This is a genomic window from Arthrobacter glycogeni (assembly GCF_054510815.1).
In genome coordinates this window covers 114,474-172,144 of record NZ_JBTNDV010000007.1, presented here as the reverse complement: position 1 = coordinate 172,144, position 57,671 = coordinate 114,474, and the positions used below count along the sequence as shown (strand labels likewise).

Here is a 57,671-nt window from a genome sequence, read left to right as displayed (position 1 = left end):
TAAAAGTTCTCCCCTCGTACGGTGGGGACCAAGACCTGCGTAAGCGACCGCACCGCGTCGGGGATGAAGCGAAGCTCTCCCGCCGCACCCGGGAGGTCGATCGGGAGGTCGATCGGGAGGTCACGCGGGAGGTCCATCGTCATCACGTGACGGTCACCGACAACCAGCGTCGCTGAAGGCTTCGGTGAGCCCCGAAACACCACCAACAGCGCTGTCCTGGGCGAAGGAAAACGGGTTGAGGGCGCCAATGCGGGCGGGGCTTTGGTGATGACGACGGACGGGACCAAAGGCACTGTTACTCAACCTGACACCCAACGATGATGGGAGCTGGAGAAGGATCAGATTTCGCTGTGGGATCGATGTCGGAGGGAAATGTCAATGATGTACTGGAACGGGAACATGGGGGAGTGGGGATACGTCCTGATGGGAGTGAGTTTCCTGCTGTTCTGGGGTGCTTTCATTACCGGCCTTATTCTGCTGTGGCGTTCTACTGGCAATCTTGGACCGCGAAGCGGTCAGCCCAGTTCTTTGCGGATGGCAGAAGATCTATTGGCCGAGCGGTTCGCTCGCGGTGAGATCGACGAAACGGAATATCGCAGTCGGGTGGCAGTGCTAGCAAGTCGCGGTGGGTCTAAACCGCCCGCTACTGGCTAAGAGTCGGCCCTCTGGTTTCTCCCGTCCCCACCCGGTGACCACCGAGGATGAAAGCTTCAGCCGCCTCCTCGAAGACGGCTTCCTCCAAGACGGCCTCCTTGACATATACCCCTAGGGGGTATACCTTATGAGTACCGGAGCGGGAAGTCCGAGCCCATGAATGGGCCGCTTACTCCTTGAAGGTCCCTTGATGCGGCTGCAGGCAACGTGAGTGACACGCGGATGGCTGCACCCGCTGATTTTCGAATGACCATCCCTCTCGTTTTGGAGACCATCATGTGCGGCACTATTTCCGATCTGACCTTGACTGATACATCATCCGGGTGCGCCTGCTGCGCCCCGCAGGACAGCGAACCCACATCGGTTCCCGCAGCGCACAGCATCAGCGCTAGCTACGACGTCGCTGGCTTGACCTGCGGTTCGTGCGCGTCCCGGGTTACCTCCGCTGTCGAGGTAATTGAAGGGGTCACCGACGTCGAGATCGACCTCGTTTCAGGCGGAACCTCCACGGTCACCGTCCTCAGTAATGAGCCGGTTCCCGCCGCATTCGTACGCGCCGCGGTCGAACAGGCCGGGTATCGCCTCTCTAACGCCTGATTTTTTCTCAGGCCCGGGACTCGATCCCGTTTGACTGAAGGAGAAAACACCATGAAAGACCAGACCCACACAAATGACGGTGCGCACGGCCACGAGACGCCGACGCGAAAGCCCGCCCCTGTGCTGGATGCCGATCGCCGCGAAGACCATGGTCACCAAACCCAACCGGGGGATGCGGACCACGAGGTGCACTCTCACGGCGAGCATGCGGGGCACTCCACCGCAATGTTCAAGAATAGATTTTGGTTGAGCCTGCTCCTGGCCGCCCCAGTGGTGCTGTTCAGTCACATGTTCGCCATGATCGTCGGCTACACGCCACCGGATTTCCCTGGTGCGATGTGGATTCCACCGATCCTGGGCACCATTATCTTCGTTTATGGGGGTGCACCATTCCTCAAAGGTGGGGTGGCTGAACTGAAGTCCCGGCAACCCGGGATGATGTTGCTGATCGCGATGGCCATTAGCGTCGCGTTTATCGCGTCCTGGGTGACCACCCTGGGGATCGGGAATTTCAACCTGGACTTCTGGTGGGAACTGGCGCTGCTGGTTGTCATCATGCTGCTGGGGCATTGGATGGAAATGCGCGCCCTCGGCTCCGCAGCCGGTGCGCTCGACGCGTTGGCCGCGCTCCTGCCGGATGAGGCAGACAAAGTCACCGATGCGGGAACCGAAACCGTCGCCGTGAGCTCCCTGGCCATTGACGACGTCGTCCTGGTCCGGTCGGGCGCCCGGGTGCCAGCAGATGGAGAGATCGTCGACGGGGTAGCAGAGTTCGATGAGGCGATGATCACCGGCGAATCCCGCACCGTCCAACGCACCGTCGGAGACGCCGTGGTAGCGGGAACGGTAGCAACCGATAACGCGGTGCGGGTGCGGGTGACCGCCGTCGGGGCCGACACCACTCTTGCCGGAATTCAGCGCCTGGTCGCCGAGGCGCAGGCCTCGTCGTCGAAAGCCCAGGCCCTCGCCGACCGGGCGGCAGCACTGCTATTTTACTTCGCCCTCATCTCCGGCATCATCACCTTCATCGCATGGATCCTGCTGGGCAGCCCCGATGATGCGGTCATTCGCACCGTCACCGTCCTTGTCATCGCCTGCCCGCACGCCCTTGGGCTCGCCATCCCACTCGTGATCGCCATTTCGACGGAGCGCGCGGCAAAGGCTGGTGTGCTGATCAAAGACAGGATGGCGCTCGAGCGCATGCGTACCATCGACATGGTGTTGTTCGACAAGACCGGAACTCTCACCGAAGGTCGACACGCCGTCACCGCCACCGTCACCTCTGGAGGAATGACTGACGGTGAAATGTTGGCTTTGGCCGCTGCGGCCGAGTCCGACAGCGAGCATCCGGTGGCACGGGCGATCGTCCAGGCGGCCGAACACAACCACAAATCGACGGCGTTCGGTTATCGTGGCAGCGGCTTTTCCTCGATGACAGGGCGCGGTGTCCGGGCGTCGGTCAACGGGTCCGAGATCACCGTTGGTGGGCCGAATATGCTCAAGGAACTGCAGCTGGAAACGCCTTCAGACATGATTGCTGCCGTCCAGGAATGGGTCGGCCGCGGCGCATCTGTGCTGCATGTGGTCCGCGACGACGCCGTCATCGGTGCCGTTCGGCTTGAGGACAGAGTGAGGGATGAGTCCCGTGCCGCTGTCAAAGCGCTGCAGGCCCGGGGTGTCAAGGTCGCCATGATCACCGGTGACGCACGCCAGGTCGCGGACGCCGTCGGGATGGAACTCGGCATTGACGAAGTCTTCGCCGATGTACTGCCCCAGGACAAGGATTCCAAGGTCGCCGAACTACAGTCCCGTGGCTTGAAGGTAGCGATGGTCGGCGACGGCGTGAATGACGCCCCCGCGTTGGCGCGAGCCGAAGTGGGGATCGCGATTGGGGCCGGTACCGACGTCGCAATGGAATCGGCCGGCGTCGTTCTGGCGGGCAATGATCCACGATCGGTGTTGGCAATGATCGACTTGTCCAGGGCCAGTTACCGCAAGATGATCCAGAACCTGGTGTGGGCCACGGGATACAACCTGCTTGCCGTCCCGTTGGCCGCCGGCGTGTTGGCCTTCGCCGGTTTCGTGCTCTCGCCCGCGGCGGGAGCAGTATTGATGAGTGTCTCGACCATCGTCGTCGCCTTGAACGCGCAACTGCTGCGCAGGATCGACCTGAGCCCCGAACGCTTCACCACCGACCCGGCTGTGTGAATGACTTGCCTCTTCGTCCTGATTGGAGGAAGAGGCAAGTCATTCACTAGGCTGGAAACAATCAACGGAATTGGAAGGAAACGGCGGTGACAGGCACATTTGGGCTGAGGACAGTGTTCGCACTGTCGAGAACAGCCGTGACCTTTCTGGGTTTTGTCGCCATCATCGTCGGAATCCTCGCAATGCACGTGTGGATGGGCGGTCACGGCGCGTCAACGCACGGCGCTCCAACCCTTGGTGCTTCAGCGCAGGGCGCCTCAGCACATGGTGCTGCGCTCCCGGCCAGTTCCACGACATCGAATGCCGGATTCCCGACGTCGGTCAGCGGTGAGAACCGGGTCCCGGCGAACAACGCTCACGCCGCTTACCCGGATGGACCTGCTGGCACCGGCGAAATGGGCGAGGGCTGCGGAGGGTCGTGCGGGAACGACGGCGGTGTGCTGGGGATGTGCCTCCTGGCGGTCATCGTCGTCGCAGTGCTGGCGTTCCTGTTACGTTCCGGCCGGCTCGTGCCCGGGTCGGTGCTGCTCCGTGGGCCGCCGCTCATCCGGTTGCGGACCCTATCAATCCCTGCTCCTTCACTGATTCAACTCTGTATCAGCCGGACGTAAGACACCGGCGCCTGCCTTTTGGGTATGCCTAGCGCAATGGCTCTCTCACCAAGGCAGCATCCTGCCCACCAAGGGTACTACTACAGACTATTCATCAGATGAATTCAGAAGGATCAGATCACCATGAAGCGTTACCTCTCCCTCTCAGCATTGAGCGTCGCGGCCGTCATCACCCTGGCGGGCTGCGGAAGCAACAACGACCCGGCCAGCCCGGCGGCCGAGCCAACGACCTCCACTGAGCAATCAGCACCCTCAACCGAATCAGGCGCTGAGGTATCGGCCGAGCACAACGACGCGGATGCGATGTTCGCCCAGCTGATGATTCCCCACCACCAGCAGGCGGTGGAAATGAGCGACATGATGCTGACCAAGGACAACATCAGCCCCAGTGTCATCGACCTCGCCACCAGGATCAAGGCTGCGCAAGACCCCGAGATCGAAACCATGACGAGCTGGCTCGAAGCCTGGGATCGCCCCTCCATGCCCGAAGGAGGCATGGAGGGCCACGACATGGGGTCTACGGGTGGCATGGACGGAATGATGGACGAGGATCAGATGGCTGACCTTGAAGCGGCCGAAGGCGGCGAAGCGGCCCAGATGTTCCTGGAATCCATGACCGCACACCACAACGGGGCGGTGGACATGGCGCAGGAAGAAATCGACAACGGCGAGAACCCTGAAGCGATCGCCCTCGCTGAGATGATCGTGGAAACCCAGCAAGCCGAAATTCAGGAAATGGAAGAACTGCTCGCGGAACTCTAACCGAAGATTAGTTCGCGAAGGGAAGGGCCAGGCATCTGGCCCTTCCCACCCTCTCCCCACTTTTTCTGTCACAACAAAGGATTGCCACTGTGCCTCGCCCCCAACCCCCCGTCCCACGCCTGCAACGAGGTGCCAAAATGGCCGTTCTCACCGTTGGCCTTTTGGTGCTCACTGCTTGCTCTACGTAAGTCTCACCGAGCTCGAACAGTAGTGATTCCTCTGAGTCCGTCGACGTTGACTCCGCCGACGCCGACGCGCAGGGTTATCCCGCCGGTCACATCCATGGGATGAGCGTGGACCCGGACACGAACCGGGTTCTGTTGGCCACCCACGACGGACTGTTTGACGTCTCAGAGTCGCCAGCAATCCAGATCGGGCCGACCATCGACCTGATGGGTTTCACCCCAGCAGGGAACGGCGAGTTGTACGCATCGGGTCATCCCGGCCCGGGAACCGACCTACCGAACCCGGTGGGCCTGATCCGATCGACAGACCAGGGCCAGACCTGGCAGCCGCTATCCAGGCAGGGCGAGTCTGACTTCCACGCCCTTGCCGCCACCGACGGTGGAATAGTCGGATTCGATGGGCAGCTCCGGATCAGCGCCGACGGTACCTCCTGGGAAGCCGCGGATGAACAGATACCCGCCTTCAACCTCGCCGCGACGTCCCGGGACAGCGTTGTGTTGGCAACCACCGAGGAAGGCCTGCAACGCTCGACCGACGACGGCGAAACCTGGGCCGCCGTTCCGAGCGCACCCTTGCTGATGCTCACCGCACTCTCCGGAGGAGAGGCTGCCGGAGTCACAGTCGAAGGCCAGATCCACACCAGTAGTGACGCTGGTCTGACCTGGGTCCCACAGGGGGCAGTTCGCGGCGAGGCGTCCGCGATCGCAACCCACGTACTTGACGACTCCACGTTGCGAATCTGGGTCGCGACCGAAGACGGTGTCCAGGTCTCCAATGACAACGGTCAGACCTTCGGGGACATCAGATCAAACCACCAGCAATAATCTGGTCTAGGGTTCGCCAATGCCCACAGGCCGTTACCCTAATGTGACTTAAATACTAGCGTGGGGTATTCTCTTACGAGTGATCCCGGCACCCCGCCGAGATCACATTCCCGCGCAGAATGCCGAGCCCTGCCGCTGCTCCGGGAGCCGTTCGCACAATCCAGATGGCAGGGACGGGGGAACCACGTTTCCACCGGGCCACCGCACGCGGTGACCCTCGGGGTTAAGTCGATCCGACTGTCCAGTGCAGAACCTGCATCGTACGCGAATGCGGGACAGCACACGGGTGGCGGACGGCCGGGTGACTCCCATCCGAACCCGACAGCTCACCCCGCAGGCATGGGAGAGGCAAAACACCATGTCACGTACATCCATTCCGGCACGCCACCGCGCCATCACCACCCACTCCATCGCCCTCGAGGGCCTGACTCAGGCCGCGAAGACCAACGCCGTCGCACTGGGCAAGCCAGCCATCATCGCAGCCGCGACCGGCAGCCTCGTCTTCTCCGTCGGAGCCACCGCCCACGCCGGAACCTATACTCAGGACGCCGCAACTACCGCGCAGGCAGCAACCGTTTCGGCACCAGCAGCTGGCGCGGATGCTTATACGGTCGTCGCCGGCGACACACTAGGGGCGATCGCAGCACGGCACGGGATCAACCTTGAGAATCTCCTGGCGCAGAACGGGCTGTCGTACGCCTCGGTCATCTTCCCAGGGCAGCAGATCCAGCTCACTGGCGGCGGAAGCGCTGCCGCCGTCGTTCCAGACGCCGTTCCTGCTGCGGCCGCCGCCCAGGCATTCACGCCAGCACCGGTTGCTCCAGCGCCATTGGCTCCGGCACCGGCCGCACCAGCAATGATGAGCCTGGCTTCCGGTTCCATTACCCCAATCGCACCTGAAAGCTCTTCGGTTTCCGCCAGCGGCGTCGGCGGAGCGCTGGTCGCTTCGGCTTACGGGCAGCTCGGTTCCATCCAGGACTGCACGATTCTCGTCGAGCGTGCACTGCGCTCCATCGGCTTGAACGTCGGCGACCTCGGACCCCTGCAGTTCGATCAGTACGGAACCCGGGTCTCAACTCCAGCGCCCGGTGACCTCGTTGTCCGTCCCGGTCACATCGGTATCTACGTCGGGAACGGCAACGTCATCAGCAGCGGCATGAACGGCTCGAACCTCACCATCGAGCACCCGCTGTCCGACCTCGCCGGCTCATACTTCGTGCGAGTCAACGGCTAGCTCCGAAGCCTCTACGGAACATTGCCGTAAAACTTGATGGGAAGTGGCGGGTGTCCTGAACGGAGGACGCCTGCCACTTTTGCGTTCCTCCAGCAACCAGGAGCCCGCATGCAGGACCGTGCTTGCCCAGAACCGGGACCGGGTCGTCCTCGCTTGCCCATGGCTGGCTGATAGTTACCGGTGAGTCGGACAGGACAGTCACGTTCCAAGCCTCATCATCGCCTATTGCTCTGGGCTGGCACGAATAGCGGTCTAGCTGCCACACCAACATCTCGGCTGTGCATGGCTTTTTCTCACCTAAGTCAAACTCGGATCATTCCGGTCTGCGTCGCCAGGCCCGAGTTGTCACGACATTTTTCGATCGAAGGCTCCGTAGATATGCGAGAGTGAACCGGTGGAAGGAATGCGACAGGAAGACGACCGCCAGTGCAGTTTCCGGGCGTCGATTAAACATGCCCGGTTCACTGACCCTGATGGGCTATTCAACGCAGCAAACGACCTGCAAAAGATCTCGAAGGCAGAAGCGGTCGAGGTGCTGTACCTGCTCGCCATCGACGCCGGCGTGACTGACGCCCTGCTAAATTACGGCACGTTCCTTTGGGACGAAGGCAAACTCGGGCCGGCCATCGCGCCGCTCAAAAAAGCCTACGAAGCAAACGATCCCCACGCTGCGCCGACGCTGGGCCAGATCTACCTGGAACTAGACGACGCCGAGAATGCAATTCTTTGGTTCCAGCGAGCCGGCGACCATCCGACGGTTCCGGTACGCCTGGCCCGCGCCTATCGGGCCCAAGGGAACCAGCGAAGTGCCCTGAAGGTTCTAATCGAAGCCAAAGACAACAATGCCGAAGCCGCGGTTGAACTAGTGCTCGACGGCGAACTCAGCGGGCACGCAGCAGTCGCCCTCCTGCAACACCATGCAGCTAGGGGCAGCGTCGACGTCCTCATTCCCCTGGCGAATCTATACGGTGAGATGGGCCGCACCTCCGAGGAAATTGCGGTGCTCCGCCAGGCCGTCGGTGCAGGGGAACCGAATGCAGCCCACAACCTCGGACTGGCGCTATGGCACTCCGGATACCGGCAGGAAGGGAGAGCGCTCCTGAAGACCGCTGCGCACAACGGTGACCGACTGGCCCGTCGAGCGCTGGAACGATTACGACGAAAGCACCCCAGAAAGTAGGCTCCGCCCATGTAGGGGGTTCATGGGTACAAGCTTTGGCCTGACCCTCAAGCTGGGGAGATCGGCGGACGGATACCCAACGGGTGGAACCTGTCAGCGACATTGCTCGAGGCCGACTATGAACCCGAATCAGACCGCCGCGATCCGCAGTGACCCCACCAGCAATGACATATTTCGCAACGCGAACGTTCGGCCCATCGGTTCGCGGCGTAACGTTGGAGCGGATACGGACTTCGGTTTCCAAAATTCGCACCAAAGGACTATAAGAACTTGTCACTCGAATCATTGCCCGTCCTGGACTACTCGCGGCTGAGCGCAGGCCAGGAGGACGCGTCGCAATTCCGGGACGACCTGCGCAACGCAATGCATGACGTCGGATTCCTCTACTTGGCTGGCCACGGAATCCCGCAGGACCTGGTTGACGCCATGCTTACCACTTCCCGCCGCTTCTTCGAACTCCCGGAGGAAGAAAAACTGCAGCTCGAAAACGTCCACAGTCCCCAGTTCCGGGGCTACACCCGAATGGGCGGTGAACTGACCGATCGGGCGGTCGACTGGCGTGAGCAAATCGATATCGGCGTCGAGCGCGATGCCGTGAAGCCGGGTGCAGGTGTTGCTGACTACTGGCGGTTGGAAGGGCCCAATTTGTGGCCTGCGGAACTGCCCGGGATGCGAGAGGTTGTCGCTGAATGGACACAGCACCTGAGTACCATCTCTCTCGACCTTTTGCGGGCCCTTGCCGTGTCCCTTGGCGCCCCCGAGGATAGCTTCGATGAAGCCTTTGGTTCCAGGGCGTTCCCGATGCTCAAAATTGTGCGCTACCCGGGGGAATCCGGCAGCGAGCCCAAACAAGGCGTGGGGTCCCATCGCGACGGCGGCGTGCTGACGCTGCTGCTGGTGGAACCGGGGAAGGGTGGCCTTCAGGTGGACTACCAGGGGAAGTGGATCGACGTCCCTGACGTTCCGGGAACATTCGTTGTGAACATCGGGGAGATGCTCGAGCTGGCCACCAACGGCTACCTCAAGGCAACACTGCACCGTGTTATTTCACCGGGCACCCGCACCGACAGGATCTCTCTGCCCTTCTTCTATAATCCAGCGCTTGACGCCACCATGCCCGCGCTGCAAATGAGCGCGGAGTTTCACGCTGAAGCCCAGGGACTATCGGTCGACCCGACCAATAACCCAATCCTTGAGACCTACGGGGACAACGCCCTCCGCTACCGGTTGCGGGCCCACCCCAACGTTGCCGCACTTCACCATGCAGACCTCATTTCGCGCAACGAGCAGCAGTAGGCCTGTCCGTTCGCGTTCCCCAGTGCAACGGTCCGGAGCGAGCGACGGCGTTCAACGGATGAGTGCCTCTTCCTCGGTTAGCTGATCGTCTTCCACGTTGGCGTCTCTGAACCTTGAGAAGAGCAGCACAAGGGCCGAAAGCACCATGATTCCGGCGGCGACCCAAAGGGCGCTGGAGGCGTTTGTGTAAGTGGCAATTGCACCACCGAGGGGAGCACCAAGGACGATCATCCCTCGGTTGATCGAGCGTCGGGTAGCGCTCATTCGTGCCATGAGCCCGTCCGGCGTCACTGCCTGCCAGTACCCCATTTCCAAAGGGCCCTCGATGCCCATGGACAGCCAGAAAAGGAATTGTCCTCCAGCGGCGATGGCAAATGCCGCCCAGAGGGCCGCAGGCCACTCGGTAGGCGAGCCGTACACTCGATCATCCAACGCGCCGTTAGCCATCACGGCAGCGACCACGGGGGCAAGGGCAATCAAAGCGAGCGCTACCGGCTGAACCAGCCGCGCGGCAATTATCGTTTTGCCGGTACCCCACCGCTCTCCGGTGCGGATCGAGATAAGAGTCCCCACCACGGAGCCGATTCCGGCGCCGCTAAGCACCAGACCTAGTCCAAGCGCACCGAGCCTCAGATCGTTCAGGACCAGTGCCGGAAGAACCGCGCCCATCATGGCGGAACCGATAAACCAGGCGTGGCTGGACCACGCCAACGGTCTCAGTCGTGGGTGGCGGTAGATCCACCGCAAACCCTCGCCCATCTTGCGCCGCAGGGAACCGTCCGTGCGCACGGGTGGCATGGTGGTAGCCGCATGTTTGAGGGAAAGCAGGACGACGCCGGAAAGAAAGTGGGTTACCGCGCCCACCAGCAAAGCGAGGGGTGCCGTCATCACGGCGACGAGACCACCGGCTACCGCACTACCCATGGTCTGAGCTACGGTGTCGCTTTGCTGGAGACGGGCATTGGCCCGTGTGAGCTGCGGTCGCGGAACGAGTTGTGGCAGGAAGGATTGATGGGCGGCGTCGCTCATTAGCGCCAATGTTCCAAAAGCGAACATCAGGATCATCACCACGGGGACATTCAGGAAACCCAGGACTCCGAGGACACACAAGGTTGCCAGGACCAGGCCGCGCCCGAAGTCACCGGTGATGAGGACTGCGCGACGCCGGAACCGATCCACCCAGATTCCGGCGAGCAATCCAAAGAGGAGGTAGGGTGCCCAGCGGGCAGCATTGACCAATCCTAGGTCGAAGGCTGAGCCATTCAGGGACACGAGGACGAGGACGGAGAGAGCCACCGTGGTGATGTACGCCCCGAAATCTGACACCGTCGATGCGGCCCAGAATCGGACAAAAGCTGGGTTGTGGCGGAGTTTCATGGATCAGGACAGGGGAGCGGGCGGAATCAGCACGAAGTTGCCCACGTGCGCCTTTTCGAGGAACTCCCGTTGGGCGTCCGCGAGCTGGTCGAGCGGGAAGACCTTCGCGAGAAGAGGCCGAATCTCGCCGCGCTCAATGTAGGAGATCACATCAGGGAACACCGCGTCGTCCCAGGCCGTGCACCCGATGAGGGTGAGGTCCTTAAGATAGAAGGTGCGCATATCCAGCTCGACGACGGGCCCGCCGATGGCGCCCGACGACACGTACGTCCCTCCCCTCCGAAGGAGGCTGAGCATCGCTGGAAAGCCGGGGCCCGCAACGTTGTCGATCACGACGTCGACACTTTCCGCGCCCAACACGCCGAGCGGATGGTCCCGCCCGACGACTTGGTCGGCGCCAAGGACCCGGACCCGGGCCTGTTTCGCGTCGCTCGCGATGCCGATCACGTAGGCTCCGCGTCTCTTGGCAAGTTGCACCACGGCCGATCCGACACCGCCCGAGGCGCCCTCGTGCGCCGGGACAGTGACGAATTGTGCGAACGCTCCGTCTCGGTCAGATCCCAACCAGATTGTCTCCTTCGAGGAGCGACCCTGCGTGCGCATGCAGGCGCGAACCAGGACCCGAGCCCCGAGCCCCGAGGACAGACTCGTCGCCCCCTCGGCCGACCGCTACGATTCGGCCGCAGCAGTCGGCGCCCTGGATCAGGGGGAACGGGGTGACGGCATTCCAGCCCCCGTCCGGCCGCGTCGATGTCTGCCCCGACACGTTTTCGGCCGCGTCGTTGGTACCTGTCACGATTGAGGACGAGTACCAGCCGAGCCGGGTATTGATTTCGGTGTTGTTCATGCCAGCCGCCAAGACCTGAACCAGGACTTCACCTTCGCCTGGCACAGGAACTGGAACCTGCGCGACGACCAGCCGATCGTAGCCACCAACACCGGTAGTGACAACCGCCATCATGGCACGGCGCGGCACGACACGGCGCGGTGGGGAGGGGGAAGAGGACATCACTATGCACCCATCTTGCGTCACATAGAGCGCAGTCGCCAACGAGTCACCTAGGTAGCCCTACCCGGGTGTCTCTGGATGATGTTCAGGTTGAATTCGCCAATTGATCGAATAGTCGCAGGTTGATCACGGCTCAGGTTCGTAGCCGATGAGCCAGTGGAGGCCATACCGGTCGATGACCTGACCATCGGAGGCGCCCCACGGTTTCGGGGTCAGCGGATCAATCACCCGGCCGCCGTCGGCGAGTTTGTCGAACCACTCGTGCAGAGCTGCCGGCTGAGCCGTACCCAGCAAGGAGAGCATGAGCCCTTCGAACCGGACACTCTTTTCGCCCTTTCCCGCGTCTGATCCAGCGAGGACGACGCCACCGTTCAGTATTCCATGAGCTATCGCACCGGGCGGGCCGTCGTGCCGACCGAAATCCTCAAGGGTATGCAAGGACAGCTCGCCTCCGAAAACACCCGCGTAAAAGGTAAGGGCCTCACGGGCGGTACCGGGGAAACTGAGGTAGATCTGGGGGCCGGCCATGAAGACATCCTAGGACACCAATGGTGGAGAGGGGCAGCCGCGCCGTGCCGCCCGATCTGAGGTCTAGCTGTTCAGGGTAGCGAGCAGTGGACCCATCCGGTAGGGGATGGGCTGACGAAGGAACATGCTGGTTCTGGTTCGCAGGATGCCCGGGCAGAGGCGGATCTCCTCCGATACCCGGTACAGGTCGTCTGGATCCCGAGCGACGACGCGACAAAGGAGGTCCGTCTCTCCTGCGGGGGCGAGACACTCGACAATTTCCGGGATAGCACGGAGGCCCTCCACGGCTATATCGATCCTGTGCTGGTCGAGTTCCGCTGCCACATGTGCCGAGATAAACAGACCAAGGGCCTCGGGGGCGATACGGACGCTGTGATTTCTCAAGGCACCCTCACGCTCGTACCGCTCCAGGCGCGCCTGGACTGTGCCGCGAGCCAGCCCTGTGCGGTGCGCGATAGCAAGCACGGTCATTCTGGAATCAATGTCGAGCGCCTCCAAAACAGCTCGATCGATCGCGTCCCGGATGGGGCGCGGGTCTTTGTTGCTGACCATGGGTTCTCCTCCTTGAGTGCGGTCAGGATGACCACGGTTGTGGGCCTCGGGGATCCTAGCCTAGTCAGATTGACTACCTAACGCATTGGGCATTGCACAAAGGGGTGGCCATGTTGCTCAATAGAACACAGAACAGTCGGGAAGATATCACCTTCCCAGGCTTCGGGAGCAACCGGCGAGTACACCCCTCAAGGTTGCAGGAAACGCCCTCTCACAAAGAGCGCATCCAGTCCGCCGCGCCACCCCTGCTGCGGACTCCATCGATTCAACCCCATGGTGTAGCGCCTCATCCCCCGGATCCGCGCCCGGCTGCAGACTTTTCGACGCGGTCCTCCTCGTCCACTAGGCTGAGGAAAACTTTCGTCAGCCCGACAGGAGCCCTTCGAAATGCCAAACAGCGTGGAGTCCATCAGCGGTGACGATAAGTTCGCCGGACTGAGGGCAATATTTCTCAATTGCACCTTGAAACGCAGCCCCGAGCTGAGCCACACTTCTGGCCTGATCCGCGTCAGCGCGGATCTGATGCGAAAGAACGGCGTCCACGTCGACATTGTGCGACCGGTTGATCACCCTGTAGCGACGGGTGTGTACCCAGACATGCGGGAGCACGGCTGGGAGGAGGACGCGTGGCCCACCATTTTCGATCAAATTATGCAGGCCGACATCCTGGTCCTCGCGGGACCCATCTGGCTCGGAGACAACAGTTCAGTGATGAAACAAATCATTGAACGCCTCTACGCGATGTCGGGCGTGACCAACTCGCGCGGTCAGTACGTCTACTACGGAAAGGTCGGGGGCGCCCTGGTGACTGGAAATGAGGACGGAGTCAAGCACTGTGCAATGAACATTCTCTACAGTCTTCAGCACATTGGTGTGACCATTCCACCGGCCGCAGACGCCGGCTGGATCGGAGAAGTTGGGCCGGGTCCAAGCTATCTCGACGACGGATCGGGTGGCCCCGAAAATGACTTCACCAACCGCAACACCGCTTTCATGACCTGGAATCTGCTTCATATGGCGCGCATGTTGAAGGCAGCAGGAGGTATTCCGGCGCAGGGTAACCTTCCCGACGCGTGGAAGAAGGGTGACAGGTTTGGATTGGAAGTCAATCCGGAATATCGGTAGGGCCCGGGATGCGCCCAGGATTCGTCATTGGCGGGCATCACATAGACTTCGGCTACTGTCCGTCCAGATTGAAGGAGCCGTGTGCTTGTCACCGTCACTTCGACCGCTCCCAGCGCAATCAATCTGAGCCACCTGCTTCACAAGCACCCTGACCGCGCGCAGGAGTTTGCGCTCAGCGTTGGCAGGGCGCACGTGTTCTACCCGGAGGCGTCTGACGAGCGTCGCACAGTAGCGATGCTCCTCGAGGTCGATCCAATCGGACTGGTTCGCAACAAGCGTTTCCGCGGACGCGACTCTGCCACGCCCGAGCGGTACGTGAACGATCGACCCTACGCTTCGTCGTCGATGGTTGCCGTCGCCCTCGGACAGGTGTTCCGCACCGCGATGAACGGCATGAGCGAGTCGTTCCCGGAGCTTGCCCTATCGAGAATGCCCTTGGAAATTACGGTCGCCGCGCTGCCCGCGCGTGGTCGCGACACTGAAGGCCTCGTCGCGCAGCTGTTCGGGCCCCTCGGCTGGCAGGTGGAGGAAACGGTGGTACCGCTCGATCCCGCGTTCCCCCAGTGGGGTGCCTCACCCTACGTCGACCTCGTCCTGCGCGGCGATGTTCGACTGAGCGAAGCTCTCCGCCATCTTTATGTGCTACTCCCCGTTCTCGATGATGCCAAGCACTATTGGGTGTCTGAGGACGAGATAGGGAAGCTGCTCCGGGCCGGCGACGGATGGCTGCCCAACCACCCGCTACGGGAGCTCATCACGAACCGTTATCTGGCGCATCAACGCTCGATGGTTGACGAGGCGGGGGGGTGCCTCTATGGTTTTCGTCAAGCGGCTGTGGCCGGTCGGGGTTCGTAGGGGGTTCCGTCTCTGAGCATGGCGTAGAGGGTGTCGCAGCGGCGGCGGGCGAGTGCGATGAGGGCTTGGTTATGGCGTTTCCCCTCGGCCCGTTTCCGGTCGTAGTAGGCCCTGGATGGTGGGTCTTTGAGTGCCGCGAACGCGGAGAGAAACAGGGCTCTTTTGAGGATCTTGTTTCCTTTCCGCGAGGGGTGGTCTCCGCGGATGGATGTTCCCGACCGCCAGGTCACGGGGGCCAGTCCGGCGTAGGAAGCCAGATGTCCGGCGGTGGCGAAGTCTTTCCCGACGATTTCGGTGAGGATTCGTGCTGCGGTCCTGACGCCGACGGCCGGGAGCGATGTCAGGACTGGGTGAAGAGGGTGGGCCTCCACGAGGGTTTCGACCTGGGTGAAGACCGTGTCCCGGGATTCTCTGATGTCGGCGAGCATCCTGGCCAGCTGGGGTAACACGATGGTTGCTGCGTTCGTTCCCACGACGGTGACTGTTTGCTGATCCAGGGCGGCGATGATGTCCGTGGCGAGGCGTTCACCCATGCGGGGTGCCTGCTTCGTCAGCCGGTTTCCGATCCGGCGTCGACCGGCGTGGCGTAACGCTTCGGGGGTGGGCCAGATGCGAAGCAGGTCCAGCACGGCGGGGTGGTCTAGGCGTGGGCCGAGGACTCGTTCCAGGGCCGGATGGATCTGGGTCAGCAAGCCTCGGATCCGGTTTGACGTGGCGGTGGCTTGTTTGGCGAGGTCGTCGTCGAAGCCGCAAAGCATCGTCAGTTCGGCGAGCTGTTCGTCGGCGACCTGGATTGATCGCAGCGTGTGGGGCATGGTCCGGGCCGCTTCGGCGATGATGAACGCGTCGCGGGCATCGGTTTTCGCTTCGCCCGGGTGCAGGTCAGCGATCCGGCGCATCGCCAACCCGGGTAGGTAGCCGACAGTGACGTCAGCGGCTTGGGCCACCGCGACGGGGAGTGCCCCGATCGTGGCCGGCTGATCAACCACTAACAGGAGCCTGCCGTGTCGTTTCAGCGTGTGGAGGATTTCGCGCAGCCGGACCTCGTCATTGGGTAAGGCCTTATCGAAGAGCTTCTTCCCTGACCGGTCTAGAGCGACAGCGTGATGTTCTCCTTTGCCGACGTCCAGCCCGATGAAAACATCAATGCTTTCGTGGTTTCCAATCACCTTTTCCTCCTAGTCCAGCACCTAATATTCCAGTGCTGGACTGCCCCATGGTGTCAGAGCCCGGCATCCACGTTACGCACGACCTTGAATCTGTCCTGCCTCTATCAGCGGTCTCTCCGGCACCTACCAACCCCGGTGACAACACCCCCCGGATCATGGATGACTGGGGGCGGCAATCATGCCGGGGCCAGCAGGCCAGCACACCCATATCCTGCAACAGGAACAGGCTACGAAAAAGGTAACGGGGGCGGCAATCATGCCGGGGCCAGCAGGCCAGCACACCCATATCCTGCAACAGGAACAGGCTACGAAAAAGGTAACGGGGGGGGGGGGGGTTGCTGACCGCGCAGTCCAGGCTCAGCGCTCTCGATGACATCCCGGTCACTGATGTGACGGCTGCTACACACCAGGCGCGTTCGGCTCCGCTGTCGTTCAGACGTGCTGACGCAGTGATTGATGCGCTTCACGACGTCGGCGCCCGGCTGGTGGGGGACGTCGGGTGCGGGGAGGGAGCACTGCTCAAACGGTTGGTTGCGGACCCCGGTTTTACGGCGCTCGTTGGCGCTGATGTTTCTGTGACCGCACTCGCCCGGGCCAAACGGACACTCAACCTCCGGGAGGCGAGCGATCGCCAACGAGCCAGGGTGCGCTTGATCCAGTCCTCGGTGACCTACCAAGATGATCGCATCGCTGGCCTGGACGCACTGGTCCTGATGGAGGTCATCGAGCACCTCGACCCAGAACGCCTGCCCGCGCTGGAGTCCTCAGTGTTCGGCGCGGCCGCCCCCACTCAGTGATTGTGACTACGCCGAACAGCGAGTACAATATGCTGTTCGATGAACTCCCCGCTGGCATGTTCCGGCACGCCGACCACCGATTCGAGTGGACGCGGGCTGAGCTCACAACGTGGGCTGAGGGGGTTGCAGCCAGGAATAGTTACACGGTCGAGTACCGCACAGTTGGCGATGTCCACCCCACTCTTGGCTCGGCCACCCAGCTCGCGCTCTTTCGAAAGGCGACAGACCGATGACAGACCTCCCCATTCCATCGATGTCGCTCATCGCCGAGTAGGTTCGGCTGACGTATCAGCTGCCTCTGTCACCACCCGCCGCGCGTCGGCGTATGTCCCTGTCGGGCGTCGTCGGGCATTGCCATGTCGGCTCGCAGGCCGAGGAGCCGGATGGGACGGCCTGCCTCGATCGCGCCCGCGAGGTCCAGGGCACGGGCAAGAATTGCAGTGCGGTCGGATGTTTTGGGAATCTTCTTCGCGTGGGTTTTCGTGAAAAAGGGCGCGTACCGGACCTTGAGGGTCAGTCCGACGACCGGCCGTCCCTCGGATTCGACATCCGTAAGGACACGCGCTGTCAGCTCCCTGATGGCGTCGTCCACCTGGGTCTGTTGTGTCAGGTCCTGCTGGAAAGTTGTCTCCCGGCTATGACCCCGGGCGACCCAGGGGGTGTCGTCAACGACGTCGTCCCCGTCGCCGCGTCCGAGCTCCGCGTACCAGGGACCCATCTTGGGGCCGAACTCCGGGACCAGGGTTGTCGGGTCACATACGGCGAGCTCGGCGACGGTGGTGATGCCGAGCTTGGCCAGCCGGCCCGCTACTTTGGATCCCACGCCCCATAAGTCTTTGGTGGGCCGCCCGCCCATGACATCGAGCCAGTTCCCGGCCGTGAGACGGAAGACACCGGCCGGCTTTCCGAAACCGGTGGCAACCTTGGCTCGGACGAGTGTGTCACCGATACCGACGCTGCAATGCAGCAGTGTTTGCTCGAGAACCGCGGATTGGATCTGTCGGGCGTAGGTCTCAGGGTTATCGATCTTGACGCCGACAAAGGCTTCATCCCACCCGAGCACCTGCACGGTGGCGCCGGGCTGGGCGCGCAGGGTTGCCATCACGGTTCCAGACGCCACAAGATATGCTTCATGATCAACGGGCAGGATCACCGCATCAGGTACTTTCCGGGCCGCAACGCGCAACGGCATTCCGGATCCGACGCCGAAAGCCCGGGCTTCGTAGGAAGCGGTCGACACCACAGCTCGTTCCGTGGGGTCGCCACGCCCGCCCACGATGATTGGCTTGCCTGCCAGCTCTGGCCGACGGAGCACTTCGACCGCCGCGATGAACTGGTCGAGATCGACGTGCAGGACCCAGGGGATTCGGCTCATCTCACCAGTGTGTCCTGAACCTCGCTCGAAAGCATCAGTTTCCCGGCTGGGCCTACCCTCCGAGGTTGCTGATCGTGAATGCCGTGAGAAACCCGACGGCGGTGATGAGGCCAGTAAGGATGTGATGTTCCTCGAAGGCTTCGGGAATCATGGTGTCCGCGATCATCGCAATAATGGCTCCGGCGGCTACGGCGGTGATTCCCGCCACCAGTTCATCTGGAGCATTCTGCAGTGCTGCAAAGCCAACCAGGGCCGAGATACCGGAAAGTGCTGCAATCCCTCCCCAGACACCGAAGACGTATGTTGCGCTCCGGCCAGCCTTTTTCATGCCGGCAGCGCTGGAAAGCCCTTCGGGGAAGTTTGAAATGAACACTGCGGCGAGCATGGCGGGATTGACGGCGCCCAGGGTGGCAACTCCAACCCCGAGGACCACCGATTCGGGAACCCCATCGAGGAGCGCTCCGATGGCGATGGCAGTCCCGCTCCCGGTCTGGTCACTCTCGGAAGGCTGGTGACCGCCAGAGCGTTTGCGATGTTTGGCGCCCGCCCGCGCGAGGAGGGCGTTCGCCCCCACATATGCCAGGGCGCCAGCCAGGAATCCCGTGAGGGTGGGAAGCAACCCGCCGAGCCTGACGGCTTCGTCCATGAGGTCAAACGCCAGGGCCGAGATCAGCACCCCGGCACCGAAGGCCATGATCGACGAGGTGACTTTCGCCGGGATGGTCCATTTCCAGGCAACGGCGCAACCCAACACCAAGGCCGCGCCTGCCGCGGTGCCCCAGATCAGGGCCATGAACCACAGTGGCATTATTTTTTCCTTCTCCAGACGACAGCGACGAGCATAGCGTCCACATTATGCGCATTGGCTACCGGCGTAGGCAGCGGGACGCGTCATCCGTGACGGGGGGGAATGTGCCGGGGGAGAATTTTTCTTAGGCGGTGGTGGGTCCGAGCGGATCCGCAGACCGCTAGGCGGCGCAGGCTCTTTCAACTCGACAAAAATGAATGGGTGTCGGTGTGTGCCCAATATTCGATCCGGTATGGTCTTGTGCAGGCAACCAACGGACGGCTCCGGCGGGAGGTCAATGTCGATTGACCTCCCTCTGGCGGAGATACGGCGCCGGAAGTCACTCGCCGTGATCATCACACTATCGGGGTGCCTGTGCTCGGTGGTAGTGCTCCCGGGAGAGTCCGTGTATTCAAGGACACGGACCCGCTCATTCTCGAATGCAACGCGGTAATTCTCTGGATTTGTCTCGACGGAATCCTTGGCCATGGACGGCAACATACGCTCGTCAGAGATTAGTGCCAAGACGGTTGAGCGACAAGTTGGCAGTGCCATAGCCGGAAATAGGACGCTGCTCAGAAATAGGATGGCCGAATGCCCGATGCGATCTTTTCCAGCGCCCGACTCGCCCGCGCCAATGATCCACTGGATCTGGTGTGGAGTGACCTCGATACCGACACCGATCCTGCTGACGAGGACGGTGCGAGGAGCAGCGAGGAGCAGGTTCCGTTAACTGTTTGGAGCCCGAGGAGAGAATTCTGCTCTAGCGTGGAGGCGTGAGTCTACTTGGGGGAGAAGGAGTTCTACTTCGGCCATGGCGGGCGCAGGATGTGGACTTCGCATATGACTTGTACTCGAACGAGGACGTGCAGCGGTTCCTTGGTCGGATTCCGAAGGTGGTGCGGAGCCGCGCCAGCGCTGAGACGTTGATTCACCGGCTCAGTGCCGTCAAGGACCCGGTGACGGGCTATTGGGTAGTCGGAGATGCTTCCTCGGCTGAGCTTCCCGGGACTGTGATGTTGCAGAGCATTCGGCTGTCAGGTACGGACGGCCCATCAGATGAGGTAGAGATTGGCTGGCATTTCATCCACGGTCGTGGGCCCGCGGCTACGCGACCAGAGCGGCGAAGACGCTTTGCAACCCTGGGGACCCGACCGACCCGGCGATGTGACGGTATGTTGGGGGCCAGGAACTCTACTTGGCGGCGTGTAGCCCTGCGGTCCGTGCCACTCTGATTGTCGACATCACACGGCCTGAAGCGCCCGCCGTCGTGGCGCCGGAGGCGGCTTCCTGCGCTCACCGGACCAAGCCTGCGGGATAAGAGATGCGATTGACCGTCCACCGTTAGCTGTTCGTTATAGGAAGAACCTTTGCTGCGTTGGCGGATCCCGCCCGACGCTGACTTTTCGAGGTTCTTGCCCACGGCGAACGCCCCGCTGGCGCTCTCGTTTCGGTCGCCGCAGCGCGGGCTAACCGAAAATGTCGGAGGGGAATGGCATGATTTCTGTACTGCGGCGGTACCCTCCGCCGAGTCTAGCCATGGGGGAAACATGGACAACAGTCTCGCTTCAGCTACGCCCGGGGACGCCAACGAGCGGGCGTCGCCCCAGGATGAACCGCCAACTGCCTCGGAAGATCAACATGACCGAGCTCCAGACATGCCGCCGTATGCTCTGGACTTCCATCCCGTTCACTGGCCGTGAGTCGGTCGGCCGGCGAGTGGACGCTGTCCCAGTCGGCGCAATGTGAAAACGTTCGACCAACGATCCAGACCTGGGGCGATGGTCGAGAAGGAATAGGGTTTGAAAAGCAGCAACCGCCGCTTTTTGTAGCTCGATAGGGCTGACGGGGTGCGCCCAGCCCGTCTCAGTCTGCGACCGCCAGCCTGCTTTCACTACCGGCCAGGCTATGGACTGGACGGGGGCTCACGGCGATCGACGCCCCTCCGGGAGTCGTCAAGTCCCGGCGCCGTAGCTGACCCGGCCGCCGGGTTGCTCGGTTTTTGGTAGACATCGGGAATCCCGTCGCCGTCGTCGTCGACCCTCTCCGCCGCCTCGATGGTGCGGTAGTGCTTGTTGCGGGCCCGCAGGATTACGGACGCGATCAGGGCGGCCAGGATGGAAGCCGACAGGATTCCGACCTTGGCGTGATCATTGGTGGGGCTGTCGGGGGTGAAACTTAGATCGGCGATCAGCAGCGAGACGGTGAAACCGATACCGGCCAGCAACGCCATGCCCAGCAGGTCCACCCAGCGCAGGGCCGGGTCAAGGTTCACCTTCGTGAGTTTGGTGAGGAGCCAGGTGGTCCCCACAATGCCGATCGGCTTGCCCAGGACCAGGCCCACCATGACGCCGAGCGCGACCGGATCGGTCACCGCCGAGATGAACCCGCTCCAGCCGCCCACAGTGACGCCGGCGGAGAAGAAAGCGAACACGGGTACCGCGAATCCTGCCGACAGAGGACGGATCCGGTGTTCGAAGAGCTCGGCCAGACCGGGCCCGGCATCTGGCCCAGCGCTGGACTTCCGGTGCAGGACGGGCACTGCGAATCCGAGCAGAACTCCTGCGACTGTGGCGTGAATACCGCCTGCATGCACAAGGGCCCACACGACAAAGCCGATGGGCAGCAGGATGAGCCAGGCGGCAGCTGGCTTCAAGTGAAAAAATTCGCGATACTTCTGTGCCAGCACCGTATACAGTGCGAGCGGGATGAGGGCCAGGAGTAGGGGCGCGGCCTGGATGTCATCGGAGTAGAAGAGGGCGATGATGGAGATGGCAATCAGGTCATCGACGACGGCGAGCGTTAATAAAAATATCCGGAGTGCGCTGGGCAGGTGTGAGCCGACGATCGCGAGGACGGCGACGGCGAAAGCGATATCGGTGGCAGTGGGAATTGCCCAGCCACGCAGCGTCTCAGGGCTGAATATGTTGATGCCCACGTAGACCAGGGCGGGAACGGCTACGCCGCCGACCGCGGCGGCAACCGGAACTATCGCTTTGGCGGGACTGCGCAGATCACCGGCAACGAATTCACGTTTGAGTTCGAGTCCGACGAGGAAGAAAAACACGGCCAGCAGGCCGTCAGCAGCCCAGGCTCCTAGGCTCAGCTCAAGATGCCAAGGTTCGTACCCGAACGTGAAGTCTCGAAATGCGAAGTAGCTATCGGAAGCTGGGGAGTTGGCCCAGATGATCGCGGCGGTGGCGGTGATAACCAACAAGATGCCGCCGACGGTTTCCTTCCGGAGGATTTCGCCAATTCTCAGCGACTCGGAGTAGGTACCGCGGCCGATCAGCCCTGAGACGGGTTTGGGCTTGGAGGTTGGGTCTGCCATGAGTGAGGCTCCTGAATTGGGTTCGACAATAGAAACTGCCGACCAGACTTCCCGGCTCACCTTCAGTCCAGTTTACCAGTCAGACCGGGAAACCGCTCTCCGGCGGTTCACGCGGATCACCGTGCCCGCCGGTTAGCGTCGCTGGTTGTTCCTACGGACGGCAATCCGGCGGGTCAGATCCGAGGCCGCAAGGACGGCGACGGCGATGGAGATGGCGACGAACGCGAGCATGAAGTACAGACCAATGAGGGTGGCCATCGGCGATCGGGCTTCGCGCAGCATCGCCAATCCACCTACCAGACCAACCGACCAGAACGCCGCAACAGCGGCCAGAACCAGGACGGCCGGCAGCCAGTCCCGATTGGCTCGCAGCCACTGCAGCGTGCGCCTGACGATCCGGGTGATTTTGTCCATGCCCCATAGTGCGCTCTGGGCTGGCGGGAGCACGGGCGGGACACGTGTCGACTCGGTCACGTTTCGGTGTCCTGGTCGAGACAGAACACTGGGTACTCGTCGCGCAGGAGCGCGCCGTGGGCACGGACCGCAGGGGTCATTGGCCGAGCTGACCAGGGCAGACGGTGGGGCGGGAGTCCTCATCCAGGCCAGCCACCGAGTCGACGGCGAGCGCACGGCCCAGATTCCAGCCCAGCCAATCGTCGGTGGTCGCGGGGGCTGGCTGCAAGGCGATCACGCACGGGGTCACCTCGACGGGCAGGCCCGCCACGATCGCGGGTGCGGCGTCGGCTTCGAGACTGGCCAGGTAGGCAACGTCCAGTTTGCCGCTCGTCTCGAAGCGGTTGATGTTCTGCTGGGCCACCCAGGCCTCAGGGTTCGCCACGCCAATGACCAGCAGGAGGACTGCACCGGACATCAGCGCAGCCCTGGGCAGCCACCACCCGGACATCCGCACCCCGGCCCCCATCACGAAGACCACCAACAGGCCGAGCCACACTTCGAACGCGTCCACCAGGACACGCAGCACAGTGAAACCGTAGGCCTGCTGGTAGATGGACATCCTGAAGAGCGCCGAGACCCCGACCACCAGGGTAAGTACCGCCAGGGCGCCGAGCGCGATGCGCAGCAGCAGACGGTCCTGGGCGGTGGCTCGAGGCGCTTTGCGAACAGCCAGCGCGATGGTGGCGAGGGTCAGCGCCGTCGCAACGGTCAGCTGGGCGAATTCCTGATGGACGTAGTCCGCGTAGCTGAGCCCGGTGGTGTCCCGCACAAACTCGTGTCCGCCCCACATCGCCGACGCCTGCGCGGTCACGAAGACCGCAAACACTGCGACCACAACGCCCGCCGGGAACAGCCATTCCCACGCCCGGCTGACCGGGCGGCCCGCCCCGACGGCGGCCTTCTCAACCAGGGGTGGATTGATGGCCAGATAACAGCCCGCAAGTACTACGCCGCCGACGACGAACCAGACGAAGGCGCGCAGCACCAGACTATCGGCCAGCTCAACGTCGGGAAGGACAGTGGACACCCAGGAACCGAACACCGCGTCTCCGGAAGCGAACAGCCCGCCGAAGACAACGAGCGCCACGAGTGAGATGGCGGTGGTCCGCAGCACCGGCCACAGCGACCGGTGATTTGGTGGCAGCCGACATCGTGCGACCCAGCAAGGGGAGGCCGTGGATGCCGCTAAGCACCCACGCGAGTCCACCGGCACAGATGGGCAGGACGCGTTTAGCGTCGGTGAGGGAGGTGGTGACGAGTACCCCCGCGGCGAGGACCGCCAGTCTGGCCAGCCATTCGGCGTCGCGCAGGACTACCAGTGAACCCAGTCCCAGGCACAGCACCGTGGCGGCGACGGTCCACGGGCGACGATGACGCACCGACAGGGTTAGCATCAGGGCGCCGGAGACCAGCAGGATCAGCAGGGTGCCCAGCCCGAGGTTGCGGTCCGGCAGGACGACAGCAGCCAGTGCGCCGACCGCGAGCGCCAGGAACACGGGCCGGGGACCCGTCCGCAGTCCGCGCTCGGGCCAAAATCGTTCGGTGCCGGACATCACCGAGGGATGGTCCGGCACATCAACTGGTGAAGATCCTTGGGCAGGGTAGGGGTAGCCAGCGGCGGTCACGGCGGTCTCCTCGGGGTGGGTGGGGTGGCGGCGGGCGCCGGCGCGGGGGGAGCCGTCGCGGAGACGGGTGGTGGGGTTGCTGCCCGGGATGCCCGGGGGAGCACTACGAGGATCCGAGCGCCAGCGGACCCCGGAGCGGGTGGCAGCGCGGTGATAGACCCGCCATGCAATTGGGCAATCCAGCTGGCGATGGCCAGGCCCAGGTGACCGCAGTCGCCATGGGGTTCATGGTCTTGCTGGCGGCGATCAATCTTCGCGGCGTGGGCGAAAGCGTGAAGTTCAACGTGGTGCTCACACTGGTGGAAATGATCGCCCTCTGCATGGTGATCGGCGTCGGCTTCTACGTCATGACGCAGGGCACCGGGAACTTCGAGCAGGTGGTGGTCTTCACCGACTTCCAGGACAAGGACCTGTTCCTCGCCGTCACCTCGATAGCCTTCTTCGCGATGGTCGGATTCGAGGACTCCGTCAACATGGTCGAAGAGACCAGGAACCCTGAACGAATCTTTCCCCGCGCGATGCTCACCGGTCTGGGAATCGCGGTGATCCTTTACATGTTGGTGGCCATCACCGTGGTGAGCGTGCTTTCCCCCACTGAAATCGAAGGAATCCGGGAGGCCGAGGGCGCTGCTCTTCTTGAGGTGGTGCAGAAGGGGTCCCCGGACTTCCCGATCGACCGGATCTTCCCATTCCTCGCGGTCTTCGCCGTGGCCAACACCGCGCTGATTAACATGCTGATGGCGAGCCGACTGATCTATGGTCTGGCCCGGCAGCCGGTCCTCCCACGGCCGCTGGGTGCAGTGCTCCCCGGGCAGCGGACCCCCTGGGCTGGCATTGCCTTCTCGACCGTCCTCGCCCTGGGGCTGATCTGGTACGTCACCAGCGATCCGGAGAGCAACATTGTTGCCAACCTTTCGGGGACGACAGCGTTCCTGCTGCTCTGCGTTTTCACCGTCGTGAATGTGGCCTGCGTGGTGCTTCGCGGCAAACGGGACCGGTCGCGGAAGGTGTTTTTCACCTCCCCGGGTCCGTTGCCTCTTGTTGCGGCGGTCCTGTGTGCCTTCCTCGCTGCCCCTGGGTGGACCGGGATCCGGTGCAGTACCAGATCGCTGCCGGACTGATGCTGATCGGCGTCGTGCTGTGGTTCATCACCTGGCTCATCAACCGCATGACCAACGTCAACGAGCCCTGACCAGGCCGGCTTTCAGCAGGGCGGGCACATCCACTGGACTACACGGCGGTTTTTGGACAACGAATGCACGGCACCCGGAGGGCCTTTTCAGGAACTAGCCTCCTGGCGTGGGCAAAGAGGCGATGACGATTCGCGAAGCAACCGGGGAAGGACAACATCTGGGTGCTGACCAACACCGGATCCGCCAAAGCGACAGCAGTTGACGTTCAGTTTGAGCAGTTCGCCGTGGAGTCGTCGAACCTGCGGAGCACCATGGCGACGTCGGGCGAGGCCTCCTTCAGCGGCTACCCAGGGGCCAAAAACCAGCAATGCTCATCACCTGGACCACGGAAGACAACGAACAGCGCGGCCCGGCCCGGCGCGCGGTCCCGCTGCAGGGCAACCGCCGCTGGCAAGACTGGTGAGCCGACCCGGCACCCAGGTGCCGGCCGACTCATAGTTTGGCAAGCGTCTTCCGGAAATCCGCTTCAGCCGTGCGTTGAATTGATTGTTCGGCTTCATGAAGTACCCCGTAGGCGAAGGTGTTGTCACCGGCGCGGCGGGCGGCCCGGGATGCTTTGAGAAGGTACCGCTGGAACAGTACGCTATCGCGATGCGTCCCCAGGATGTCCTGGATCTTTTCGGAAGCCTTCCCCGACTTACCCATCTGTGCGCTGAAGCTGAACCCTGAGGTTCCATCGACGGACCTGATGGCGTAGCGCAGCCGCTTGGATCTCTTCCGCACCTCATGCAGCAGCTCAAGCTGTGTGTCGAGATCGGTTTCCCGATTCGCTCGATGAGCTGTCTTCAGCACCGCGGTCTGTTGCCGTTTGACGGCCTGGGGAAGCTCCGACGCGGCTTTGCCGCCCTTCTTCTTGCCGCCCCTCAGCGGGAGACTCGAGGTGAAGTCGTCAAGCGCATCGAGGGTGGCGAAGTAGCCGGTGGAGTTTAGCTCTCGCAGGACGTGGGACCGTGCTTTCAGGCGCTGTGCGGCCGACATTTTCTCCAGCCGTCTCATGACATGCCGGGGAATTGATCCCTGAGGCTGGCGTGCGATGCCCTTCCCGATCAGATCCTGCATCACCTCCGCGTCCCGGGCCGCACTCAGGGTTCCGCCCATCAGTTTGAGCCGTTCCTCAAGGTGATCGGCCTGCTCCGCGTCCAGGAGCGGACGGTAGGTCTTGAGCATGCTGCGCAGGGTGCGGGACCTGACGCGCAGTTGGTGCAGGGACCCCTCCTCGTTGCGGCGGACCCGCGGGTCCCAGGCCATCAGATCCTCAGCCGCCCGGCGGAACGAGGCGGTGAGGACATTCCTGACCGTGCCCGGTTTTCCCTCGGTGAGCGGATCCTCGGGTTTGCCGCCCAGGGCTAAGGCGAGTTTCGGCCCGCCGAGACCCGGCGATGCCCCGGCATTCAGCAGGCAATATTCGACGGCGTCCACCACCCGGGCCTGCTCGTCGACGGGGTAATCACCGGCGCCGACTACCTCGGCCTCCCACTCCCGCCAGGACCGTTCAACGCCGGTGGTCAGATCCTCAGAGTCAACCAGGTCATCACAGATCTCGATCAGCGGGCTACCGACAGTCCCGACCAGGGTGGTGATGGTCCGGGTGGTGGTGAGGCGCGCCACCGGGATCAGGGACTGGCCCCGGACATGGACCCGCACCAGGTCAAGCACCTCAACTGGCACGGCGTCTGGCACGGCGTCTTCGGCGGCCGACAGCGGAACGTGGACCTCGAGACGGTGCGGGGCAGCAGGGAACTTGATGTGCCACCCCTCGTCCTTGCCGCCGCGACGGCGCCGCAGGGTGATGCCGTGGCGCAACAGTGCGCGGGTCGCCAGGTCGTAGTAGACCGCCCCAAGCACCACGGTCCCGCCGTCATCCACCCGGTCCACGCCGGCGATGCCGGTAAAGTCGGGGATCGACTCTACCGGCCCAACGTCGTACTTGCGTTCAATCTCCAACGCTTCGGTGCGTGTCATCCCCCTATTATTGCGCCTGGCCTGCTGCGCGTCACGAGCTCGTGGCATGGGTGCTGCCGGAGCGGTGGTGGGACGTGGACAGCAGGCCGTTGAAGCGGCGCTGCGTTTCCCTGACATCCTGCGATGTTCCGCCAGACCGAAGGATCCTGTCGATTTCCGCGTCGGCTTCCCGGAGTTGTCTGAGGAGGCTCTCGTCTGCCCCGTCCTCACTCATCTGGGAGATCGTTAGTTCGTTTGAAAAGCTCATGCTGGTCTCCTGCCGGTCACGAAGGTTCATCCCGCGCAATTTAGCTGCGGGGCGACGGATGCTGTGCCCGGAAGGGGATCCCCTGATGATGCGGCGCGACAGAATGGCGCGGAGTTCGTAGCGGGTGGCCGATTCATCGGGGGCAGACTGGGGCGGCGCCGGGAGGAGTGAGGGTGTCTGTTGCCGATCGGATCTGACCACGGAATACCTTAGCGTGCGGGCTCGCCGTGCGGTCAGACGGTGACGAATATGCCCACAGCAGACGGTAACCGAGGCCGTCTAGGGCTGAGGATACCCCACGAAGCTGGCTGCGCGGCTCATTCGAACCTGGAAGGATCGCCCATGCCGTACCGCACCACCTCGGCGGAGCCGCTGGAAAAGTCGATGACGGTGGTGGGTTCGGCCCCGCACTCCCCGGATTCGATGACCGCGTCCACCTGATGATCGAGCTCTTCCTTGATTTCCCAGCCCTGGGTCAGGGGTGCCTCCTGGTCGGGGAGCAGAAGGGTGCTGGACAGCAACGGTTCGTCGAGCTCCTCGAGCAGGGCCTGGACCATCCGGTGGTCCGGGATGCGGACGCCGACGGTCTTCTTCTTCGGGTGGAGGAGCCGGCGGGGGACCTCCTTGGTGGCGGGCAGGATGAACGTGTAGCTGCCCGGCGTCACCGCCTTGATGCTGCGGAACACGTCGTTGTCGATGTGCACGAACTGTCCCAGCTGCGAAAAATCCTTGCAGACCAGGGTGAAGTGATGCTTGCTGTCCAGCTTCCTGATCGACCGGATCCGGTCCAGCGCGTCCTTGTTGCCCAGCTGTGCGCCCAGGGCGTAGCAGGAGTCGGTGGGGTAGGCGATCAGCCCGCCGGACCTGACGACGTCGACAATCTGCCCTATTGCGCGCGGCTGCGGATCTTCGGGATGTACATCGAAAAATTTGGCCATGCGAAGAGCATACGTCGGCGCGGCCCGGTCAGGTGATCCCCAACTGGAACCAGCCGGCCCAGCCCGTTGATGCGTTCCACCAGGTGCTGTAGACAACGCTGTCCGATCCGACGACGAACACGTCCAGGTGCTCGCTCACCCGGGACACGGCTGCCACCTGGCTGCCGGGCTTGGCGACGCCGCCCGAAATGTTGAACCAACCGGCCCACCCCGATGTGTCATGCCACCAGGTGCTGTAGATCCTGTTGTCGGTGCCGACGGTGAAGAGGTCGAGGTGGTTGGAATACCGGGCTACCGCGGTGACCGGTGACCCAGCCGACGCGACACCACCTGACACCTGGAACCAGGAGCCCCAGCCGGTCCTGGCGCTCCACCAGGTGGACATGATCTTCCCGTCCGGGGCGGTGGTGAACAGGTCCAGATGATCGGGGTGCCGTGCCACGACGTTGACCGTGGCGTCGGGCCGGGCCAGCTGCCCGCCGACCTGGAACCAGCGGGACCAGCCGCTGCGTTCGTCCCACCAGCAGCTCCAGACCCGGTTGTCGGTGCCGACGGTGAACAGGTCGATGTGGAAGGGGTACCGGGCGATGGCTGTGACGGTTGCCCCGTTGGCCGCGACCCCACCGGAGATCTGGAACCAGGTGGACCAGCCGGTCCGCACATCCCACCAGGTGGACATGATTCTGCCGTCCGCGGCGGTGGTGAACACGTCCAGGTGATCGGCGTACCGGGCCAGGACATTCACCGTCGACCCGGCGCGGGCCACCAGTGTGCCCAGCTGGAACCAGTTGGACCAGCCGCCGGAGGAACTCCACCACGCGCTGTATACCCGGTTGTCGGTGCCCACGGTAAACAGGTCAAGATGGCCTGCGTAGCGGGCGACTGCGGTTACCGGCGACCCTGCGCCGCCTGGTGACGCGAACCCGCCCATCAGGTGGAACCAGCCAGCCCACCCGCTGCTCTGATCCCACCAGTTGGACATGGTGCGCCCATCGGACCCCACGGCGAAGACATCAAGGTGCTCCGGGTACCTGTCGATCACGGTGATCGGGGTTTTCGCCCGGGCCGTCAACGCTCCCAGCGGCCCGATCCGGTTCCAGATCACCTGCCGGCAGATGCGGCAGAACGGCACCCCGAGGTCCCGCATCTTGCACGCAAATTCCGGCCGAAACGCGCCGCAGTGATAGTAATGTGCGCCTTCGAACGTTCCGACAGTCCCGGCGGACACCGGGCTGGGCCGTGAATCCACTGTGCTGCAGTCGGGGTTGGTCATGGTGGGGATCGCGGTGGCCTCGTTGACCGCCCAACGCCACTTGAGGGTTACCCGGTTCCGGTTGATCGTGACGTTGGGTTCCCCGGGCTCCGGGCCGGGATGATGGTCACGGCCGGTCTCTTCGCCGCCGGCGTAATACGGATACTCGTCTGCCAGACCGAACGCTGTGTGGCCCATCTCGTGGATACCGATCTCGGTGGCGCTGCTGGCGAGGGAGTAGGTGCCGATGGAACCGCCGCTTCCCCCGTAGACGGTCGAATTGACGATCACCAGCACCGTGGTGAACTCCGGAATCTGTGCCGCCGCGACGCTGAGCGCCGTTCCGGCGTTGCAGAGCAGCAGCCGCCTGATGCCGTTGCCGCCGAAGGTCGCGTCAAAGTAGGTCCGCGCGGTGGCGCCGGTGCCACCCGGTCCCACCGGATCATCGGCTCCGGAGTCGGTGGAGGACACGTTGACCCGGAAGATGTTGATGGCCGGCGCCAGTTCGTTGAACGGTGGAGTGCCCAGGAACGCGTTGGCGAGTGCGGTGCAGGCGGCATCGAAGGCGGCCTGTTCTGCGGCCCGGAACCCGTCGCCCAGGAGCACCACGTTGAACGCGCGGTTGCGGGGTGCTGAGCCCCGGATCTGGGTGGTCCCAATGATTGCTCCGTCGGCGGTAGTCATTCCGTTTCCCCCCGTCCCTCAATGGCGAAGCTGGTGATTTCCGTGACGCGGGAGGCTCCGAGCCGTCGCCCGTCGCCGCCGTCGCCCGGCGGTTCAGCCCCCCGGCCGCCGGTGTCCTCCGGGTCCGGCTCGGCGATGTCGATCAGCGCGATGCTGCGTGCAGCCTCCGGCGCCGGGACGACGACGGTAAACGCGCCGCTCGGCCGCTCCACCTGCACCCGGGTGATCGGTTCACCGGGAGTCTCAGGGAACACCTCGGCGCTCTGAAGGTCGCCGGTCCGCACGGGGACACGGGTTAGTGGCGCGTCCTGGGCGTCGCGTACCTCGGCGTACCGTCCGGCACGAAGGTCGGGGTGCGCATCGAAACCGGTGACCGCCACGTTAACCGGCTGCTGGAGGATCAGGCGGACGTCGTCGCCGTCGTACTCGAAGATCAAGCGGATGGCTCCGGGGGCGGATTCTGGGATGTCAGTCATGAGGGATCTTCTTTCGCAGGAGGTCTTCTCCCTATCGTCCCGCCCGCGACGTTATTGGGCTGTTACCGCAGCCGGGGTGCGGACGGCCCGTCGACCGGTAACACAGCAGTAACGCGAGCGGCGGTACGTTGGGCCTTTATCCCCGAGAGCCCCAGAGGTAGAGTGCCACCATGATTGAATCTGAATCCTCAGGCAGCCGGACCCGCGGGCAGGAAGCGGAGACCACAGGCCGTTTCATCGTCGTTTTCGCCGACGCAGAGCAAGACGCGCCGGGTCTGCTGCGGGCGGCCGGCGGCATGTCCAATGTTGCCGATTCCCGCGATTTCGGTACCCGGGCTGCCACGCCCGCTGAGACGGAGGGCACCGACGCCACAGTCTATTCCCGACTGGGGATTGCGGTGGTGTCCGCTGATCCGCAGCAGGCCAGATCGTTGCGTACCTCCTCGGACGAGGGCGCCATCATCTCAGTGTCACCCGAATTGATTCACCACGTCCTCAGCGAGGAGCCGGGGGGAGCCTCGGCGTCGTTTCAGGACACCCCGCAGCTCACCTGGGGCTTGCAGGCGGTGGGTGCTGACACGTCCCCCTACAGCGGTGAGGGCATCCGCGTCGCGGTCCTGGACACCGGATTTGAATCCAGTCACCCCGACTTTTCCGGGCGGCAGATCACGGTCGAGTCGTTCATTCCGGGCGAAACCGCCCAGGACGGCCACGGTCACGGGACCCACTGCATCGGTACCTCGTGCGGGCCGCGGGCCCCGTCCGACGGCCCGGCGTATGGCGTCGCCTACGAGGCGGAGATCTATGCCGGGAAGGTTCTGAGCGACTCCGGGTCGGGCAGCGATGGCGGCATCATTGCCGGAATCGACTGGGCGATGGCCAACGGCTGCGCGGTAATTTCGATGTCGCTCGGCGCCGATATTGCGCAGGTGCATCCGCCCTACACGGCTGTGGGACGCCGGGCGCTCGACCAGGGTCACCTGATTGTCGCAGCTGCGGGGAACAACGCTGACCGACGGCAAGGCGACTTCGGTTTCGTGGGTGCGCCCGCCAATAGCCCGTTCATCATGGCAGTCGGCGCACTGGATCAGCAGCTGGAGATGGCGTTCTTCTCCGCCCGGACCCTTCCGCTCCGCGGCGGGCAGGTTGACGTGGCCGGTCCGGGGTTCCAGGTGTACTCCTCCTGGCTGATGCCCGACCGCTACAACACCATCAGTGGAACGTCGATGGCCACTCCGCACGCTGCAGGAATCGCGGCGCTATGGGCGCAGGCCTCAGGGTTCCGGGGCCGGGAGCTGTGGTCGCTGATGGTTCAGGAGAGTCAGCGCCTGCTGGAGGCGTCGGTCGATGTCGGCTCCGGCCTGGTGCTGGCGCCGCAGGAATAGGGTCAGATGAACTTCACTGTCACCGTCGATGACGTGCACCGTCCCGCGATTCAGGAGGTCGCGGAACGGTTGCGGTCCTGCGGTCTGGAGGTCGACCGGGTGCTCGGCAATGTCGGCATGATTACCGGGTCAGCGCCCGAGGACTGCCGGCCGGATCTGGAGGCCGTGGAGGGAGTGTCCTCGGTCGACGGCGAAGCCCGCTACCTGCTGCCGCCGCCCGACAGCGATATCCAGTAGCCTGGCCGACTGCTGGCCGCCGGACACTACTGACCGCCCGGGTCGGGGGTGCCGCGGGTCTTGCCGCCGACGTCGTCGAGCACGTCCTGCGCCTGCCGGTCCACTAGCCCGGTGAAGAGTTGCTGCGCGGCGCCGAAGGTGATCGCCCAGGCCACGATCTGGGCCGGGTTGTCGAGGTCGCTCAATCCGGGGACGAAGCCTCCCCGCATCAGCTGGAGCCCGAGCACGGCGGTCAGGGCACCGGCAGGTAGCTTGAGAATGGCCAGGGCAAGCGGGAGTCCGTACGGGGTCGAGGTGCCGCGGACGTGTCGGAGGGACGCGGCGCCGGACACCGCCGCGGCGATCAGCCCGAAGGATTCGATGAAGAAGACGTCCCAGGGTCGGGGGCGGTCGCCGGTGGGGCAGGCGGTGCCCTCCGACGGTTCGAAGCACAGGCGCAACTCGTCCGGCCGAATCCACCCGGCGATTGCAAGCCCCGTCGCCAGCACGGTCAGCACCAATGCGCCCATGATCAGCACGTTGCGGAAGCTTCGCACCCGGGAGAACTCATCCCTGGACTCAAGGCAGGAGGCCCTGAACGCCGCCACCAGCGTCATCCGACCCGATTCCTCCAGCGGCGCTGCGGCCGCGGCGGCGATCACTTGCTCCACCGCGGTCCGATGTGGGTCATCCCGTGACAGGTGGTGCCGGGCATGCGCCTGGATGCCCGGCAGTTGTGACTCGACGTAGCCCAGGGGAGCCCTCAGCAGGAGTGCCACCTGCGCTGCATCCAGCTGACTGAGAACCCGTTCCACCACGGCGCCATTGAACGACGTCTGGATGGCCGGTGACTTCTCTTCCGCCACAATGATGGCTTCGTTGAGGTGTCGGATGATCGCGTGATCCAGCGCTGCCATGGCGCTGCCCTGCCCTGTCGGGGCGTTTGCCGGGGGATCGGAGAGGCTGATCCATTCGGCGAGGGTCCGCAACTGGGCGGCGAGGGTGATGGCCTGTTCGCGCCAAGCGCGGTTGGTGGGCGGCGGGAGCGTCGGCGGTAGCGGTGGTGGAGGCGGCTGAGGTGAAGCGGAGGGTACTGACATGGCTCAACTTACTCGAACGACGGGTGCAGGCTAACGCCAAAACCGACAGTAGGCTCCGGCAGGAGGGGAGGCTCCTGGGTCTGCAGGAGGGGGCGGATCAGCTCGGTGATCCGTGCGGATGGCCTCACGCCGCAATCGCGCTTGAGAGTGGACAGATAGGCGCGATAACTCCTGACGGCCAGTCCGTGGTTGCCCGCCGCCAAATGGATGCGCAGCAGTGTCCGCTGCACGCTCTCGAGCAGAGGATCAAGTGCGACGGCGGCGGTCGCGGCATCGAGGGCGGCGGGCAGTTGGCCGTGGGCGAGATACCTATCGGCGAGGGTTTCCAGAGTGACGAGCCGCTGCCGGAAGAGCCGGTCCTGGTCAGCGCGCAGCCAATCTTCGTCCCAGCCGGGCAGCAGCTCAGCGGACCGCAGTTCGGCTGCCAGCCCTGGCGGGACCGCGGCCCCGCTGTCGGCAAGATTGACGCGGCCGAACAGTTGGTTGACGTCGATGGCGATCCCCGGGCCAAGCGCCAACGGATCGCTGACCGGGTGGAGCAGCCCGGGCAGTTGGTGCGCGATGTTCCACAGGCACGCCCGCAGGCTGCCCGAAGCCTGCACGTCGGTGCGATCCGGCCAGAGCAGCCCGGCGATATAGCACCGTCGTCGTCCGCCGCGTAGCGCAAGCGCGGCGATCAGGCGTTGCTGACGGAACGCAACGGTGACTGGCTGGTGATCCCGTTCAAGACACCAGCACCCCAACAACTTCAAATTCCATTGGACCGGAATGCTCGACGACATGCCCCGTCCCCACTTCCTGCTTGAAAGGGGAGAGGCGCCCCCTATCCGCTGAAACGGTTGACCGCTGTCAAGTGCTAGCATCCTCAGACTTCAGCGGGTTGTCAATGCTCCTGGCCACAGCTCGCCCCGAGACGATCGCCTCTCCGATCGGGTGCCGCGCCCGGCGCGCCGGCGGGGCGGGGCGGGCGCGGGCGGGTCCTAGCGGACGTCGCGGATGATGTTGGTGATCCGGGCGGTGGAGAGGCGGCGGCCGACGTCGTCGGTCATCACCACTTCGTGGGTGGCCAGGGTACGCCCCAGGTGGACGGCCGTGGCAGTTCCGGTGACCAGGCCCGACGACGCCGACCGGTGGTGGGTGGCGCTGATCTCGATGCCCAGGGCCTGCCGGTCCCGGCCCGCGTGCAGGCCAGCAGCGAAGGATCCCAGCGTCTCGGCGAGGACGAGGTGCGCGCCACCGTGCAGTATCCCCGCAACCTGCTCGTTTCCCTCGACCGGCATGGTAGCCACGAGGCGGTCGGGGGTCATCTCGGTGAAGACGATGCCCATCTTCGCTGCGAGGCGCCCGATGCCGTGGCCGCTGAGCCAGTCGTGCATCTTTTCGGGCACGCCGGCTGCTGTCAGCTCGGCGGCGAACGGGTTGGCGGTCGGTTCGGGTCCGGACGGCTCCGGAGTGTAATTGTGGGTCATGGGAACTAGGCTGGCACCTGTGAGTCAAACAACCAAACCTGACGTTCCCGCAGCCGCCGCGACTCTGACGGACGCCCCGCCGACGGCCCAGGCCCCGGCCGACGGTTCCCGTCAACGCCTCCTCGTGATCGACGGCCACTCGATGGCCTACCGCGCGTTCTATGCCCTGCCCGCCGAGAATTTTTCCACCGACACGGGCCAGCACACCAACGCCGTCTACGGGTTCACCGCGATGCTGATCAACCTGATCCGGGACCAGAAGCCCACCCATGTGGCGGTGGCACTGGATCTGAACACACCGACGTTCAGGACCGAGGAATACACCGAGTACAAGGCCGGGCGCGCAAAGACTCCCACGGAATTCCACGGCCAAGTGGACCTGATCATCAAGGTGATGCAGGCCATGCACATTCCCACCCTCTCCATGGAGGGGTACGAGGCGGACGACATTATCGCCACTCTGTCGGTCCGCGCCGCCGCCGCGGGCTGGGATGTCCAGGTGGTCAGTGGCGACCGCGACGCGTTCCAGCTGGTCAATGACCGGGTGACGGTGCTGTACCCCAAGCAGGGTGTCACCAACATTCCGCAGCTGGATGCGCAGGCTGTGGAGGAGAAGTACCTCGTACCGCCGGACCAGTACTCCGATCTGGCCGCGCTGGTCGGGGAGACCGCCGACAACCTGCCGGGCGTACCCGGAGTCGGCCCGAAAACGGCCGCCAAATGGATCAAGCTCTACGGCGGGCTGGACGGCATCCTCGAGAACCTCGACGCCATCAAGGGGAAGGTGGGCGACTCGCTCCGGGAGAACATCGAGTTGGTCAAACGGAACCGGCGGCTGAACCATCTGCTCCGTGACCTTGACCTGCCGGTCGAACTGGACACGATGGTGTCCAGGACCCCCGACCGCCCGGCCGTCGAGGAGCTGTTCGACTCCCTCCAGTTCAACGTCCTCCGGAAGCGCCTTTTCGACCTGTTCGGTGAGGAAGACGCCGCCGAGGCCCACGATGAGATGACCCCGCCGGAGCACGTGGTGCTCGGCGACGCCGCGGCCCTCACCGGGTGGTTCAACGCCACCAATCAAGCCATCGCTGCCGTCCAACTGGTGACCCGGGGAACCACCGGGAACGACGACGTCGCCGGGCTGGCAATCGTGACCTCGACCGGCGCCGCCTACCTGGAGCTGGAGACACTGGATGCTGAGGGTGAGCAGGTGCTCGCTGGCTGGCTGGCCGATCTCAGTGCGCCCAAGGTGGTCCACGACTTCAAGGCCGCCTACAAGCTGCTGGCCGCCCGCGGGCTGAAACTCGCAGGAGTGGTGGACGATACGGCCATCTCCGGTTACCTGATCCAGCCCGACCGCCGGGCCTACGACCTCGGCGATCTTAGCCAGTCGCACCTGAGGATGTCCATCGCGCCCCCCGCGGAGTCCACCGGGGGACAGCTCGCGCTGCAGCTGGAGGAAGAGGACATGGCGTCACCCGCCGTCGCCCGCGCCTTCGCCGCCCTGCAGCTGAGCGAATACTTCGCCGGCCAGCTGGTGGAGCGCGGAGCGAACCAGCTGCTCGGTGGTCTTGAACTGCCCCTGGCAGAGGTGCTCGCCGAGATGGAGCTGACCGGCGTGGCGGTGGCGATGGACCGCCTCGACCGGCTGTTCGACGACTTCTCGGCGACCATGAGCACCACCAGCGCCGAGGCGTTCAGGATTATCGGCAAGGAGATCAATCTGGGCTCGCCCAAGCAGCTCCAGGCGGTCCTGTTCGACGAACTGGAACTACCGAAGACCAAGAAGATCAAGACCGGCTATTCCACCGACGCCGATGCGCTGACCGACTTGATCGTGAAGACCGGCCACCCGTTCCTGGAGCAGCTCCTGGCGCACCGCGACGCGTCCAAGCTCCGACAGACGGTCGAGGGGTTGCGCAAGTCGGTGGCCGACGACGGCAGAATCCACACCACCTATGTGCAGACCATCGCCGCCACGGGACGGTTGTCCTCGACGAACCCGAATCTGCAGAACATCCCGGTGCGCTCTGACGAGGGGCGGCGGATCCGCGAGGTCTTCGTCGTCGGCGATGGGTTCGACTGCCTGATGACCGCCGACTACTCCCAGATCGAGATGCGCATCATGGCGCACCTGTCCGGCGATGAGGGTCTGATCCAGGCGTTCCGCGACGGCGAGGACCTGCACCGGTTCGTCGGCGCGCACATCTTCAACGTTGAACCCGCCGACGTCACCAGCGCGATGCGGTCCAAGGTCAAGGCCATGTCCTACGGCCTGGTCTACGGTCTGAGCTCGTTCGGGCTGTCCAAGCAGCTGGCCATCTCGGTCGATGAGGCCCGCACGCTGATGGGCGACTATTTCGACCGGTTCGGTGCCGTCCGCGACTACCTGCGCGGCGTGGTGGAACAGGCCCGGATCGACGGCTTCACGTCGACCATCGAAGGACGCCGCCGGTACCTGCCCGATCTCTCCAGCGACAACCGGCAGCTCCGGGAAATGGCTGAACGGGCCGCGTTGAACGCACCCATCCAGGGGTCAGCCGCTGACATCATCAAGAAGGCGATGCTCGGCGTCGACGCTGAACTGCATCGGCAGAGCCTCTCATCGCGGATGCTGCTCCAGGTGCACGATGAGCTGGTTCTGGAAATCGCGCCCGGTGAGCGGGACACGGTGGAACTGCTGGTGCGCGAAAAGATGGGATCCGCTGCGGACCTGACGGTGCCGCTGGACGTGTCGGTCGGCGTCGGGGCCAGCTGGCACGAGGCAGCCCATTAGCCCGTGCTGGTGCCTGGCTCCCTGCCGCACTAGGCTGGTGGATCGTGACCGAAACCCAGGACTCCGCCGCCCCGTCCCCACTGCGCATCGACACGTTCACGGTGACCGCCGACACTGATTCCTCCTCCGACGGTGCGCTGGCCCATTGGTTCGAGGCAGTCCGCTTTGGGTTCCACGAAGCGCGGACCGAGCCGGAGGATCTGGCCACCTACGCCGAGGCGTTTACATCCGACAGCCGCACCCTCTGGGGCGCCTACGACGACGCAGCCAGCGCACACGCCTGGGACGCCAGCATTCCGGTAGCCACCTACGCCACCATGGTCAACTCCCTCAACGTCGGCAACGGCCAGCTGATTGACGTGCACCAGATCACCGCCGTCACCGTGCGTCCGACCCACCGCCGTCGTGGTCTGCTGCGCACCATGATGACCACCGACCTGCAGGCCGCCGCATCCAAGGGCCTCGCCATCGCGGCGCTGACCGCTTCGGAGGCGACCATCTATGGCAGGTTCGGGTTCGGCGCAGCGACGTTCACCCGCAATGTCGAGGTGGATGTCAAGGAACGGTTTGCCCTGCGCACCCCTGCCTATGGCGTGACCGAGATGGTGGCGCCAGCCTCTGCGGCAGCCCTGTCAGAACAGATTTTCGCCCGATTCCACCATGTGACCACCGGGTCGGTGGGCCGCCAGTTCGCCTATCCGCAGCGCGCATCCGGGCGGTGGGGCGAGGAACGGCCCACCGAAGACAAGGGCGTCCGCGCCGCCGTCCATTACGACGACGACGGCCGACCCGACGGGTTCGTCTCCTACAAGTTCGCTGGCTGGGGGACCACCCCGTACACGATGAAGATTATCGACCTGGTTGCCGCCTCCGACGCCGCCTACCTTGAGCTGTGGCGCTACCTCGGCTCGATTGACCTGGTGCAGCGGATCACCTTCGACCATGCGCCGGTTAACGACCCCCTGCCCTGGGCCCTGCAGGATCGCCGGTGCTACAGGCTCATCGGCGACGAGGACGTCCTCTGGCTGCGCATCCTCGACCCGGTAGCCGCACTCGAGGCACGCGGCTACGAGGGTGCAGGGACTGTCACCCTGGAAATCGTTGACCCGCTGGGGCACGCAGCGGGCCGTTTCAGGCTGACGGCCGAAAACGGTGTGGGGACGGTCGCACGCCTCGACGACGACGCCGACACCCAGTTGCGCATGGACGTCGCGGCGCTCGGCTCGCTCTTATTGGGGGGCGTACCGGCGGTCACGCTGGCCGCCGCCGGGCAGATCGCGGAACTGGGGGCCGGCGGCCAGAGCGGGCTCGCCGTCGTCGACCGGATGTTTCAGACCCCGACGAGCCCGTACTGCATCACCCACTTCTGAGTTTCCCCACCAAACCCCACATTTGCGTTCCTGTACCCCGGCAACCCGCGCCCCTCGCCGAAGTGTGAGATCTGGCGGGCCGAAGGACCGATGAGGGCGAGCCTCACCTCACGGCTCGGTGGGACGGGGAGTGCCGCTTTGACCTGTGTTGGCGCAGACGGCTAGACTGGACGGGCGTGTAATGCGCACTGTGAAACGGGTTATTCAGCAGCATTAGGTAACGCGTTCTCTCTCCAAAAGCCCACTCCCGGGCGGGTACCACGTGGGCCAGCAGAGTTTCCTGTTGTCTTCGCGTCGCCTCCCGGATCAACTAATCATCCACAACGGAGTCCCAACTACATGACCATCACCACCACCGAGAAGCCAGGTGCACCGCAGGTCGCGATCAACGACATCGGCACCGCTGAGGACTTCCTCGCAGCGATTGACGCCACCATCAAGTACTTCAACGACGGAGACCTCGTTGAAGGAACGGTAGTCAAGGTTGACCGCGACGAAGTTCTGCTCGACATCGGTTACAAGACCGAGGGTGTTATCCCTTCCCGTGAGCTGTCCATCAAGCATGACGTTGATCCCGGAGACGTTGTCTCCGTCGGCGATCTTGTCGAAGCCTTGGTGCTCACCAAAGAGGACAAAGAAGGCCGACTGATTCTGTCCAAGAAGCGCGCTCAGTACGAGCGTGCCTGGGGCGATATCGAGAAGGTCAAGGAAGAAGACGGCGTCGTCACCGGTACGGTCATCGAAGTTGTCAAGGGTGGACTCATCCTGGACATCGGCCTCCGCGGCTTCCTGCCTGCGTCCCTGGTTGAGATGCGTCGTGTACGCGATCTTGCTCCATACATCGGTCAGAAGATCGAAGCGAAAATCATCGAGCTGGACAAGAACCGCAACAACGTGGTGCTGTCCCGCCGTGCATGGCTTGAGCAGACCCAGTCCGAGGTGCGTTCCACGTTCCTGAACAAGCTGGAAAAGGGCCAGGTTCGTCCCGGCGTCGTCTCCTCGATCGTCAACTTCGGTGCCTTCGTGGACCTGGGCGGCGTCGATGGACTCGTTCACGTCTCCGAGCTGTCCTGGAAGCACATCGACCACCCATCCGAGGTTGTCGAAGTTGGTCAGGAAGTCACCGTTGAGGTTCTTGAGGTTGACCTGGACCGCGAGCGGGTTTCACTGTCACTGAAGGCCACCCAGGAAGATCCATGGCAGACCTTCGCCCGCACCCACGCCCTCGGGCAGGTTGTTCCGGGTAAGGTTACCAAGCTGGTTCCGTTCGGCGCGTTCGTTCGCGTCGAAGACGGCATCGAAGGCCTGGTTCACATCTCCGAGCTGGCAGTCCGTCACGTTGAGCTTGCAGAGCAAGTTGTCTCGGTTGGAGACGAGCTGTTCGTCAAGGTCATCGACATCGACCTCGAGCGTCGCCGGATCTCACTCTCCCTCAAGCAGGCTAACGAGGGCGTCGATGCCGACAGCACCGAATTCGACCCAGCCCTGTACGGGATGGCTGCCGAGTACGATGAGGAAGGCAACTACAAGTACCCTGAGGGCTTCGATCCTGAGTCGAACGAATGGCTTGAGGGTTACGACTCGCAGCGCGCCACCTGGGAAGCTCAGTACGCTGAGGCCCAGTCACGTTGGGAAGCTCACAAGAAGCAGGTTGTGCAGCACGCATCTGACGATGCAGCCGCAGCCAACGAGCCGGTCGAGTCCAGCTCCACCAGCTACTCCTCGGAGCCAGCAGCTAGCGAAAGCAGCAACGGCGGCAGCAGCAGCAGTAGCAGCAACGTCGGCACGGGTACTCTCGCGTCGGACGAGGCTCTTGCCGCGCTGCGCGAAAAGCTGACCGGCAACTAGGTCACGTACTAGCCAGCCAAAAAGGCCCCCACCACGTTGGTGGGGGCCTTTTCTGTGCCCTGACGTGGTGTGGGGCACCCGGCGTGGCCTTCTTTCCCACCGATCGCGGGCCACGGCTGGGAATGTCTAGACCATCCCAGCGATCGGCCGTACCCAGCGGGATGGCGTACGTCAGACGGGGATGCGCTCAGCGACAGCGGCGCTCAGGGTGAGGGCAGCCCGGGGACGGCTTTACCCGGGGTGAGCCTGGCCTCGAGGTAGGACGGTTCCCGGAGAGCGCGGGTCCAGGCATAGGTTTCGGAACCCGGGAGCGGGCGGCGGACCGGGTCGAAGCGCAGACCCGGCGGGTCGTCGGTCTGGGCCGCTTCGGCCGGGTCACGCTGTTCCAGCTCCACGAATCTCAACACCAGCGTGCCAAACCGGGTCCACTCGCCTAGTGGACGGCTGAAGCACAGGGCCAGCTCTAGTGGCCGCTTCGCCAGGCCCACCCTGAGCCGGGCAGGTGCCGCTGGTAGCTGACCGCTCGGGTCAAGAGGGAAAGCCGCCAGGAGGACGGCTGACTTTACTCCCTTGTACGGCATCATGGACGTGAATTTTGCTGCCATCACATTCCGTTGGGGGAGCAGCACGAATCGGCCGGGCACCGACGTACCGGTTGAGGCCAGCAACACATCAAAGTGGTCAGCACCGTCAGGAACACGAACGGCCAGCCCCAGGATGTCTGGACTCCACCGCGGGAGGCCGACCGAGCGGGAGAGTCGCGCGCGGACACCGACCTGGCCTGTGCCGTCGATCCAGGAGATGCCGCTCGGCACAGGCGGCCCGGTTCGGGTCAGAGTCCCGGTGAGCCAGATCCCGTCAGGATGGATGGGGCGTCGCGGTCTGACGGTTTTGACTGCAGCGAACAGGCCGGCGAATCCTTTACCGAGTGCAGTGGTGGCGCGCATGGGTTAGCTCTTTACTGTGCGGGGTGAGGTGGAGGTGCGGTGGGAGGTGGAGTGCTGGATCGCGTAGAGCGCCAGACCGATGACGACCAGGACTCCCGCCCGCAGCCAGATGTCAGCGCTCTGTTGCGTCATGAGGAGGATGGAGGAAGCGATGGCTAGATAAGGGAACATCGCCGGGATCCTAAAGTGCTGGTGCTTAACGCGGTCCTTGCGGAGCACCAGGACGGCGATATTGGTGCTGAGGAAGACGAACAGCAGGAGCACAACGACGGTTTCGGCCAGCGCAGCTAAATCTCCGGTGCTGCTGAGGATCATTGCGGCGGCGGTAGTGGCGACAATTGCGACCCACGGCGTCCGCCGGTTGGGTAGCACCCGTCCCAGAGCCGACGGCAGCAGGCCCTGTTGAGCCATCCCATAGGTCAGGCGGCTGGCCATGATCATGGTGAGCAGCGAGCCGTTGGCGACGGCGATGAGTGCCACGAAGCCGAAAATCCACTCGGGAATGCCGAAGCCGGTGGCATTCACGACGTCGAGCAGGGGCGACGTGGAGCCTGCCAGGTCAGTTGCCGGTACAGCCGCCGACGCCGCGAGCCCTATCAGGACGTACACCACCCCCGCTGTGAGCAGCGCGCCGAAGAGTGCGCGGGGGAACACGCGGCTGACATCCTTGACCTCTTCGGCGACATTCGCTGACACCTCGAACCCGACGAATGAGTAGTAGGCGATCAGCGTCGCGGCGAGTACCGCCGAGGCAGGACCAACGCCGTCGGGAAATTGGGTGACCCTGCTGAGGTCTCCGTTGCCCTGCGCAAGAAACAGTCCGACGACGACAATCACGAGCACCAGGCCTGAGACTTCGACAATCGTCATGACCACGTTCGTGCGCACTGACTCGCGGATGCCGCGGGCGTTCAGGGCGGCGACCACCAGGAGGAAGACGAGCGACGCCGGGACGTCAATGAAGGCGGACAGGTAGGCCCCGGAGAAGGCCTGGGCCAGACCGGCTGCGCTGGTGACGCCGGCCGCGAGCATGCAGAAGCCCACCAGGAACGAGATCAGTGGCTTGTTGTAGGCGCGTTCGGCGAAGACCGCAGCGCCGCCTGCCTTCGGATACTTGGTGACCAGCTCTGCGTAGGATCCTGCCGTCAGTAGCGCCAGTCCCAGGGCGACGAGCAACGGTACCCAGATGGCGCCGCCCGCTGCACCGGCCACCACTCCAACCAGCACGTAGATGCCGGCGCCCAACACATCACCAAGGATGAACAGGAAAAGTAACGGGCCGGTAATGCCCTGTTTTAGCCGGGGCGGTGCTGACTGCAGTTCGGTGGACATTCCCGCAGTATATTCCAGAAAGTAAGGTGACTGATCATCGGTGACCGTGATGTGAATCTTTAGTTACGCGGCTCAACGTCCGGTCGACACCGTGACAGTGAATTTCGGGTTCCGGGCGGTTTGCCGGGTGGGCCCAACCAGGGTGGTCAGCGGTGTCCTGTACTGCAGGTGGCTGTTCCAGACGGTCCAGAGCTCACCGCCGGACCTGAGGACCCGCCCGGCGTCGGCGAACAGTTTCAGGGCGATGCCCGAGTGGACAGTGCCCTCCAGGTGGAAGGGCGGGTTGAGGATGATCAGCTCGGCCGACGAGTCAGGCATCGACGACAGGGCGTCGTCGCGCATCACCGAGATGCGGTCGCCGACGCCATTGGCATCTGCTGTGGCCCGCGAGGATGCCACAGCTGATGCCGACTGGTCGGTCGCGAGTACCTCCAATGCGGGACGGGAAAGCGCGAGGAAGGCGGCAATGGTTCCGTTGCCTGACCCCAGGTCGATTGCCTGCCGTGCCTCCCGGGCCGCGGAGAGCGCTGGCAGCAGATATCGGGTCCCGGCGTCGAGCTTGGCTCCGCCAAACGTGCTGCCGAAGGCTTTCAGGATGAGTGGAGCAGGGAGCCCGACGTCGTGCGTTTCGTCGACCGGGAAGCCGCTGGTCGTTGTAGGTTGGGGTGCGGCTGCCGTCAAGATGCGTGACTTCTGCCGGGCCAAACCGGCCGTAACGCTGCCGAAGTGCCGGGCTAGGACGCCGTTCATCGCCGTGGTCATGTGCTTGACCCGGCCGCCGGCGAACACAGTGACGTCCGGGCTGGCGTGGCGGGCGATCGTCCACGCCAGCTCATCCAGCGCGGCCAGCGACCGGGGCAGCTGCAGCAGGACGATGCGCGCACCGGCCAGCAGGTCCCCGCCCAGCTGGTAGTGGGTGAAACTGTGGGTTAAACCGGCGGATCCGGCGTTGCTGGCGAGGGCCAGCTCGCCGGAGAGGGGGTCCTGGTGGGTGCGGATCGCTCGCGCACCGTGCAGCGCACCAGCTCCGAGGGTGAGTGCCCCGTAGTGGTCGCCGACGACGACGACGCCCTCCGGGTCCGCGCTGATCGCACCGGCCGCGGTGTCCAGCAGGAGGCGATCGGTGGCGTCGAACGCGAAGAGGTTCGCGGCCTCGACGTCGGGAGCCCGCCGAAGGTTGTCGAAGGAAAAGTCGTTCACAAATCTACCCATTTCAGGTCGTCTAGTTGAGCGCCGGATTTCCCGGCGGTAAGTGATGCAAGCCGGGCGGCGAAGTCCTCGACCGATGCCGTCCCGGCGTCGATCGCCACCCGGATCAGGGCCCGGTCGGGGAGATAGTCGGTTCCGAGGACTTCGATGCCGGTGTTTCTGAGGTCATTCTCGACGCGGCCGGCTTCGGCATGGCCCACCGGGACGGTCAACCGCTGCATCAGGCGGCACTGCACGGTCGGCGCCGAGTCCAGCATCCGGGACACGGCATCCGAGTAGGCGCGCACCAGCCCTCCAGCACCGAGGAGTACCCCGCCGAAGTAGCGGACCACCACCACTGCCACGTCGCTCAGGTCGGTCTCCCCATCGACCGTCTCGCGTTTAAGGATGGCGTCGAGCATCGGAGCACCGGCGGTGCCGGTGGGTTCGCCGTCGTCGTTGGCCCGCTGGATCAGCCGGTCCGGACCGAGTACCACCGCGCTGCAGTGGTGTCGGGCGCCGTGAAACTCACGGCGGAGGTCGGAGAGGAGGGTGCGTGCTTCCTCTTCGCTGGTGATCCGCCGGGCGACGGCGATGAAACGGGACCGGCGAACCTCGGTGTCATAACGATGCTCGCCCCTGACGGTCGTGTACCCGGTTACGGTTACTCCACTGTCGCTCACCGGCTCAAGTCTAATGGGCGGGGGCTCCCGCGGGCCGAAGGTCAGCGGGTTAGGCTGGGGGCATGCTCAGAATTGGCCTGACCGGCGGGATTGCCGCCGGGAAATCGCTCGTCGCCGCCCGGTTGAGTGAGCTCGGGGCGGTCCTGGTCGACGCCGATGTGCTGGCCCGCGAGGCGGTCGGGCCGGGGTCCGCTGGGCTAGCGGCCGTGGTGGCCGAGTTCGGCGATGCGGTGGTCCTTCCGGACGGCAGCCTGGACCGCCCCGTATTGGCTGCGGCGATCTTCGGGAACCCGTCCCGGCGGATGACCCTGAATTCGATTGTCCATCCCTTGGTCCGGGACCGCGCCCGTCAGCTGACTGCTGACGCGCCGCGGGCCGCCGTCGTCGTGCAGGATATCCCGCTGCTGGTGGAGACCGGCCAGCAGGACCAGTTCCATCTGGTGGTGGTGGTTGATGCGCCGGATGCCGTGCGGATTGGGCGGCTGACCTCCCTCCGGGGTATGAGTGACGACGACGCCCGGTCCCGGATCGCCGCGCAGGCGACGCGGGCGGAGCGGGCGGCTGCCGCCGACGTCGTCCTCGTCAACACGGGTACGCCCGAGGAGTTGGTCGCTGCGGTGGACCGGCTGTGGAATGAGCGGCTGGTTCCCTATAACGACAACCTGCTACGCGGCGTCCGGGCCGAGCGGGCCGGTGGGCCGCGGCTCCTGCCGCCTCAGGCCGGCTGGCAGGTGCAGGCCGAGCGGATCATCGGCAAACTGCTGCGGGCCGATCGGCGGGTGCTGGCGGTGGATCATATCGGGTCGACAGCGGTGTCGGGGCTGCCCGCGAAGGACGTCATCGACCTGCAGGTGACCGTCGCGGATATTGACGACGCCGATGTCATCGCGGGCCCGCTGCTCGCCGCCGGCTTCCCCTTGGTCGAAGGCATCGAGAGGGATGAGCCGAAGCCGGACGTCCCTGATCGGGCCCAGTGGGTGAAGCGGCTGCATGCCAACGCCGATCCGGGACGGGCTGTGAACCTTCATGTGAGAGTCGATGGTTCGCCGGGGTGGCGGTACGCGCTGTCTTTCAGGGATTGGCTTCGGGCCGACCCCGCCGCCGCGGCGCTGTATCTGGCCGAGAAGGAGCGCTGCGCGACGCTGCATGCCGCAGATCAGACGTCCTCCGGGTACGCCGCCTGCAAGGAGGACTGGTTCACGGCCGTGGCGGACCCACTGCTGCAACGGTGGGTTGCCGACACCGGGTGGGAGCCGCGGCCCGCTTCTGCCGTCGGCTAAGTCGTTCCATTCAGGACGCTAATTGTCCGGGGGAGGGTCTAACGTACTTGTATGAGCCTTGCGCAGCAGATTAACCGGGTCGTGGCACCCTTCGAAGTGATCAGCGAGTTCAACCCTGCCGGGGACCAGCCGGCGGCCATCGCGGAACTCAGTGAGCGCATCAAGGGTGGCGAGAAGGACGTGGTGCTCCTCGGCGCCACCGGTACCGGCAAGAGTGCGACGACGGCGTGGCTGATCGAACAGGTGCAACGGCCCACCCTCGTGATGGTGCAGAACAAGACCCTCGCCGCTCAGCTCGCTAACGAGTTCCGGGAGCTGATGCCCAACAACGCCGTCGAGTACTTCGTCTCCTACTACGACTACTATCAGCCGGAGGCCTACGTACCGCAGACCGATACCTTCATCGAGAAGGACTCCTCGGTCAACGAGGAGGTCGAACGGCTCCGGCACTCGGCGACCAATGCGTTGCTCACCCGACGTGACGTCATTGTGGTCGCCACCGTGTCCTGCATCTACGGTCTGGGCACCCCCGAAGAGTACGTTGCGGGGATGGTCACATTGGAGACCGGCCAGCAGATGAACCGGGATGACCTGCTCCGGAAGTTCGTGTCCATGCAGTACACGCGCAACGACATCGACTTCCATCGCGGCACCTTCAGGGTGCGCGGCGACACGGTGGAAATCATCCCGATGTATGAGGAACTGGCGCTCCGGATCGAGTTCTTCGGCGACGAGGTCGAGAAGATCTACACACTCCATCCTCTCACCGGTGAGATTGTGCGTGAAGAAACCGAGATGTACGTGTTCCCAGCGTCGCACTATGTCGCCGGCCCGGAACGCATGGATCGGGCGGTGAAGCAGATCGAGGACGAACTGCAGATGCGGTTGGCGGAGCTGGAGTCGCAGAACAAGCTCGTCGAAGCCCAGCGCCTGCGGATGCGCACCACCTATGACCTGGAAATGATGCAGCAGATGGGGTTCTGCAACGGCATCGAGAACTATTCGCGGCACATTGACGGCCGAGGGGCCGGCTCCGCGTCGCACTGCCTGCTCGACTACTTCCCCGACGATTTCCTGCTGGTGGTCGACGAGTCACACGTGACCATTCCGCAGATCGGCGCCATGTATGAAGGCGACATGTCACGGAAACGTACCCTGGTGGACCACGGCTTCCGGCTGCCGTCCGCCATGGACAACCGACCGCTCAAATGGGACGAGTTCCTGCAGCGGATTGGGCAGACCGTGTACCTGTCGGCCACACCGGGCAAGTATGAGCTGGGCAAGTCGGACGGTTTCGTCCAGCAGATCATCCGCCCCACCGGCCTGATTGACCCCGAGGTCGTCATCAAACCGAGCAAGGGCCAGATTGATGACCTGCTGGGGGAGATCCGCACCCGGGTGGAGCGTAACGAACGCGTCCTGGTCACCACGCTGACCAAGAGGATGGCCGAGGACCTGACCGGGTACCTCCTCGAACATGGGGTCAAGGTCGAGTACCTGCACTCCGACGTCGATACCCTGCGCCGGGTGGAGCTGCTCCGCGAATTGCGGCTCGGTACTTTCGACGTCCTGGTCGGCATCAACCTGCTCCGCGAGGGCCTCGACCTGCCGGAGGTTTCCCTGGTCAGCATTCTCGACGCCGACAAGGAGGGTTTCCTGCGGAGCGCCACCTCGCTGATCCAGACCATCGGCCGCGCCGCCCGGAACGTTTCCGGTGAGGTCCACATGTACGCGGACCGGATCACCGATTCGATGGCGAAGGCCATCGACGAAACCAACCGGCGTCGTGAAATTCAGGTGGCCTACAACCTCAAACACGGTGTTGACCCCCAGCCGCTACGCAAACGGATCGCCGACATCACCGATTCGATCGCCCAGGAGGACGCTGACACCCGGGCGCTGCTTGAGGAGTCGGGCAAGAAGCGCAAGGGCAAGGGGAGTGCAATGATCCGCCACGATGGTCTCGCGGCGGTACCTGCTGAAGACCTGACCGATCTGATCACCCAGTTGACCGACCAGATGCACTCCGCCGCCGGCGACCTGCACTTCGAACTCGCTGCACGGCTGCGCGACGAGGTGGGGGACCTGAAGAAGGAGCTCCGGCAGATGCAGACCGCCGGGCACGCCTAGGTCGACGTCACTCATTGTGGACCGTTACGTCCCCATCGGGTTTGGCCACGCCGGGCGCGGATCATTTCCCGATCGGGCGGATCCGCCGGTAGGATAGGGCAAACGTAGGGGAGTATCCCGAAGCGCTACGTACGTCAACACGCAGAACACAGCTGTTCTGCCGGGCGTAGCGACCGGTTGGCCAGTGGTCCCGGTGGAGAGACTTGCGGAATCCGCTGCACCCTCCGAAAGGTTCCTCATGCCTGAACCCACCCTCGAATTGCCACTGGCATTCGAAGTCGGCACATTCATTGTGCTCGGCCTGATCCTGCTCTTCGACCTGCTCCTGGTGGTCAAACGCCCGCATGAGCCCTCGATGAAGGAAGCCGGGTTGTGGGTTTCCTTCTACGTCTCCCTCGCGCTGATCTTCGCCGTCCTCATGTTCATCTTCACCGGACCCGACTACGGCGGACAGTTCGTGGCCGGCTGGGTCACTGAGTACAGTCTGAGCATTGACAACCTCTTCGTGTTCATCATCATCATGGCCCGGTTCTCCGTGCCGCGGAAGTACCAGCAGGAAGTCCTGATGGTGGGCATCATCATCGCGCTCATCCTGCGCGGAATCTTCATCCTGCTGGGCGCGGCACTGATCAGCAACTTCAGCTGGATCTTCTACATCTTCGGAGTCTTCCTGCTTTACACGGCCTACCAGCAGGCCAAGGACAGCGGCGAAGACGAGGAACACGGTAGCGAAAACAAGCTCATCGGCAGGCTTCGCACGGTCCTCCCCATGACCGACAAGTACGACGGCGGCAAGATCCGCACCATGGTCGACGGCAAAAAGGTTTTCACCCCGATGCTGATCGTGTTCGTCACGATCGGCCTTACCGACCTGCTCTTTGCCGTCGACTCGATCCCCGCAATCTTCGGCCTGACCGAGAGCGCGTTCATCGTCTTCACCGCCAACATTTTTGCCTTGATGGGCCTGCGCCAGCTGTACTTCCTGCTCGGTGGACTGATGACCCGACTGATCTACCTGAAGCATGCTTTGTCGGTCATCCTGGCGTTCATCGGCATCAAGCTGATCCTTCACGCGATGCATGAGAACGAGCTGCCGTTCATCAACAGTGGACAGCACATCGAGTGGGCGCCCGTGATCCCCACCTTCGTTTCGCTCGGCGTCATTGTCGCCACCATCGTCATTGCTGTCATCGCCAGCCTGCTCAGCCCGAAGGCCAAGCAGGCAGCCGTCGATGCGCAACTGGAGGAGGACTCCCGGAAGGCGCGCGCGGCCGACGTCGAGAGCTAGCCCTTCCTGCTCGTCCGCGCGCCACACCCGGCCCGCCAGTACCGGATTCTCCGGTTACTGGCGGGCCGGGTGTGGGTCTGAGGCCAAACGAGCCAGGCTAACCGGGCCAGCCAGTCAGGCCAAGCAGCCGGTTGAAGATGGCCTCGCCGTCGTCGGAGATCCCGTCGTGGTGGAAATCGGCTGTCTCCCACGCCTGCAAGCCCTTGACAGCGCGGGCTGTCTCCATTGACAGGTCGTGGTCCACGTAGATGTCGTCTTGGTAGACGGCGGCTGCGGCCGGGACATTATTGCGGGCGAGTTGGGCGGTGTCGTAGAGCCTGCCCCAGTCGGCCTTCGTGGCCAGGAGGTCCGCGACGTCACGCAGCGGAACCAGCGCCGGATCCTGGTCGAAATACCACGGGTACACCATTTCGCCGGTCAGCAGCGGCTCGTCAGCGGTCCGGTGGAACTGCGGGTAGTCGGCTAGGACCCGGTCGGCCGACCAAGCGGATGCCCCCGCCTGGCAGTAGATGGACTCGTGCAACAGGGCGTAGAGCGGGTTCGATGACCGGCTGACCTGAGCCCAGACGGCGTCGAGAAACACGCCGGAAAGCCTTGGGCCGTCGACGGTGCTGACAAACGCGTCCGCCAGGAGGAAGTGCAGCGCGTCGATGCGGGTGTTGCCGCCGAGGAACGAGCCGATCATCTGCAGACGCTCCACGGTGAGGCGTTCACCGGTGGGGAGCCGCTCGTGAACGGTTTCGAGGTGCCGGGCAATCCGGGTCAGCAGGGCCCGGTCGTCGGGATACTTGGTGAAGTACTCCCGGTTCCTTGCCTCCACCAGGCGGTAGGTGGCGGTGTACACGCGGTCGGGGGAGCCACCGAGCGGGGCCAGACCGCCGGTGATCAGCGCGCGCTCTATCCCTTCCGGTGCGAAAGAAAGGTAGGTCAGTGCGCAGAATCCGCCGAAGCTTTGCCCGAACACCGTCCACGGGGCTCCCACAAGTTGGCGGCGGATCAGTTCGGCGTCGGCCACAATCGAATCGGCGCGGAAATGGGTGAGATAGTCGGCCTGCGCGTCGGCGCCGCCGCGCAGGGGGAGAGTACTGGCATCCGCCGGAGTGGAGAGCCCGGTGCCGCGCTGATCGAGCATCAGGATCCTGAAGTGCCTGGCCGCAGCCTTCATCCAGCCGCCGAGTTGAGTCACCCGGCTGCCGCGACCGCCGGGGCCGCCCTGCAGGAACAGGAGCCACGGCAGCGCGGCGGTGGCGTCGTCGTCGTGATCCAGGGAACTGTACTCGCGGGCGAAAACGGTGATGGTCTCGCCGTCGTGCTCGGCGTGGCTAAGCGGCACCGTGAAATGGTGGCCGGTGGTGCGCGCCCCATGCATCAGGTGCGTTGACTCGCGGCGGTGGGGGATGACGCCGGCGGTTGGCTGACCGGTCACGCCGCTGGTCCCGCGGCGACCGTCGCGAGGGCGGGGCCGCTGAGACGGTAGGTGGTCCACTCGTCCTGCGGCAGCGCCCCGAGACCGTCGTAGAAGCTGATCGAGGGGGCGTTCCAGTTCAGGACCGACCATTCGACCCGAGCGTAGCCGCGCTCCGTGGCGATGCGCGCGAGGTTCTGGAGGAGCGCCTTGCCGTGGCCTTCGCCCCGGGCTTCGGGCCTGACGTACAGGTCCTCCAGATAGATTCCGTTGACACCCTCCCACGTCGAATAATTGAGGAACCAGAGGGCGAAGCCCTGAATGCTGTCGTCGGACTCGGCGACGTGGGCGAAAACGCTCGGCGAGTCGCCGAAGAGAGCCTGGCGGAGTTGTTCCGGAGTGTTCCTGACGGCGTCAGGTTCCTTCTCGTAAGTGGCGAGGTCGTGGATGAGCTGGAGGATGGTGGCTACATCGTCCGGGCGTGCGTCGCGGATAGTCATGGAACCAACCCTATCTACTCCACCCCCGCCGAGGCGTGAGGTCTGGCGGGTCGACGGCGTTTGGGCCCACCCGATCTGACGGTTCGGCGGGAGTGGAAGGTGAGGTGGGGCCCAACCGGCGGCTAAGGCGCCCCGACCCCTGTCACGGTGACCACTGCTGTGCCGGCCTCATCGGAGGCGGCTAGATCGATGACCGCGTTGATGCCCCAGTCGTGGTTGCCGAACGGATCCTTGAAGATCTGCCGGACCTTCCAGCTGCCGGGCACCTTCTCGATGATCAGCAGCGCCGGCCCACGGGCCTCGGGGCCGTCGTCAATGTCCTCGTAGTCGCCGAAGTAGCCGTCGAGGGCTTCAGCCCAACGGTCAGCATCCCAACCGGACACGCCGTCCAGAGCGCCGAGCGCCACGTCATCCTCGTCAGCGAAGAGCTTGACCCGCTGGAACATCTCGTTGCGGACCATCACGCGGAACGCCCGCTCGTTGGAGGTCACCGAGTCGGGCTCCGGCGGCAGCTCGAGGGTGGCCCCGCTCTCAGCACGGCCACCGGCGGCCAGCAGCTCCCATTCCTCGAGGAGGCTCGAGTCGACCTGGCGGATCAGTTCGCCGAGCCATTCGATGATGTCGGTGAGGTCCTCGCGCAGCGCCTCGGTGGGGACCGTCTGGCGCAGCGCCTTGTAGCAGTCGGCTAGATAGCGGAGAAGGATGCCCTCGGACCGGGTGAGGGAGTAGTAGGCAACATACTCGCCGAAGTTCATGGCCCGCTCGTACATGTCCCGGACCACCGACTTGGGGGTCAGCTCGAAGTCGCCCAGCCAGGGCGCACCGCTGCGGTAGACGTCGAACGCCTGGAACAGCAGTTCCGCCATCGGCTGCGGGTAGGTGACTTCTTCGAGGAGGGCCATCCGCTGGTCGTAGTCGACGCCGTCGGCCTTCATGACTCCGATCGCCTCGCCGCGCGCCTTCTTCTCCTGGGCGTTGAGGACCTGGCGGGGCTTCTCGAGGGTCGCTTCGATCACCGAGACGACGTCGAGCGCGTAGGTGGGGCTCTCCGGGTCGAGCAATTCGAGGCTGGCCAGCGCGAACGGGGAGAGCGGCTGGTTGAGGGCGAAGTTGGCTTGCAGGTGGACCTTCAGCCGGATGCTCCGGCCGTCGGCGTCCGGCTCGGGAAGCTGTTCAACAATCCCCGCGGTGACCAGCGACCGGTAGATGCCGATGGCCTTGCGGGTCAGCTGCAGCTGGGAGGCCCTGGTCTCGTGGTTTTCGTTCAGCAGCCGCTGCGCCGCGGAAAACGGGTTGCCCGGCCGTTCCAGCAGATTGAGCAGCATCGAGTGGCTGACGGCGAAACTCGAGGTCAGCGGCTCAGGTGTCCCGGCGGCCAGTCGCTCGTACGTGGGCTTACCCCACGACACGAACCCGGTGGGCGGCTTTTTCCTGACCACCTGGCGGAGCTTCTTCTGATCGTCGCCGAACTTCCCCACAGCCTTCGCCAAGGCCCGGGTGTTCTCGACCACATGGTCGGGCGCCTGTACGACGACGGTTCCCGCCGTGTCATACCCCGCCCGGCCGGCCCGGCCAGCGATCTGGTGAAACTCGCGGGCGTTGAGCAGCCGGGTGCGGACGCCGTCGTACTTGCTCAGGGCGGTGAGCAGTACCGTGCGGATGGGAACATTGATGCCGACGCCGAGTGTATCGGTGCCGCAGATGACCTTGAGTAGTCCCGCCTGGGCGAGCTGTTCAACCAGCCGGCGGTACTTGGGGAGCATCCCCGCGTGGTGAACGCCGATCCCGTGACGCACCAGCCGGTTCAGCGTCTTACCGAACCCCGAGGAGAATCGGAAGGTTGCGATGAGGTCAGCGATCCTGTCCTTCTCCTCACGGGAGCAGACGTTCACGCTCATCAGGTTCTGCGCGCGCTCGATCGCTTCGGCCTGACTGAAGTGCACCACGTAGACGGGTGCCTGCCGGGTGCTAAGTAGTTCCTCAAGCGATTCCTGGACCGTGGTTTCCACATAGTAGAAATGCAACGGGATGGGCCGTTCGGCGCTGCTGATGGTGGTGCTGTGCCGGCCGGTGCGCTCGGTCAGCTCGTCCTCGAAGCGGGCCATGTCGCCGAGGGTTGCCGACATCAGGAGGAACTGGGCCTGGGGGAGTTCGAGCAGGGGTACCTGCCAGGCCCAGCCGCGCTGCGGGTCGGAGTAGAAGTGGAACTCGTCCATGATGACGGTGCCGACGTCGGCCTGTTCGCCCTCACGGAGGGCGATGTTCGCCAGGATTTCGGCAGTACAACAGATGATGGGGGCATCCTGGTTGACGCTCGAGTCGCCGGTGATCATGCCGACGTTCTCGGCGCCGAAGGTCTCGCAGAGGCCGAAGAACTTTTCGGAGACGAGGGCCTTGATGGGTGCCGTGTAGTAGCTGCGCTTGCCGCGGGCGATCGCGTCGAAGTGGGCTGCCACGGCTACCAGCGACTTTCCCGATCCGGTGGGCGTCGCGAGGATCACGTTGTTGCCCGAGACCAGTTCCAGTACCGCTTCGTCCTGCGCCGGATACAGGTTCATCCCCTCGCTCGTCGTCCACTCGAGGAACGCACTGTAAACGTCGTCGGGCTGGGCGGTGCCTGCGGGGAGGTGTTCCTGAATTCTCATAGGGCTCCAGCCTATCCGTAGCAGCCCCGGCGCCCGATACGCTGGGGTGAAGCGATGGGATCCCACACAGTATTCTCTTCACTCTGAACACCGGGGCAGGCCGTTCCTCGATCTGGTGGTCAGGATCAGCCACCCGGCGCCACACGTCATCGTCGATCTCGGCTGCGGACCGGGGGATCAGACCCGGCTGCTGGCTGACCGCTGGCCAGAGGCCGAGGTGCTCGGCCTTGATTCCTCACCGGACATGGTGGAACGGGCGAGGGACTCGCCGGACCTGCCGCCGAACCTCCGGTTCGAGGTGGGCGACGTCCGTGACTGGCTGCCGGGGTCCGACGTCGACGTCGTCACCACCAACGCCGTCCTCCATTGGGTGCCGGGTCAGGCTGAGCTGGTCGAGTCGTGGGCGCGAGCGCTCCGGCCGGGTGCGTGGCTTGCGCTGCAGGTGCCGGGAAACTTCGGCTCGCCGGCGCATACGCTGATGCGGGAACTCGCCGGATCGGGGGCGTGGCGGGACAAGCTCCGGAGTGTCCTGCGACACACCGACGTCGTCTCCGAACCGACCGACTACCTTCGATCGCTCAGCGGCGTGGGCATGAACGCCGACGTGTGGGAAACCACCTACCAACACGTGCTCACCGGGCCGGATCCGGTGCTGCAATGGCTTATGGGCACCGGTCTGCGCCCGGTACTGCACGCCCTTGGCGACGACGACGGCGCCGCCTTCGTCGAGCAGTACGCGGCCCTTCTCCGCGGAGCTTACCAGGACGAGCCGTGGGGGACGGTCTTCGGCTTCCGGCGGATCTTCGCCGTCGGCGTCAAGAATCGCGCGGAGTGAGCGCAAGAACCCTTCTCTCGCCCAGGGTTGTGCACAGCCGGTCAGAAGCGGGCCCCATATCTTGACGGCAGGATTGGCGCAGCTATGGCGGGTCGCAGGAATCATTTGTGCAGTTGTGGCGGGTGACAGTGCCTCTAACCGGTCACACGTGCACATAAGTTTCCAGAGCGTACATCCCTACGACGGTGTGCCCGCCGGGATGACGTCCGCGCGGCAGGGTTACCAGCCGCGGGCGCGCCACTCGTCGAGATGCGGGCGCTCGGCACCGATCGTGGTTCCCTTGCCGTGGCCGGGATGCACCAGGGTGTCGTCCGGCAGGTAGTCGAAGATCCGTTCCGAAAGGTCGTTCAGCAGCGACTCGAACCGGGCCGCGTCGCCCTGCGTGTTGCCCACGCCGCCGGGGAACAGCGAGTCCCCGGTGAACAGGTGAGCCGGGCCATGCGGATCCCGGTAGAGCAACGCCACGCTGCCGGGCGTGTGCCCGCGCAGCTTGATGGCTTCAAGGTCGAAACCCTCAAAAGTGCTGATGTCCCCGTGATTGAGCGGCACATCGGTGGGCACCACAATGTCTTGAACATCTTCGGCGCCGGCGGCGGTGCGCGCCTTGGTTTGCCCGACGACGTCGGCCAGCGCCCGCACATGGTCCCAGTGCGAGTGGGTGGTGACAATCAGTGCCAGCGTCGGCTCGGCAGGGGTGTCGGCCGCGCCCTCCCTAAGTAGCTGCATGATGGCGTCTGCGTCGTCGGCGGCGTCAATCAGCACCTGGGTGCCTGTGGCCTTCGACGTGAGCAGGTAGACGTTGTTGTCCATCTCGCTGACGGATAGTGAACGGATGGTCAGGTCGGGGAGGTCAGCTATCAGCATGGTGGAAGCCTACTGCTTGGACCGATGGTCCAGCGACACGCAAGTCCCTCCGCATCGTGTGTCACGATACGCTGCGATGCAAGACGCGGTGTTGATCGATCACCGAACAGCGCCGCGAAGCCGAAACCCCGCGGTCGCAGTCTTTCCTGACCGTGCCGTCTCCGCAGCAGCCTCCGCGGAGACCCAAGTACGACGCCGGACGAGTGCTCTGGTCCCGGCTCGACGAACTCCCTGAGGACCGCTACGTCTACGCAGCATTTGATGCGTTCGTTGAAGCCGCGGCCGTTCCCGCTGAAAGGGCCCGGGCCTGGGTGGTCGTGCGATCGATGTCCTGCTTACTGTGGGTGGGTGCAGCGGGGCCTGACACTGGATCGGCCCAGGTGTCATCGAATACTGAGCCTGTTCACATAAGGTGTGCCGCTGAGGGATCGGTTTGGGATGCAGGTGGCGCGCGGCATCGATGATGGCCCGTTATCAATGGGCAGTGGCGGACTTCCATCCGGCCGACCAAACGTGCATTGGGGATACTCCATGAAGGAGCAGAGGCGCGTACTCGATCGCTGATCGACGTCGAACTACTCATCGAAGAGGTCAGCGAAAGGTCGAGGTCCGCGAGGGCGAGCACTGGCTCGAAGAAATGATCCGTCAGCCTGCGTCAGATTCCCAAGCCCTCGCAGCATTTGGGCCCAGAGACGGACGAGTGTCCCAGTACGCCATTGGCTATCGGGACCTTGTTCAGGTGCTCCTCGCCCGGTACTCGGTGGCGAACTTGCTCGGTGTGGATCCGGTGACGCGGGAGAAATCGCGGGTGAAATGGGCTTGATCGGCGTAGCCCAGCATCGCGGCGGTCCCTGCCAGGGTTCCCGCCGTGGTGCGCAATTGCTCCGCGGCTTCTTGGAGACGGCGTCGCTGGATGAGCCACTTTGGGGTTAACCCGAGCCGGCGGTGAATCAGGCGTTGCAGGGTACGTTCGGAAAGCTCTGTCTCGACGCAGAGCTGGGCGACTGTCAGGAGGTCGGAGCGTTCCTCTACGAGAGCCACGACGCGGTCGACGAGTTCACCTTCCGGGTCGACCGGGAGTAGTGGGAGGAGGGCCTCGCTGAACGCGGTCATCACTGCC

The 57,671-nt window shown here is 64.1% G+C and carries 50 protein-coding genes, 2 pseudogenes and 1 riboswitch (1 of these 53 only partly in view); of the genes and pseudogenes, 23 read left to right on the top strand and 29 right to left on the bottom strand.

Annotated elements, in window-relative coordinates; all coding sequences use genetic code 11:
* Positions 1–957: 957 nt before the first annotated feature.
* The 8 genes from ACX80G_RS09640 (at position 958) to ACX80G_RS09605 (ending at position 9,552) form a co-directional block, all read left to right on the top strand.
* Positions 958–1,251 (top strand): heavy-metal-associated domain-containing protein, encoded by a 294-nt coding sequence (locus ACX80G_RS09640; protein WP_459307420.1) that lies wholly within the window; start codon positions 958–960, stop codon positions 1,249–1,251.
* 51 nt (positions 1,252–1,302) lie between these two features.
* Positions 1,303–3,459 carry a heavy metal translocating P-type ATPase gene (locus ACX80G_RS09635; protein ID WP_459307419.1) on the top strand — a complete coding sequence of 719 codons (2,157 nt, stop codon included), beginning with the start codon at positions 1,303–1,305 and terminating at the stop codon, positions 3,457–3,459.
* Between the two features lie 86 nt (positions 3,460–3,545).
* Complete coding sequence (locus ACX80G_RS09630) at positions 3,546–4,070, top strand: hypothetical protein (protein WP_459307418.1); 525 nt, start codon at positions 3,546–3,548, stop codon at positions 4,068–4,070.
* 123 nt (positions 4,071–4,193) lie between these two features.
* Positions 4,194–4,832, top strand: a complete 639-nt coding sequence (locus ACX80G_RS09625) for a DUF305 domain-containing protein (protein ID WP_459307417.1) — start codon at positions 4,194–4,196, stop codon at positions 4,830–4,832.
* 278 nt (positions 4,833–5,110) lie between these two features.
* Positions 5,111–5,842, top strand: a complete 732-nt coding sequence (locus ACX80G_RS09620; protein WP_459307441.1) for a F510_1955 family glycosylhydrolase — start codon at positions 5,111–5,113, stop codon at positions 5,840–5,842.
* A 142-nt stretch (positions 5,843–5,984) separates the two neighbouring features.
* Positions 5,985–6,197, top strand: a riboswitch (cyclic di-AMP (ydaO/yuaA leader).
* Between the two features lie 3 nt (positions 6,198–6,200).
* A complete protein-coding gene (locus ACX80G_RS09615; RefSeq protein WP_459307416.1) occupies positions 6,201–7,076 on the top strand; it encodes a LysM peptidoglycan-binding domain-containing protein in 876 nt (291 codons plus the stop codon).
* A 403-nt stretch (positions 7,077–7,479) separates the two neighbouring features.
* Positions 7,480–8,256 carry a tetratricopeptide repeat protein gene (locus tag ACX80G_RS09610; RefSeq protein ID WP_459307415.1) on the top strand — a complete coding sequence of 259 codons (777 nt, stop codon included), beginning with the start codon at positions 7,480–7,482 and terminating at the stop codon, positions 8,254–8,256.
* Between the two features lie 270 nt (positions 8,257–8,526).
* Positions 8,527–9,552 (top strand): isopenicillin N synthase family dioxygenase, encoded by a 1,026-nt coding sequence (locus tag ACX80G_RS09605; protein ID WP_459307414.1) that lies wholly within the window; start codon positions 8,527–8,529, stop codon positions 9,550–9,552.
* Positions 9,553–9,603: 51 nt separating this feature from the next.
* Here ACX80G_RS09605 and ACX80G_RS09600 read toward each other — a convergent pair whose 3' ends face one another.
* From ACX80G_RS09600 to ACX80G_RS09580, 5 genes are all read right to left on the bottom strand, one after another.
* On the bottom strand, positions 9,604–10,929 hold the full coding sequence (locus tag ACX80G_RS09600; RefSeq protein ID WP_459307413.1) for an MFS transporter: 1,326 nt from the start codon (positions 10,927–10,929) through the stop codon (positions 9,604–9,606).
* Positions 10,930–10,932: 3 nt separating this feature from the next.
* On the bottom strand, positions 10,933–11,493 hold the full coding sequence (locus ACX80G_RS09595) for a zinc-binding dehydrogenase (protein ID WP_459307412.1): 561 nt from the start codon (positions 11,491–11,493) through the stop codon (positions 10,933–10,935).
* Complete coding sequence (locus ACX80G_RS09590) at positions 11,483–11,938, bottom strand: alcohol dehydrogenase catalytic domain-containing protein (protein ID WP_459307411.1); 456 nt, start codon at positions 11,936–11,938, stop codon at positions 11,483–11,485. Before ACX80G_RS09590 ends, ACX80G_RS09595 begins: the two co-directional genes overlap by 11 nt.
* A 126-nt stretch (positions 11,939–12,064) precedes the next feature.
* Positions 12,065–12,466 carry a VOC family protein gene (locus ACX80G_RS09585; RefSeq protein ID WP_459307410.1) on the bottom strand — a complete coding sequence of 134 codons (402 nt, stop codon included), beginning with the start codon at positions 12,464–12,466 and terminating at the stop codon, positions 12,065–12,067.
* 63 nt (positions 12,467–12,529) lie between these two features.
* A complete protein-coding gene (locus ACX80G_RS09580) occupies positions 12,530–13,018 on the bottom strand; it encodes an Lrp/AsnC family transcriptional regulator (RefSeq protein WP_459307409.1) in 489 nt (162 codons plus the stop codon).
* A gap of 387 nt (positions 13,019–13,405) precedes the next feature.
* Between ACX80G_RS09580 and ACX80G_RS09575 the strand changes: the two genes are divergently transcribed.
* Complete coding sequence (locus ACX80G_RS09575) at positions 13,406–14,143, top strand: flavodoxin family protein (RefSeq protein WP_459307408.1); 738 nt, start codon at positions 13,406–13,408, stop codon at positions 14,141–14,143.
* Between the two features lie 81 nt (positions 14,144–14,224).
* A complete protein-coding gene (locus ACX80G_RS09570) occupies positions 14,225–14,998 on the top strand; it encodes a 3' terminal RNA ribose 2'-O-methyltransferase Hen1 (protein ID WP_459307407.1) in 774 nt (257 codons plus the stop codon).
* Here the strand turns inward: ACX80G_RS09570 and ACX80G_RS09565 are convergent.
* A pseudogene (locus ACX80G_RS09565) lies at positions 14,968–16,234 on the bottom strand (IS110 family RNA-guided transposase). The gene ACX80G_RS09570 and the pseudogene ACX80G_RS09565 sit on opposite strands and share 31 nt — an antisense overlap.
* Positions 16,235–16,502: 268 nt before the next feature.
* Between ACX80G_RS09565 and ACX80G_RS09560 the strand changes: the two are divergent.
* Positions 16,503–16,964 (top strand): class I SAM-dependent methyltransferase, encoded by a 462-nt coding sequence (locus ACX80G_RS09560; RefSeq protein WP_459307406.1) that lies wholly within the window; start codon positions 16,503–16,505, stop codon positions 16,962–16,964.
* Positions 16,965–17,265: 301 nt separating this feature from the next.
* Here ACX80G_RS09560 and ACX80G_RS09555 read toward each other — a convergent pair whose 3' ends face one another.
* Positions 17,266–18,339: a DNA polymerase IV gene (locus ACX80G_RS09555; protein ID WP_459307405.1), complete on the bottom strand. Its 1,074-nt coding sequence runs from the start codon at positions 18,337–18,339 to the stop codon at positions 17,266–17,268.
* Positions 18,340–18,391: 52 nt separating this feature from the next.
* Positions 18,392–19,147, bottom strand: coding sequence for a ZIP family metal transporter (locus ACX80G_RS09550; RefSeq protein ID WP_459307404.1), 756 nt, complete (start codon positions 19,145–19,147; stop codon positions 18,392–18,394).
* A gap of 573 nt (positions 19,148–19,720) precedes the next feature.
* Here ACX80G_RS09550 and ACX80G_RS09545 point away from each other — a divergent pair.
* Both ACX80G_RS09545 and ACX80G_RS09540 read left to right on the top strand, forming a co-directional pair.
* Positions 19,721–19,906, top strand: a complete 186-nt coding sequence (locus tag ACX80G_RS09545; protein ID WP_459307403.1) for a hypothetical protein — start codon at positions 19,721–19,723, stop codon at positions 19,904–19,906.
* A complete protein-coding gene (locus ACX80G_RS09540) occupies positions 19,903–20,361 on the top strand; it encodes a GNAT family N-acetyltransferase (protein ID WP_459307402.1) in 459 nt (152 codons plus the stop codon). The genes ACX80G_RS09545 and ACX80G_RS09540 overlap by 4 nt, the downstream gene beginning before the upstream one ends.
* A 671-nt stretch (positions 20,362–21,032) precedes the next feature.
* Here ACX80G_RS09540 and nhaA read toward each other — a convergent pair.
* The 4 genes from nhaA to ACX80G_RS09520 form a co-directional block, all read right to left on the bottom strand.
* Positions 21,033–22,457, bottom strand: coding sequence for a Na+/H+ antiporter NhaA (gene nhaA / locus ACX80G_RS09535; RefSeq protein ID WP_459307401.1), 1,425 nt, complete (start codon positions 22,455–22,457; stop codon positions 21,033–21,035).
* A 132-nt stretch (positions 22,458–22,589) separates the two neighbouring features.
* Complete coding sequence (locus tag ACX80G_RS09530; RefSeq protein WP_459307400.1) at positions 22,590–22,931, bottom strand: hypothetical protein; 342 nt, start codon at positions 22,929–22,931, stop codon at positions 22,590–22,592.
* A 76-nt stretch (positions 22,932–23,007) separates the two neighbouring features.
* The gene (locus ACX80G_RS09525; protein WP_459307399.1) at positions 23,008–24,000 is read right to left on the bottom strand and encodes a DUF4153 domain-containing protein; all 993 of its coding nucleotides are present in this window, start codon (positions 23,998–24,000) and stop codon (positions 23,008–23,010) included.
* The gene (locus ACX80G_RS09520; RefSeq protein WP_459307398.1) at positions 23,915–24,538 is read right to left on the bottom strand and encodes a hypothetical protein; all 624 of its coding nucleotides are present in this window, start codon (positions 24,536–24,538) and stop codon (positions 23,915–23,917) included. The genes ACX80G_RS09525 and ACX80G_RS09520 overlap by 86 nt, the downstream gene beginning before the upstream one ends.
* Positions 24,539–24,741: 203 nt before the next feature.
* On the opposite strand from ACX80G_RS09520, the pseudogene ACX80G_RS09515 reads away from it, so the two are divergent.
* A pseudogene (locus ACX80G_RS09515) lies at positions 24,742–25,730 on the top strand (amino acid permease); the annotation flags it as partial.
* 433 nt (positions 25,731–26,163) lie between these two features.
* Here ACX80G_RS09515 and ACX80G_RS09510 read toward each other — a convergent pair.
* The 5 genes from ACX80G_RS09510 to ACX80G_RS09490 all read right to left on the bottom strand — a co-directional run bounded on the left by ACX80G_RS09510 (position 26,164) and on the right by ACX80G_RS09490 (position 31,290).
* On the bottom strand, positions 26,164–27,693 hold the full coding sequence (locus ACX80G_RS09510; protein WP_459307397.1) for a CYTH and CHAD domain-containing protein: 1,530 nt from the start codon (positions 27,691–27,693) through the stop codon (positions 26,164–26,166).
* Between the two features lie 31 nt (positions 27,694–27,724).
* Positions 27,725–27,940 carry a hypothetical protein gene (locus ACX80G_RS09505; protein WP_459307396.1) on the bottom strand — a complete coding sequence of 72 codons (216 nt, stop codon included), beginning with the start codon at positions 27,938–27,940 and terminating at the stop codon, positions 27,725–27,727.
* A gap of 317 nt (positions 27,941–28,257) precedes the next feature.
* Positions 28,258–28,878, bottom strand: a complete 621-nt coding sequence (locus tag ACX80G_RS09500) for an L-threonylcarbamoyladenylate synthase (protein WP_459307395.1) — start codon at positions 28,876–28,878, stop codon at positions 28,258–28,260.
* Between the two features lie 28 nt (positions 28,879–28,906).
* Positions 28,907–30,814, bottom strand: coding sequence for a M64 family metallopeptidase (locus ACX80G_RS09495; RefSeq protein ID WP_459307394.1), 1,908 nt, complete (start codon positions 30,812–30,814; stop codon positions 28,907–28,909).
* Complete coding sequence (locus tag ACX80G_RS09490; protein ID WP_196841410.1) at positions 30,811–31,290, bottom strand: hypothetical protein; 480 nt, start codon at positions 31,288–31,290, stop codon at positions 30,811–30,813. The genes ACX80G_RS09495 and ACX80G_RS09490 overlap by 4 nt, the downstream gene beginning before the upstream one ends.
* Before the next feature lie 170 nt (positions 31,291–31,460).
* Here ACX80G_RS09490 and ACX80G_RS09485 point away from each other — a divergent pair, with 170 nt between their 5' ends.
* Complete coding sequence (locus ACX80G_RS09485; protein WP_459307393.1) at positions 31,461–32,675, top strand: S8 family serine peptidase; 1,215 nt, start codon at positions 31,461–31,463, stop codon at positions 32,673–32,675.
* 6 nt (positions 32,676–32,681) lie between these two features.
* Positions 32,682–32,912, top strand: a complete 231-nt coding sequence (locus ACX80G_RS09480; protein ID WP_459307392.1) for a hypothetical protein — start codon at positions 32,682–32,684, stop codon at positions 32,910–32,912.
* A gap of 26 nt (positions 32,913–32,938) precedes the next feature.
* On the opposite strand, the gene ACX80G_RS09475 is transcribed toward ACX80G_RS09480, so the two are convergent.
* The 3 genes from ACX80G_RS09475 to ACX80G_RS09465 form a co-directional block, all read right to left on the bottom strand.
* Positions 32,939–33,991 carry a hypothetical protein gene (locus ACX80G_RS09475; RefSeq protein WP_459307391.1) on the bottom strand — a complete coding sequence of 351 codons (1,053 nt, stop codon included), beginning with the start codon at positions 33,989–33,991 and terminating at the stop codon, positions 32,939–32,941.
* A gap of 8 nt (positions 33,992–33,999) precedes the next feature.
* Entirely contained in the window at positions 34,000–34,773 is a 774-nt protein-coding gene (locus ACX80G_RS09470; RefSeq protein ID WP_459307390.1) for an AfsR/SARP family transcriptional regulator, read from the bottom strand.
* A 198-nt stretch (positions 34,774–34,971) separates the two neighbouring features.
* Positions 34,972–35,460: a PaaI family thioesterase gene (locus ACX80G_RS09465; protein WP_459307389.1), complete on the bottom strand. Its 489-nt coding sequence runs from the start codon at positions 35,458–35,460 to the stop codon at positions 34,972–34,974.
* Here ACX80G_RS09465 and polA point away from each other — a divergent pair.
* The 3 genes from polA (at position 35,459) to rpsA (ending at position 41,454) form a co-directional block, all read left to right on the top strand.
* A complete protein-coding gene (gene polA, locus ACX80G_RS09460) occupies positions 35,459–38,236 on the top strand; it encodes a DNA polymerase I (protein ID WP_459307388.1) in 2,778 nt (925 codons plus the stop codon). The genes ACX80G_RS09465 and polA overlap by 2 nt on opposite strands.
* A gap of 44 nt (positions 38,237–38,280) precedes the next feature.
* Positions 38,281–39,606, top strand: coding sequence for a GNAT family N-acetyltransferase (locus ACX80G_RS09455; protein ID WP_459307387.1), 1,326 nt, complete (start codon positions 38,281–38,283; stop codon positions 39,604–39,606).
* A 339-nt stretch (positions 39,607–39,945) separates the two neighbouring features.
* Positions 39,946–41,454 carry a 30S ribosomal protein S1 gene (gene rpsA / locus ACX80G_RS09450; RefSeq protein ID WP_459307386.1) on the top strand — a complete coding sequence of 503 codons (1,509 nt, stop codon included), beginning with the start codon at positions 39,946–39,948 and terminating at the stop codon, positions 41,452–41,454.
* A 203-nt stretch (positions 41,455–41,657) separates the two neighbouring features.
* On the opposite strand, the gene ACX80G_RS09445 is transcribed toward rpsA, so the two are convergent.
* From ACX80G_RS09445 to ACX80G_RS09430, 4 genes are all read right to left on the bottom strand, one after another.
* Positions 41,658–42,401, bottom strand: a complete 744-nt coding sequence (locus ACX80G_RS09445; RefSeq protein WP_459307385.1) for a hypothetical protein — start codon at positions 42,399–42,401, stop codon at positions 41,658–41,660.
* Between the two features lie 3 nt (positions 42,402–42,404).
* Positions 42,405–43,733: an APC family permease gene (locus ACX80G_RS09440; RefSeq protein WP_459307384.1), complete on the bottom strand. Its 1,329-nt coding sequence runs from the start codon at positions 43,731–43,733 to the stop codon at positions 42,405–42,407.
* A gap of 72 nt (positions 43,734–43,805) precedes the next feature.
* Positions 43,806–44,933, bottom strand: coding sequence for a class I SAM-dependent methyltransferase (locus tag ACX80G_RS09435; protein WP_459307383.1), 1,128 nt, complete (start codon positions 44,931–44,933; stop codon positions 43,806–43,808).
* On the bottom strand, positions 44,930–45,604 hold the full coding sequence (locus ACX80G_RS09430) for an IMPACT family protein (RefSeq protein ID WP_459307382.1): 675 nt from the start codon (positions 45,602–45,604) through the stop codon (positions 44,930–44,932). The genes ACX80G_RS09435 and ACX80G_RS09430 overlap by 4 nt, the downstream gene beginning before the upstream one ends.
* Positions 45,605–45,666: 62 nt before the next feature.
* Here ACX80G_RS09430 and coaE point away from each other — a divergent pair, with 62 nt between their 5' ends.
* The 3 genes from coaE (at position 45,667) to ACX80G_RS09415 (ending at position 50,302) form a co-directional block, all read left to right on the top strand.
* Complete coding sequence (gene coaE, locus ACX80G_RS09425) at positions 45,667–46,884, top strand: dephospho-CoA kinase (protein ID WP_459307381.1); 1,218 nt, start codon at positions 45,667–45,669, stop codon at positions 46,882–46,884.
* 51 nt (positions 46,885–46,935) lie between these two features.
* A complete protein-coding gene (gene uvrB / locus ACX80G_RS09420; protein WP_459307380.1) occupies positions 46,936–49,014 on the top strand; it encodes an excinuclease ABC subunit UvrB in 2,079 nt (692 codons plus the stop codon).
* Between the two features lie 238 nt (positions 49,015–49,252).
* Positions 49,253–50,302: a TerC family protein gene (locus ACX80G_RS09415; protein ID WP_459307379.1), complete on the top strand. Its 1,050-nt coding sequence runs from the start codon at positions 49,253–49,255 to the stop codon at positions 50,300–50,302.
* A gap of 97 nt (positions 50,303–50,399) precedes the next feature.
* On the opposite strand, the gene ACX80G_RS09410 is transcribed toward ACX80G_RS09415, so the two are convergent.
* The 3 genes from ACX80G_RS09410 to ACX80G_RS09400 all read right to left on the bottom strand — a co-directional run bounded on the left by ACX80G_RS09410 (position 50,400) and on the right by ACX80G_RS09400 (position 54,852).
* Positions 50,400–51,671, bottom strand: coding sequence for an alpha/beta fold hydrolase (locus tag ACX80G_RS09410; protein ID WP_459307440.1), 1,272 nt, complete (start codon positions 51,669–51,671; stop codon positions 50,400–50,402).
* Positions 51,672–51,724: 53 nt separating this feature from the next.
* Positions 51,725–52,207: a GNAT family N-acetyltransferase gene (locus ACX80G_RS09405; RefSeq protein ID WP_459307378.1), complete on the bottom strand. Its 483-nt coding sequence runs from the start codon at positions 52,205–52,207 to the stop codon at positions 51,725–51,727.
* A gap of 122 nt (positions 52,208–52,329) precedes the next feature.
* Positions 52,330–54,852, bottom strand: a complete 2,523-nt coding sequence (locus tag ACX80G_RS09400; protein WP_459307377.1) for a DEAD/DEAH box helicase — start codon at positions 54,850–54,852, stop codon at positions 52,330–52,332.
* 46 nt (positions 54,853–54,898) lie between these two features.
* On the opposite strand from ACX80G_RS09400, the gene ACX80G_RS09395 reads away from it, so the two are divergent.
* Positions 54,899–55,687, top strand: a complete 789-nt coding sequence (locus ACX80G_RS09395) for a trans-aconitate 2-methyltransferase (RefSeq protein ID WP_459307376.1) — start codon at positions 54,899–54,901, stop codon at positions 55,685–55,687.
* Positions 55,688–55,906: 219 nt separating this feature from the next.
* On the opposite strand, the gene ACX80G_RS09390 is transcribed toward ACX80G_RS09395, so the two are convergent.
* On the bottom strand, positions 55,907–56,551 hold the full coding sequence (locus tag ACX80G_RS09390) for an MBL fold metallo-hydrolase (protein ID WP_459307375.1): 645 nt from the start codon (positions 56,549–56,551) through the stop codon (positions 55,907–55,909).
* Between the two features lie 735 nt (positions 56,552–57,286).
* Positions 57,287–57,671, bottom strand: partial view of a helix-turn-helix domain-containing protein gene (locus tag ACX80G_RS09385; protein WP_459307374.1) — the final stretch only. The gene runs 461 nt beyond the window's last position; only the last 385 of its 846 coding nucleotides appear in the window; its start codon lies beyond the right edge, outside the window; the stop codon is at positions 57,287–57,289.

Bases quoted from the DNA above. Each gene is read 5' to 3' on its own strand.
- ACX80G_RS09635 (WP_459307419.1), top strand. From the start codon at position 1,303: ATGAAAGACCAGACCCACACAAATGACGGTGCGCACGGCCACGAGACG.
- ACX80G_RS09550 (WP_459307404.1), bottom strand. From the start codon at position 19,147: ATGCCACTGTGGTTCATGGCCCTGATCTGGGGCACCGCGGCAGGCGCG.
- ACX80G_RS09390 (WP_459307375.1), bottom strand. From the start codon at position 56,551: ATGCTGATAGCTGACCTCCCCGACCTGACCATCCGTTCACTATCCGTC.
- ACX80G_RS09545 (WP_459307403.1), top strand. From the start codon at position 19,721: ATGCCCGATGCGATCTTTTCCAGCGCCCGACTCGCCCGCGCCAATGAT.
- ACX80G_RS09495 (WP_459307394.1), bottom strand. From the start codon at position 30,814: ATGACTACCGCCGACGGAGCAATCATTGGGACCACCCAGATCCGGGGC.
- ACX80G_RS09585 (WP_459307410.1), bottom strand. From the start codon at position 12,466: ATGGCCGGCCCCCAGATCTACCTCAGTTTCCCCGGTACCGCCCGTGAG.
- ACX80G_RS09470 (WP_459307390.1), bottom strand. From the start codon at position 34,773: ATGTCGTCGAGCATTCCGGTCCAATGGAATTTGAAGTTGTTGGGGTGC.
- ACX80G_RS09610 (WP_459307415.1), top strand. From the start codon at position 7,480: ATGCGACAGGAAGACGACCGCCAGTGCAGTTTCCGGGCGTCGATTAAA.
- ACX80G_RS09575 (WP_459307408.1), top strand. From the start codon at position 13,406: ATGCCAAACAGCGTGGAGTCCATCAGCGGTGACGATAAGTTCGCCGGA.
- polA (WP_459307388.1), top strand. From the start codon at position 35,459: ATGGGAACTAGGCTGGCACCTGTGAGTCAAACAACCAAACCTGACGTT.
- ACX80G_RS09445 (WP_459307385.1), bottom strand. From the start codon at position 42,401: ATGCGCGCCACCACTGCACTCGGTAAAGGATTCGCCGGCCTGTTCGCT.
- ACX80G_RS09440 (WP_459307384.1), bottom strand. From the start codon at position 43,733: ATGTCCACCGAACTGCAGTCAGCACCGCCCCGGCTAAAACAGGGCATT.
- ACX80G_RS09505 (WP_459307396.1), bottom strand. From the start codon at position 27,940: ATGAGCTTTTCAAACGAACTAACGATCTCCCAGATGAGTGAGGACGGG.
- ACX80G_RS09485 (WP_459307393.1), top strand. From the start codon at position 31,461: ATGATTGAATCTGAATCCTCAGGCAGCCGGACCCGCGGGCAGGAAGCG.
- uvrB (WP_459307380.1), top strand. From the start codon at position 46,936: ATGAGCCTTGCGCAGCAGATTAACCGGGTCGTGGCACCCTTCGAAGTG.
- ACX80G_RS09500 (WP_459307395.1), bottom strand. From the start codon at position 28,878: ATGGCCAAATTTTTCGATGTACATCCCGAAGATCCGCAGCCGCGCGCA.
- ACX80G_RS09400 (WP_459307377.1), bottom strand. From the start codon at position 54,852: ATGAGAATTCAGGAACACCTCCCCGCAGGCACCGCCCAGCCCGACGAC.
- ACX80G_RS09405 (WP_459307378.1), bottom strand. From the start codon at position 52,207: ATGACTATCCGCGACGCACGCCCGGACGATGTAGCCACCATCCTCCAG.
- ACX80G_RS09410 (WP_459307440.1), bottom strand. From the start codon at position 51,671: ATGCATGGGGCGCGCACCACCGGCCACCATTTCACGGTGCCGCTTAGC.
- ACX80G_RS09475 (WP_459307391.1), bottom strand. From the start codon at position 33,991: ATGTCAGTACCCTCCGCTTCACCTCAGCCGCCTCCACCACCGCTACCG.
- ACX80G_RS09465 (WP_459307389.1), bottom strand. From the start codon at position 35,460: ATGACCCACAATTACACTCCGGAGCCGTCCGGACCCGAACCGACCGCC.
- nhaA (WP_459307401.1), bottom strand. From the start codon at position 22,457: ATGGCAGACCCAACCTCCAAGCCCAAACCCGTCTCAGGGCTGATCGGC.
- ACX80G_RS09600 (WP_459307413.1), bottom strand. From the start codon at position 10,929: ATGAAACTCCGCCACAACCCAGCTTTTGTCCGATTCTGGGCCGCATCG.
- ACX80G_RS09580 (WP_459307409.1), bottom strand. From the start codon at position 13,018: ATGGTCAGCAACAAAGACCCGCGCCCCATCCGGGACGCGATCGATCGA.
- ACX80G_RS09590 (WP_459307411.1), bottom strand. From the start codon at position 11,938: ATGTCCTCTTCCCCCTCCCCACCGCGCCGTGTCGTGCCGCGCCGTGCC.
- rpsA (WP_459307386.1), top strand. From the start codon at position 39,946: ATGACCATCACCACCACCGAGAAGCCAGGTGCACCGCAGGTCGCGATC.
- ACX80G_RS09510 (WP_459307397.1), bottom strand. From the start codon at position 27,693: ATGACACGCACCGAAGCGTTGGAGATTGAACGCAAGTACGACGTTGGG.
- ACX80G_RS09625 (WP_459307417.1), top strand. From the start codon at position 4,194: ATGAAGCGTTACCTCTCCCTCTCAGCATTGAGCGTCGCGGCCGTCATC.
- ACX80G_RS09415 (WP_459307379.1), top strand. From the start codon at position 49,253: ATGCCTGAACCCACCCTCGAATTGCCACTGGCATTCGAAGTCGGCACA.
- ACX80G_RS09555 (WP_459307405.1), bottom strand. From the start codon at position 18,339: ATGAGCCGAATCCCCTGGGTCCTGCACGTCGATCTCGACCAGTTCATC.
- ACX80G_RS09490 (WP_196841410.1), bottom strand. From the start codon at position 31,290: ATGACTGACATCCCAGAATCCGCCCCCGGAGCCATCCGCTTGATCTTC.
- coaE (WP_459307381.1), top strand. From the start codon at position 45,667: ATGCTCAGAATTGGCCTGACCGGCGGGATTGCCGCCGGGAAATCGCTC.
- ACX80G_RS09480 (WP_459307392.1), top strand. From the start codon at position 32,682: ATGAACTTCACTGTCACCGTCGATGACGTGCACCGTCCCGCGATTCAG.
- ACX80G_RS09615 (WP_459307416.1), top strand. From the start codon at position 6,201: ATGTCACGTACATCCATTCCGGCACGCCACCGCGCCATCACCACCCAC.